The sequence below is a fragment of the Collinsella sp. AM28-11LB genome (genome assembly GCF_003469895.1).
GTDB lineage: Bacteria > Actinomycetota > Coriobacteriia > Coriobacteriales > Coriobacteriaceae > Collinsella.
The window spans coordinates 236,756-294,426 of sequence record NZ_QSKJ01000001.1 but is presented as its reverse complement, the minus strand read 5'-3'; the positions used below and the strand labels follow the sequence as shown (position 1 = coordinate 294,426).

The 57,671-nt window shown below is 60.9% G+C and carries 47 protein-coding genes (1 of these 47 cut by a window edge); 36 read left to right on the top strand and 11 right to left on the bottom strand.

Annotation, left to right across the window (positions count from 1 at the left end; all coding sequences use genetic code 11):
- The 5 genes in view from DW732_RS01225 to DW732_RS01200 are tightly spaced (at most 12 nt apart) and all read left to right on the top strand, a layout consistent with a single transcriptional unit that may run on beyond the window.
- Positions 1–2,735, top strand: partial view of a proton-conducting transporter membrane subunit gene (locus tag DW732_RS01225; protein ID WP_118098235.1) — the 3' portion only. Its footprint begins 148 nt before the window's first position; only the last 2,735 of its 2,883 coding nucleotides appear in the window; its start codon lies off the left edge, out of view; the stop codon is at positions 2,733–2,735.
- A 12-nt stretch (positions 2,736–2,747) separates the two neighbouring features.
- Positions 2,748–3,323: an NADH-quinone oxidoreductase subunit B family protein gene (locus DW732_RS01220; protein ID WP_117734751.1), complete on the top strand. Its 576-nt coding sequence runs from the start codon at positions 2,748–2,750 to the stop codon at positions 3,321–3,323.
- Positions 3,323–4,042 carry an NADH-quinone oxidoreductase subunit C gene (locus DW732_RS09825; protein ID WP_158564788.1) on the top strand — a complete coding sequence of 240 codons (720 nt, stop codon included), beginning with the start codon at positions 3,323–3,325 and terminating at the stop codon, positions 4,040–4,042. Before DW732_RS01220 ends, DW732_RS09825 begins: the two co-directional genes overlap by 1 nt.
- A gap of 5 nt (positions 4,043–4,047) precedes the next feature.
- A complete protein-coding gene (locus DW732_RS01205; protein WP_117742959.1) occupies positions 4,048–5,136 on the top strand; it encodes a nickel-dependent hydrogenase large subunit in 1,089 nt (362 codons plus the stop codon).
- Between the two features lie 7 nt (positions 5,137–5,143).
- Complete coding sequence (locus DW732_RS01200) at positions 5,144–5,485, top strand: 4Fe-4S dicluster domain-containing protein (RefSeq protein WP_117734749.1); 342 nt, start codon at positions 5,144–5,146, stop codon at positions 5,483–5,485.
- Positions 5,486–5,774: 289 nt separating this feature from the next.
- On the opposite strand, the gene DW732_RS01195 is transcribed toward DW732_RS01200, so the two are convergent.
- Both DW732_RS01195 and DW732_RS01190 read right to left on the bottom strand, forming a co-directional pair.
- Entirely contained in the window at positions 5,775–6,404 is a 630-nt protein-coding gene (locus tag DW732_RS01195; RefSeq protein WP_118098234.1) for a response regulator transcription factor, read from the bottom strand.
- Entirely contained in the window at positions 6,401–7,546 is a 1,146-nt protein-coding gene (locus DW732_RS01190; RefSeq protein WP_158567310.1) for a sensor histidine kinase, read from the bottom strand. Before DW732_RS01190 ends, DW732_RS01195 begins: the two co-directional genes overlap by 4 nt.
- A 211-nt stretch (positions 7,547–7,757) precedes the next feature.
- Here DW732_RS01190 and DW732_RS01185 point away from each other — a divergent pair, with 211 nt between their 5' ends.
- The 4 genes from DW732_RS01185 to DW732_RS01170 all read left to right on the top strand — a co-directional run bounded on the left by DW732_RS01185 (position 7,758) and on the right by DW732_RS01170 (position 12,563).
- Positions 7,758–8,696, top strand: coding sequence for an ABC transporter ATP-binding protein (locus tag DW732_RS01185; RefSeq protein WP_118098230.1), 939 nt, complete (start codon positions 7,758–7,760; stop codon positions 8,694–8,696).
- 10 nt (positions 8,697–8,706) lie between these two features.
- Positions 8,707–9,894 carry an ABC transporter permease gene (locus DW732_RS01180; protein WP_118098228.1) on the top strand — a complete coding sequence of 396 codons (1,188 nt, stop codon included), beginning with the start codon at positions 8,707–8,709 and terminating at the stop codon, positions 9,892–9,894.
- A complete protein-coding gene (locus DW732_RS01175) occupies positions 9,881–11,086 on the top strand; it encodes an ABC transporter permease (RefSeq protein WP_118098226.1) in 1,206 nt (401 codons plus the stop codon). Before DW732_RS01180 ends, DW732_RS01175 begins: the two co-directional genes overlap by 14 nt.
- 271 nt (positions 11,087–11,357) lie before the next feature.
- Positions 11,358–12,563 (top strand): DUF362 domain-containing protein, encoded by a 1,206-nt coding sequence (locus tag DW732_RS01170; RefSeq protein ID WP_118098224.1) that lies wholly within the window; start codon positions 11,358–11,360, stop codon positions 12,561–12,563.
- A gap of 251 nt (positions 12,564–12,814) precedes the next feature.
- Here the strand turns inward: DW732_RS01170 and DW732_RS01165 are convergent, their stop codons facing one another.
- Entirely contained in the window at positions 12,815–13,780 is a 966-nt protein-coding gene (locus tag DW732_RS01165; RefSeq protein WP_118098222.1) for an alpha/beta hydrolase, read from the bottom strand.
- Positions 13,781–13,967: 187 nt separating this feature from the next.
- Here DW732_RS01165 and DW732_RS01160 point away from each other — a divergent pair, with 187 nt between their 5' ends.
- The 8 genes from DW732_RS01160 (at position 13,968) to DW732_RS01125 (ending at position 23,299) form a co-directional block, all read left to right on the top strand.
- Entirely contained in the window at positions 13,968–14,651 is a 684-nt protein-coding gene (locus tag DW732_RS01160) for a hemolysin III family protein (RefSeq protein ID WP_199569675.1), read from the top strand.
- A gap of 113 nt (positions 14,652–14,764) precedes the next feature.
- Positions 14,765–16,138, top strand: a complete 1,374-nt coding sequence (locus DW732_RS01155; protein WP_118098220.1) for a hemolysin family protein — start codon at positions 14,765–14,767, stop codon at positions 16,136–16,138.
- Between the two features lie 24 nt (positions 16,139–16,162).
- Positions 16,163–16,996 (top strand): hypothetical protein, encoded by an 834-nt coding sequence (locus DW732_RS10020; RefSeq protein ID WP_233539315.1) that lies wholly within the window; start codon positions 16,163–16,165, stop codon positions 16,994–16,996.
- 136 nt (positions 16,997–17,132) lie between these two features.
- The gene (locus tag DW732_RS01145) at positions 17,133–17,522 is read left to right on the top strand and encodes a YtxH domain-containing protein (protein WP_117742967.1); all 390 of its coding nucleotides are present in this window, start codon (positions 17,133–17,135) and stop codon (positions 17,520–17,522) included.
- Positions 17,522–18,277 carry a PRC-barrel domain containing protein gene (locus DW732_RS01140; RefSeq protein WP_117735636.1) on the top strand — a complete coding sequence of 252 codons (756 nt, stop codon included), beginning with the start codon at positions 17,522–17,524 and terminating at the stop codon, positions 18,275–18,277. Before DW732_RS01145 ends, DW732_RS01140 begins: the two co-directional genes overlap by 1 nt.
- 72 nt (positions 18,278–18,349) lie before the next feature.
- Positions 18,350–19,756 (top strand): polysaccharide deacetylase family protein, encoded by a 1,407-nt coding sequence (locus tag DW732_RS01135; RefSeq protein WP_233539314.1) that lies wholly within the window; start codon positions 18,350–18,352, stop codon positions 19,754–19,756.
- Positions 19,757–20,183: 427 nt separating this feature from the next.
- Entirely contained in the window at positions 20,184–22,028 is a 1,845-nt protein-coding gene (locus tag DW732_RS01130; protein WP_118098218.1) for a magnesium transporter, read from the top strand.
- A 74-nt stretch (positions 22,029–22,102) separates the two neighbouring features.
- Positions 22,103–23,299, top strand: coding sequence for an Nramp family divalent metal transporter (locus tag DW732_RS01125; protein WP_118098392.1), 1,197 nt, complete (start codon positions 22,103–22,105; stop codon positions 23,297–23,299).
- A 510-nt stretch (positions 23,300–23,809) separates the two neighbouring features.
- Here DW732_RS01125 and DW732_RS01120 read toward each other — a convergent pair.
- Positions 23,810–26,026, bottom strand: a complete 2,217-nt coding sequence (locus DW732_RS01120) for an acyltransferase family protein (protein ID WP_117794600.1) — start codon at positions 26,024–26,026, stop codon at positions 23,810–23,812.
- Positions 26,027–26,213: 187 nt separating this feature from the next.
- Between DW732_RS01120 and DW732_RS01115 the strand changes: the two genes are divergently transcribed.
- The 7 genes from DW732_RS01115 (at position 26,214) to DW732_RS01085 (ending at position 34,388) form a co-directional block, all read left to right on the top strand.
- Positions 26,214–27,209 carry a ribokinase gene (locus DW732_RS01115; protein WP_117735639.1) on the top strand — a complete coding sequence of 332 codons (996 nt, stop codon included), beginning with the start codon at positions 26,214–26,216 and terminating at the stop codon, positions 27,207–27,209.
- 4 nt (positions 27,210–27,213) lie between these two features.
- Positions 27,214–28,188 carry a nucleoside hydrolase gene (locus DW732_RS01110; RefSeq protein WP_117735640.1) on the top strand — a complete coding sequence of 325 codons (975 nt, stop codon included), beginning with the start codon at positions 27,214–27,216 and terminating at the stop codon, positions 28,186–28,188.
- Between the two features lie 203 nt (positions 28,189–28,391).
- Positions 28,392–29,402, top strand: a complete 1,011-nt coding sequence (locus tag DW732_RS01105; protein WP_118098217.1) for a LacI family DNA-binding transcriptional regulator — start codon at positions 28,392–28,394, stop codon at positions 29,400–29,402.
- Positions 29,403–29,658: 256 nt separating this feature from the next.
- Positions 29,659–31,059, top strand: coding sequence for an L-fucose/L-arabinose isomerase family protein (locus tag DW732_RS01100; RefSeq protein ID WP_118098215.1), 1,401 nt, complete (start codon positions 29,659–29,661; stop codon positions 31,057–31,059).
- A 2-nt stretch (positions 31,060–31,061) separates the two neighbouring features.
- Entirely contained in the window at positions 31,062–31,898 is an 837-nt protein-coding gene (locus DW732_RS01095; protein WP_199569674.1) for a transketolase, read from the top strand.
- Complete coding sequence (locus DW732_RS01090; protein WP_118098213.1) at positions 31,891–32,832, top strand: transketolase family protein; 942 nt, start codon at positions 31,891–31,893, stop codon at positions 32,830–32,832. The genes DW732_RS01095 and DW732_RS01090 overlap by 8 nt, the downstream gene beginning before the upstream one ends.
- Before the next feature lie 65 nt (positions 32,833–32,897).
- Positions 32,898–34,388, top strand: a complete 1,491-nt coding sequence (locus tag DW732_RS01085; RefSeq protein ID WP_118098211.1) for a glycerol kinase GlpK — start codon at positions 32,898–32,900, stop codon at positions 34,386–34,388.
- Between the two features lie 264 nt (positions 34,389–34,652).
- On the opposite strand, the gene DW732_RS01080 is transcribed toward DW732_RS01085, so the two are convergent.
- On the bottom strand, positions 34,653–35,444 hold the full coding sequence (locus tag DW732_RS01080; protein ID WP_158570721.1) for a MurR/RpiR family transcriptional regulator: 792 nt from the start codon (positions 35,442–35,444) through the stop codon (positions 34,653–34,655).
- 252 nt (positions 35,445–35,696) lie between these two features.
- Between DW732_RS01080 and DW732_RS01075 the strand changes: the two genes are divergently transcribed.
- The 4 genes from DW732_RS01075 (at position 35,697) to DW732_RS01060 (ending at position 40,635) form a co-directional block, all read left to right on the top strand.
- The gene (locus tag DW732_RS01075; RefSeq protein ID WP_118098208.1) at positions 35,697–36,971 is read left to right on the top strand and encodes a glycoside hydrolase family 1 protein; all 1,275 of its coding nucleotides are present in this window, start codon (positions 35,697–35,699) and stop codon (positions 36,969–36,971) included.
- Positions 36,968–37,735 (top strand): ChbG/HpnK family deacetylase, encoded by a 768-nt coding sequence (locus DW732_RS01070; protein ID WP_117798869.1) that lies wholly within the window; start codon positions 36,968–36,970, stop codon positions 37,733–37,735. The genes DW732_RS01075 and DW732_RS01070 overlap by 4 nt, the downstream gene beginning before the upstream one ends.
- Positions 37,736–37,752: 17 nt before the next feature.
- On the top strand, positions 37,753–39,138 hold the full coding sequence (locus DW732_RS01065) for a glycoside hydrolase family 1 protein (RefSeq protein WP_117798870.1): 1,386 nt from the start codon (positions 37,753–37,755) through the stop codon (positions 39,136–39,138).
- Positions 39,139–39,204: 66 nt separating this feature from the next.
- On the top strand, positions 39,205–40,635 hold the full coding sequence (locus DW732_RS01060) for a PTS transporter subunit EIIC (RefSeq protein ID WP_118098206.1): 1,431 nt from the start codon (positions 39,205–39,207) through the stop codon (positions 40,633–40,635).
- On the opposite strand, the gene DW732_RS01055 is transcribed toward DW732_RS01060, so the two are convergent.
- Complete coding sequence (locus DW732_RS01055; protein ID WP_255413410.1) at positions 40,617–40,979, bottom strand: ATP-binding protein; 363 nt, start codon at positions 40,977–40,979, stop codon at positions 40,617–40,619. The genes DW732_RS01060 and DW732_RS01055 overlap by 19 nt on opposite strands.
- A gap of 120 nt (positions 40,980–41,099) precedes the next feature.
- On the opposite strand from DW732_RS01055, the gene DW732_RS01050 reads away from it, so the two are divergent.
- Both DW732_RS01050 and DW732_RS01045 read left to right on the top strand, forming a co-directional pair.
- Positions 41,100–41,588 carry an S-ribosylhomocysteine lyase gene (locus DW732_RS01050; RefSeq protein WP_118098203.1) on the top strand — a complete coding sequence of 163 codons (489 nt, stop codon included), beginning with the start codon at positions 41,100–41,102 and terminating at the stop codon, positions 41,586–41,588.
- 143 nt (positions 41,589–41,731) lie between these two features.
- On the top strand, positions 41,732–42,376 hold the full coding sequence (locus DW732_RS01045; RefSeq protein WP_118098201.1) for a DUF4867 family protein: 645 nt from the start codon (positions 41,732–41,734) through the stop codon (positions 42,374–42,376).
- Between the two features lie 196 nt (positions 42,377–42,572).
- Here the strand turns inward: DW732_RS01045 and DW732_RS01040 are convergent, their stop codons facing one another.
- Positions 42,573–43,679, bottom strand: coding sequence for an AAA family ATPase (locus DW732_RS01040; RefSeq protein ID WP_118098199.1), 1,107 nt, complete (start codon positions 43,677–43,679; stop codon positions 42,573–42,575).
- Between the two features lie 327 nt (positions 43,680–44,006).
- Here DW732_RS01040 and DW732_RS01035 point away from each other — a divergent pair, with 327 nt between their 5' ends.
- The 5 genes from DW732_RS01035 to DW732_RS01015 all read left to right on the top strand — a co-directional run bounded on the left by DW732_RS01035 (position 44,007) and on the right by DW732_RS01015 (position 51,209).
- Positions 44,007–45,437, top strand: coding sequence for a 6-phospho-beta-glucosidase (locus tag DW732_RS01035; protein WP_118098197.1), 1,431 nt, complete (start codon positions 44,007–44,009; stop codon positions 45,435–45,437).
- Positions 45,438–45,572: 135 nt separating this feature from the next.
- Positions 45,573–46,841, top strand: a complete 1,269-nt coding sequence (locus DW732_RS01030; RefSeq protein WP_233505205.1) for an ATP-binding protein — start codon at positions 45,573–45,575, stop codon at positions 46,839–46,841.
- Between the two features lie 452 nt (positions 46,842–47,293).
- Positions 47,294–49,093, top strand: coding sequence for a histidine kinase N-terminal 7TM domain-containing protein (locus tag DW732_RS01025; RefSeq protein WP_158567309.1), 1,800 nt, complete (start codon positions 47,294–47,296; stop codon positions 49,091–49,093).
- A gap of 2 nt (positions 49,094–49,095) precedes the next feature.
- Complete coding sequence (locus DW732_RS01020; protein WP_118098194.1) at positions 49,096–50,589, top strand: ATP-binding protein; 1,494 nt, start codon at positions 49,096–49,098, stop codon at positions 50,587–50,589.
- Entirely contained in the window at positions 50,586–51,209 is a 624-nt protein-coding gene (locus tag DW732_RS01015; RefSeq protein ID WP_117735650.1) for a response regulator transcription factor, read from the top strand. Before DW732_RS01020 ends, DW732_RS01015 begins: the two co-directional genes overlap by 4 nt.
- A 194-nt stretch (positions 51,210–51,403) precedes the next feature.
- Here DW732_RS01015 and DW732_RS01010 read toward each other — a convergent pair whose 3' ends face one another.
- The 4 genes from DW732_RS01010 to DW732_RS00995 all read right to left on the bottom strand — a co-directional run bounded on the left by DW732_RS01010 (position 51,404) and on the right by DW732_RS00995 (position 55,695).
- Positions 51,404–52,243: a hypothetical protein gene (locus DW732_RS01010; RefSeq protein ID WP_117798883.1), complete on the bottom strand. Its 840-nt coding sequence runs from the start codon at positions 52,241–52,243 to the stop codon at positions 51,404–51,406.
- Positions 52,244–52,323: 80 nt separating this feature from the next.
- Positions 52,324–53,562: an SPFH domain-containing protein gene (locus DW732_RS01005; RefSeq protein WP_117798884.1), complete on the bottom strand. Its 1,239-nt coding sequence runs from the start codon at positions 53,560–53,562 to the stop codon at positions 52,324–52,326.
- Between the two features lie 48 nt (positions 53,563–53,610).
- Positions 53,611–54,933: a hypothetical protein gene (locus DW732_RS01000; protein ID WP_118098192.1), complete on the bottom strand. Its 1,323-nt coding sequence runs from the start codon at positions 54,931–54,933 to the stop codon at positions 53,611–53,613.
- Positions 54,934–54,957: 24 nt separating this feature from the next.
- Complete coding sequence (locus tag DW732_RS00995; RefSeq protein WP_117763326.1) at positions 54,958–55,695, bottom strand: DUF4428 domain-containing protein; 738 nt, start codon at positions 55,693–55,695, stop codon at positions 54,958–54,960.
- A gap of 406 nt (positions 55,696–56,101) precedes the next feature.
- Here DW732_RS00995 and DW732_RS00990 point away from each other — a divergent pair, with 406 nt between their 5' ends.
- Positions 56,102–57,430 (top strand): ATP-binding protein, encoded by a 1,329-nt coding sequence (locus DW732_RS00990; RefSeq protein WP_117735655.1) that lies wholly within the window; start codon positions 56,102–56,104, stop codon positions 57,428–57,430.
- The last annotated feature ends 241 nt before the right edge of the window (positions 57,431–57,671 follow it).

Genomic DNA, 57,671 nt, shown 5'->3' with positions numbered 1-57,671 from the left:
TTGGCACGGGTCCGCAGAGCTTTGAGGTTGCCCCCGGCACCTCGCACGTGCTCTCGATCATCAGCTCCGTCATCGACGTGATCCTGTGCGCCGTCATCCTGTACAACGCGCATAAATATAAGAGTGTGCTTACCGGTGTGCTCGGCATCGTCCAGCTGGTGGGTTCGGTCGCCTTTGCGGCCATGACGCTGCCCGCGGTCGAAGCCGTTACGGCCACGCCGCTCTACCTGGATTACATGAGCGTGATCATGGTCCTCGCCGTTGGCATCGTCGGCAGCCTGATCTGCGTGTACGCCTTGGGCTACATGAAGGACTTCCAGGCCCACGACGAGCACGAGGCCGCACTGCGCGGGCAGACTGCGTCCGACCGTCGCCCGCAGTTCCTGGCGCTCATGTTCCTGTTCCTCTCGGCCATGTTCGTCATCGTGACGAGCGACAACCTTGAGTGGCTGTTCTGCGGTTGGGAAATCACCACCGTGTGCTCGTTCCTTATGATTGGCTACACGCGCACGCCCGAGGCCATTAAAAACGCCTTTACCCAGATCATCCTCAACATGCTGGGCGGCATCGCGTTTTTGGCCGGACTCATGTACCTGCACGTTAGCGGCATGCCGCTGACCATCTCGGGCATGATCGATCTTGCCGGCGCTGGTACCGCGCAATCTGCGCTGCTGGTGATGCCGGTCGTTCTGCTGTCGCTCGCCGCACTCACCAAGGCTGCACAGATGCCGTTCCACACCTGGCTGCTCGGCGCCATGGTTGCCCCCACGCCCACGAGCGCCCTGCTGCACTCGTCAACCATGGTCAAAGCCGGCGTGTTCCTGATGGTCAAGCTGAGCCCGCTCTATGCCATCTATCCCGTGACCGGCTTTATGGTTACGAGTGTGGGCGCCATCACGTTTTTGCTTGCTGCCCTCATGGCCATCTCGCAGAGCAACGCCAAACGCGTGCTCGCGTACTCCACTATTTCCAACTTGGGCCTCATCAGTGCCTGCTTGGGTGTCGGCGCGCCCGAGGCCGTATGGGCGGCCATCTTCCTGATCCTGTTCCATACGGTGGCCAAGTCGCTGCTGTTCCTGTGCGTGGGCACCGCCGAGCATCATATCGGCAGCCGTAACATTGAGGACATGGACGGTATGTTCAGCCGCATGCCGCACCTGACGCGTCTGATGATGCTGGGCATCATGGGTATGTTTGTGGCGCCGTTTGGCATGCTCGTTTCCAAGTGGGGCGCCCTGGTGGCGTTTGCGCAGACCGGCAACGTGCTCATGATCATGGTGCTTGCTTTTGGCTCGGCCGCGACGTTCTTCTTCTGGGGCAAGTGGCTTGCCAAGCTTTCGGGCGTCGACCCCACGGCTCAAAACGTTGAGGTCAATGTCCATAAGACCGAATGGATGGCGCTCAACACCATCGCCGCGCTGCTGATTCTGTGTTGCGTGGCGTTCCCGGTTATCTCGAGCGGTCTGGTGTCGCCTTACTTGGCCATGGTGTTTGGCCGCGTGCCGTACGTTATTGGCAAGGATGCCATGTATCTGATGGTGGTTATCGTGGCGTTTATTGCCGTGGTGCTGCTGACTTCATTCCGTGTGAGCAACAAGCCGCACGTAAACGTATATCTTTCGGGCGTGGGGACCGACAATTACCGCCATTTCCGTGGCTCGATGGGTCACGAGGTGAAGGCCGAAAAGCGCAATTGGTACTCGGAGGAAGCCCTTGGCGAGAAGCGTATCGGCCCCGCGGGCAGCGTCGTGTGCTGCAGCATTATCTTGTTTGCGCTGCTGTGCTGCGCGTGGATCGGGCCCGAGAGACTTGCCATGAGCGCGCCCTCGGTGCTGCGCGGTAAGTATTTTGAAGGTTCGGGTGTCGTGGGCATATTTATTGGTACCGTGGCGTTCGCCTTGCTGGCGCCGCTTGTGGGCGGTTTGATCGACGGCGTTGACCGCAAGCTTTCGGCCCGCATGCAGGGCCGCGTGGGCCCGCGCCTGCTCCAGCCTTTCTACGACGTTGCCAAGCTGCTGCGCAAGGCCCCTGCCAGCGTAAACACCATGGATGATACCTACATGGCGTGCGCGCTCATCTTTACCGTGGTGGGCGGCGGCATCTTTGTGTCGGGTTCCAACACGCTGTTGTGCGCTTTTATGGTGACGCTCGCCGCGATCTTTGTGGTGTTGGCGTCCGCCTCGACGCAAAGCCCGTTTGCCCAGGTTGGCGCCGATCGTGAGTTGTTGCAGGTTATGAGCTACGAGCCCGCCGTTCTGCTGATGAGCGTGGGTCTGTATCTCGCCACCGATAGCTTCGACTCCATCGCCGTAACCGGGCAGTCGGCGCCCATCATCGCGTACAGTGCGCCCATTTTCTTGGCGCTGCTTGCGGTGCTCACCATCAAACTGCGCAAGTCGCCGTTTGACCTTTCGTACTCGCATCACGCGCATCAAGAGATTGTCCAGGGTGTCGCCACCGAGATGAGCGGCGGTACGCTGGCCAAGATGACCCTTATGCACTGGTGTGAGACCGTGCTGTTTTTGATGTGGGTGGGCATGTTCTTTGTCTGGGACAACCCGGTGAGCTGGGTCGTAGCCCTGGTCGTGATGGTTGCGACGTACTTTGTCGAGGTGCTGATCGACAACACCTTCGCGCGCAGCACCTGGCGCAGCTGCTTTAAGCTCGGCTGGGGTGTGGCGCTGGTGTTTGGCCTGCTCAACCTTATGCCCATCCTCGTCGACGTGTTTATTTAGGAGGCGGCATCCATGGATCATAAAATGTCGCGCTCGCCGTGGGTTATTCATTACGACGGCTCGAGCTGCAACGGATGCGATATCGAGGTGTTGGCCTCGCTCACGCCGCTGTTCGATGCGGAGCGCTTTGGCGTGGTCAATACCGGCAACCCCAAGCATGCGGACATCTTTTTGGTGACGGGGTCGGTCAATGCCCAGAACCTGCCCGTCGTGCGCCAGATTTACAACCAGATGCTCGAGCCCAAGTGCGTGGTGGCCTGCGGCATTTGCGCGTGCTCGGGCGGCGTATTCCGCGATGCCTATAACGTGATCGGCGGCGTGGACCGCGCGATTCCCGTGGACGTGTACGCGCCCGGATGCGCCATCCGCCCCGAGACCGTGATCGATGCCATCGTGGAGGCGTGCGGCATTCTGGACCAGAAGGAGGCCGTGATGCGTGCCGGTGGTGACCCGCTCACCGTGGGAGGTGCCGCTACCTGGGACGGTGGCGTTGAGTTGGGCGAGGACGGGTTTGTGGCAGTTGCGGGGGCCGGCGACACGCCCGCTGGGACGCCCGCCGCGCCCGTCGCTGCAAAGGAGGCCGAGTAATGCAAAAGGCTATCTATACCACCGTTGGGATCGACGAGCTCCTGTTGCATGTCCAGGCGCTCAAGGGCGTCGGCGCGCGCTTTGTGCAAATGCACGCCGAGCGCAACGTCGACGACGGCACGTATCGCCTAGTCTATACGTTTATCAACGTTCGTGCTGCTCAGGAGCATATTGCGCAGGACGGCAGCTATGCGATTGAGAACCTGGTAGTCGAGGGCATCGACCAGTACCAGGAGATTCCGTCCATCAGCTCGTACTATCCGGCGGTGTTCCCGTTTGAAAACGAAGCGCACGACTTATTTGGTCTTGCCATCACCGATATGCAGATTGACTTTAAGGGCTTTTTCTACCAGGTTTCGACTGCCGAGCCCATGAGCGTTATCACGCCCGAGGTGAAGGCCGCGCGCGAGAAGGCCATGAAGGTCCGTGCCGCCGCCGAGGCCAAGGCGCGCAAGGCTGCGGCCGAGAAGGCCGCCGCGGCTGCGGCTGCTGCGGGGGAGGGCGCCGCGGGCGCTGGCGGTGCCGCGGGCGCTGTCGTCGCTCAGCCCGCTGCGGCTGCCGGCTCCGATGCTCAGCACGATGAGGCTGCCGCCAAGGCCGCGCTCAAGGCTGCCGAGATGGAGGCAAAGCTCGCCGCCATGGATCCCGAGAAAGCGGCCAAGGTCCGCGCGGCGCTTGCCGCCAAGGCCGCCCGCGACAAGCAGAAAAAGGAGGCGTAAGGTCCATGGCACATCGCTCCGTTATTCCGTTTGGTCCGCAGCACCCTGTGCTGCCCGAGCCGCTTCACCTGGACCTGGTGATCGAGGACGACCGCGTTATCGAGGCAATTCCGCAGATTGGCTTTGTGCACCGCGGCCTTGAGAAGCTCACCGAAAAGCGCGATATGCACCAGTTTGGCTACATCGCCGAGCGCATCTGCGGCATTTGCGCCGTGGGTCACAGCTACGGTTATGCCAGCGCCTGCGAGCGCATGCTCGATATCGAGGTGCCCGGGCGCGTGCAGTATATCCGCACCATTTTGCATGAGCTTTCGCGCATTCACTCGCACCTGCTGTGGCTGGGCCTGCTCGCCGATGCCTTTGGCTTCGAGGCGCTGTTCTATCGTTCGTGGACCCTGCGCGAGCAGATTCTCAAGATCTTTGAGAGCACGTGCGGCGGCCGCGTGATCCTTTCGATTAATGAGGTCGGCGGCCTTAAGCATGATATTGAGGATTCTGAGCTGGCGGGTATTGTCCAAACGCTCGACGCCATGCGCCCCGACTACGAGGCCCTGGTGCATACGTTTTTGGACGACGACAGCTGCGGCGAGCGCCTGCATGGCGTGGGCGTGATCAGCAAGAAGGACGCGCTGGACCTTTCGATGGTCGGTCCGTTTGGGCGCGCTTCGGGCGTGGACTACGACGTGCGCATGTTCGGCGACGGCGCCTATGCGGATCTGGCTGCGTTTGAGCCAATTGTCGCTACCGACGGCGACTGCTATGCCCGCTGCCAGGTGCGTTGTGCCGAGGTCACGCAGGCCATGGACATCATTAAGGAGCTTGTGGGCAAGATTCCGCACGACGGTATCGGCGGGCGCACCAAGCTCACGCCGGCTGACGGCGCGCTCGGCGAGGTTGTGATTGAGCAGCCGCGCGGCGAGGCGTATTACTATGTGCGCGGCAACGGCACCAAGAACCTTGACCGTTTCCGCGTGCGCACGCCGACGTCGCAAAACCTGGCGGGTCTGACGCATGCGCTGCAGGGCGTGCTCATTGCTAACGTGCCTATGATTATCCTGACCATCGATCCCTGCATTAGCTGCACGGAAAGGTAGGCGCGGCATGAGTTTGCTGACATTTGCCAAGACGGCCTTGGGCTCTATGATCAAGCAGCCGGTAACGGTGTGCTATCCTCAGGAGAAGCTCGCGGCACCCGAGCGCCTGCGTGGGCACATCGTCAACGACATGGACGTGTGCATTTGCTGCGGCATGTGCGCGCGCCGTTGCCCGGCGGGCGCGCTTGCGGTCGATCGCAAAGGCGGAACGTGGTCGATCGACCCGTACGCCTGCGTGGTGTGCGGCGAGTGCATCGAGAGCTGCCCCAAGCACTGCCTGACTATGGACACCGCCCGTACTCCGGTTGCGGCGGACAAGATTCTCACGGTAGAAACCAAGCCGGAATAGCGCCGGAATAGGGGCCGGCGGGGCAAAAATGCCCCGCCGGCCCCGCGCTTGAACGCGCGGTTGGGCCGCCGCTAACAAAACTATGTCGGTTTACGGGGCTGAGTCACGAGTCCCCAACCATGCCGATATTCGTGAAAATGAAACCGCAGGTAGACGAGCCGTCATTTTGCAGAAAACGCGGGTATGGATGGGGGTCCTGAGTTTAGCCCCGTAAACCGGCATAGTTTTGAAATGGCATTAAATCGGTGACAGCCATTTTGCTATGCCGGGGCGGTTGGCCGTTGGGTAATTACCCTCGCAGGTAGGCAATGGCGATCTGCGTGCGGTTGCGCAGGCCCATTTTGGCAAGGATCGAGCTGATGTGGTTGCGCACGGTGCCTTCGCCCATGTATGCCGTGGCGGCAATCTCCTTGTTGTCGAGACCGCGCGCGATGAGCTCTGCGACTTCGAACTCGCGGTCGGTCAGGCCGGCAAAGGCCGCGGGCCGGCGGGGCGTGCCCGCCGCGATGCCCGCCCCATCAAAATCGATATCCTCGATCGCCTTGCCCTCGAGCACGCGTTTGCCGTCCATGACCTGCGCCAACGCCGGAGGAATGGCGGCGATATCGGTTTTAATCAGGTAGCCGCGGGCGCCCAGCTTGAGCGCTGACACGATGTACTCGTCATCCGAGAATGTCGTCAGAAACACCATGCGTGCCGCGGGGTCGTGCTCAAGGATTTCGCGCGCCGCCGAAATGCCGTCGCGCCCTGGCATTTGAATGTCGAGCAGCGCGACGTCGGGTGCGTGCTCGGCGCAGAGCGCCACCGCGTCGTCGCCGTCGGCACCGGTGCCCACCACCTCTATCTGCGGCTGAGCGCCCAGGATAATCTTGAGCGAATCGACCACTAGGCGGTCGTCGTCGACAACTATGAGCCTCATCGGCCCTCATCTCCTTGCTGTTTGGGGATGGTGGCAAACACGCGCCAGCCGGGGGCGCCGGCGCGCAGGCCGGCGGTGAAGGTTCCGCCAAGCGCCTCGACGCGCTCGCGCATGGAGGCGAGCCCCATACCCCCTGTGGCGCTGTGGGCGCCTGTCCGAACCCCGCCCGTTCCATCGTCGGTAACGACGAGCTGGTAAAACGACGGATGCTCCATGCACCTCACGGTAATGGTTTTGGCATGGGCGTGGCGCATGGCGTTGGAAAGCGCCTCGCGCAGTACCGCCGCAAAGCAGTTGGCGACGTTGGCGGGTGCATGCTCGGCCAAAACCTCAAGCTCAATCTGCGGACCGCTGTCCGAGCGTGCGCCTTCAACGATGCGCTCGAGCTGCACGGAGAGGTTGGCCGCATTGTCGTTGAGCGCGTGGACGCTGGCGCGCACGAGCTGAAGCGCCTCGTCAACGGTGTATTTGACGTCGGCGAAATCGGCGGCGACGCTGGGCTCGTTGGCGTGGACCACGCGCAGAGCTTCGGTCTGAAGCGAAGCGCGCGTGAGCTGGTGGCCCACGTTATCGTGGATCTCGCGCGCGATGCGGGCGCGTTCGGCGAGCGTCGCGAGCTCGACTTCGTAGTCCTGGCGGTCGGCGAGGTCGCGGTTGCGTGCCTCGAGTGCCAAGGCGCGTTCTTGCAGCTTATCGCGGGTGCGACGCATGCGTTCCTGTTCGCGCTCCAGCTGCGCGGTGCGCAGCGACAGCAACGTGGCAGCGACCGAAAGGATGGCGGTTAGCAACAGCGTTCGGGTGGTGAGCGCGCCGCCGCGAAGGTCCGCGACAAGCGCGCAGACAAACACGGCGCTAATCGCCGGCGCGGGCCAGATGCGTTCACGGCGCACGCGTCGCGCGATGTCATAGAAGGCAAGGGGTGCGAACGGCATAAATGGCGGCACGAAGACGGCAGCGATGATGTAGGCGTAGCTCGCGGCCTCGCTCGCGCGATGGGCGTGTTCTTCTCGTGCGACTTCCGACGCCGAGGTGGCTATAACGCCAAGGCAAAACGCCGCGACCAAGCGAGCATCCACAGCAAGGCCCAGAGCGGCCGCAATACAGCACGCCAGCACGATCGATTTGTCGAATAGCCTATTCATACGGGTATTGTACGCGATGCCGCGCACGGGGAAGGCGCCGCCCGGGGCAACCGTGATATTCCTCCCGCGCGGCAAAGCGGCGTCGATTGCTTGCGCGAGCGGGGATTTCGCCTCCGCCCCCTCGCACTCGTGACAAAGCTCACTGGTGCGCGCCGTCCGCTCCTGCGATGATGCAATCGTACCGGGCCGCAAGCAACAGAAGGGCCGCCTTATGACAGACATCGTCCACGTCGAAAACCTCGTCAAGCGCTATGACGATCTTATTGCGCTCGACCACTTTAACCTGAGTATTGCCCCTGGCGAGATCTTTGGCCTGCTGGGCCCCAACGGCTCGGGCAAGACCACGTCCATCAACTGCATCCTGCAGCTGCTCGCTTACGACAAGGGCACCATCGAGCTGTTCGGCGAGCCCATGACGCCCGGCCGCTACGACCTCAAACGCCGCATCGGCGTGGTCCCACAGCAAGTTGCGGTGTTTGACGAGCTTACAGTGCGTGAGAACATCGACTATTTCTGTAGTCTCTACGTCAACGACCGCAAACGTCGCCGCGCGCTTGTGGACGAGGCGATCGACTTTGTCGGTTTGGGCGACTTTACCAAGTTTCGCCCCGGCAAGCTCTCGGGCGGCCTGGCGCGTCGCCTCAACATCGCCTGCGGCATCGCGCACAAGCCCGAGCTGATCTTTTTTGACGAGCCCACGGTGGCGGTCGATCCGCAGAGCCGCAACGCCATCCTGCAGGGCATCTGCCGTCTGCGCGACGAGGGAGCCACGGTGGTGTATACCAGCCATTACATGGAGGAAGTCGAGCAGATTTGCAGCCGCATCATGATCATGGACGGCGGGCGCGTGCTGGCGCAGGGCACCAACGACGAGCTCAAGCGCATGATTCAGATGGGCGAGCGCGTGACCGTCGAGGTCGGCACCGTCGAGGCCGCCACGGTCGAGCGCCTGCGTGCCCTCGAGCACGTGCTCAGCGTTGAGCTTTCCGGCGGCAAACTCGTCTGCACCTGCGAGGCGAGCCCGCACAATCTGGTCGACATCCTCGACACGCTGCGCGTCGCCGACGTGGCGCTCGGCCGCGTGTGGAGCGAGCCGCCGACCCTCAACGACGTGTTCCTCGAGATCACCGGCCGCGAGCTGCGCGACTAGGGGGGCGGCCATGTTCAACACCATCATCACCACGGTCAAGACGCTGCTGCGTCGGCCGAGCACATGGGTCTGGGGCGCGATCTTTCCCATTGCGCTTTCAACGATGTTCATGTTTATGTTTGCGAACCTCAGCTCCGACGGCAAAATCGACCCGGTGCCGGTTGCCGTCGTGGCGGACGAGGCCTGGGACGCTTCGACCTTTAAGGGCGTGGCGGCTTCGCTTGCCAAGGAGGGCGACGATCAGCTGCTCGATGTGAGCGAGTGCGAGGATGTGGACGCCGCGAACCGTGCGCTCAAGTCCGGCGAGGTCGTGGGCATCTACACGGTCGATGCCGCGGGCACGCCCAAGCTCACGCTGCTTTCGAGTTATGACAGCTCGCGCGCCTCGTCGGTGCTCACCGACCGCAGCATCCTTGAGACGGTGGCGAGCTCGTATACGCAAAATGCCGAGCTCATGTCCCAGATTGCCCAGGACAACCCGGCGGCGCTCGCCGACCCCGAGGCGGTTGCGCGCGCCCTGTCGCTCGAGGGCGGCGTCCGCCGCGTAAGCCTGACACGCACCACGCCCGATGGCACAGTCATCTACTATTACGCGCTTTTTGGCCTGGTCGCGATGATGTCTGCCGAGTTTGCCGCCTTGAGCGTCGTCGACCTGCAGCCCAATCTGTCGGGCCTTGGCGCGCGCCGCTGCGTGGGCGGCCTTTCCAAGACGGCGTCGCTGGCCGGCATTTTTGTCGGCTCGTGGCTGGTCTCCTTCGCCTCGATGACGATCGCGATCGGCTACGTGAGCCTGGTCGTGGGCGTCGACTTTGGCGGGCGCGAGGGACTGTGTTTGGTGGGCGGCGCCGCTTCCGCGCTTGCCGCCACGGGCTTGGGACTCTTTGTGGGCACGCTTCCCGTTAAGGGTGGCAAGGCATCCAAGTCGGGCATCCTCACGGGTTTCGCTACCACGTGCGCCCTGTTCGCCGGGCTTTACGGCGAGCCGGCGATGGCACTTGCCGACGACGTTGCCCGCGCCTGCCCGGCCGAGTGCTGGCTCAACCCCGTCAAGCTCATCTGCGACATGTTCAACCGCCTGTATTTCTTTGAGGACCTGGGTCCCTTTGTCATCCGTGCGGGCGCGCTGGTCCTCATGACGCTGGTGTTTGTTGTCGCAGCCACGCTGATTTTTGGAAGGAGCCGCTATGAGCACCTTTAAGACTGCGCTGCGCATGGCGCTCGCGCATCCGTTCTACCTGCTCATCTATACGGTGTTCATATCGCTGATGGGTGTGTTCATCGCGGCATCGGTGAGCTGGAACTCGTCGCAGCTCACCGAATACAAGCCCTACGACGCCAATGTGATTGTGGTCGACCGCGACGACAGCGATCTTTCGCGCGCGCTCACCAAGCACTTGGGCTCGCGCTTTGACCTGGTTACGGGTGTTGGCGACGACACGTACGACCTTGCGGACGCGCTCTCCAAGAGCAACAGCGCCAAGGGCAGCGCCGACTGCGTGTTCTTTATCCCGGAGGGGTTTGAGGACGACCTCGTTGCAGCCGCCCGCGTGGGGGAGTCCCTGCCCAAGCTCGATGTGACCTACGGTGCCGGCACCATGGCGGCGACGCTTTCGTCTGCCGAGGCCTCGCACTGGATCTCGCTCGCGGGCGCTGCGGCGGCACTTGAGCCCGCTGCTTCTAACGGCGACGTTGCCAAGGCGGCCGAGCACGCGGCCGCAAAGCGCGCGGAGGTCCAGATCGAGCAGGTCAAGGTCGACTCGACTGCCGCCGCCACGCTCGAGTCGTACTTCAACTTTGGCGCGTACGCGATCATCTCGTCGGTCATCGTGTCGGTGGGATTGGTGCTCTCGGGCATGAACGAGCCCGAACGCGTGCGCCGCATGGATGCCGGCCCGGTCTCCGAGCGCCAGCGTTCGCTCGCCGTGTTCGCCGCTGCCGCCGTGCTCACCGTTTGTATTTGGTTTGTGTCGAGCATGATGGGCGTCGTGGGCTTTGCCGGAGCGGTTGCCGAGGTTGGCGTGGATCGCGTGCGCCTAGCGCTGGCTGCAACGTTTGCCCTTGCGTGCACGCCGCTGGCCGTTGGCTTTACGCTGTCGAGCTTGGGCGCGCGCGAGGAGCTGCTCAACGGCGTGGGCAACTTACTCGGCATGCTCATGACGTTTTTGGGCGGCGCCTGGATGCCGCTGTCGCTCATGGGCTCGGCCGTGCAGACCGCGGCGCATTTTGTGCCGACGTATTGGGTGAACGACGCGATCGGCAAGGCACTTGCCTCGGACCTGACGCCTGCCGTGCTGGGCGACATTGCCTGCGACCTGGGCGTCACGGCGCTCTTTGCCGCCGCCATCGCCGCCGCAGGCCTAGCCCTCGCGCACAACAAATCCCGCGCCTAACCGCCTAGTAATTGGGGACGTTCTTAAACGACTAGCCATGGGGGACAGTCTTTGCCGATTGGCCGGCTTGCCGGCCGGGCTGGCAAGGACTGTCCCTAACTGTCGGCAGGAAAGGAGCGTCCCCAACTGCCGGGTGGCGAAAGGGTGCCCCCAGCGACTAGTCGTTTAAGAACGTCCAACGGCTAGGCGCCGCGCTTGACTTCAACCCCGCTTTAACGGGTACCATCCTCTATGTCTGTAACGCCACCATATAGACCGAGGGGATATATCTATGACCGCAACTGCACCCGCTGCACCTGCCAAGGTGTACTTCACCAACCTGCGCACGCACGGCCGCGAGAGTCAGCTCGACAAGCTCAAGCGCCTCATCCGCCGCGCCGGCATCGAGCAGATCGACTTCGACAACAAGTTCGTCGCCATCAAGATCCACTTTGGCGAACTGGGAAACCTCTCCTTCCTGCGCCCCAACTACGCGCGCGCCGTCGCGGACGTGGTCAAGGAGCTGGGCGGCAAGCCTTTCCTCACCGATTGCAACACGCTTTACGTCGGTAGCCGCAAAAACGCGCTCGAGCACATCGACACCGCCTACCAGAACGGCTTTACCCCGTACGCCACGGGCTGCCAGGTCATCATCGCCGACGGCCTCAAGGGCACCGACGAGGCACTCGTTCCGGTCGAGGGCGGCGAGTACGTGCATGAGGCCAAGATCGGCCAGGCGCTCATGGATGCCGACATCGTGATCAGCCTCACCCACTTTAAGGGTCATGAGCAGGCCGGCTTTGGCGGCGCCATGAAGAACCTGGGCATGGGCGGCGGCAGCCGTGCCGGCAAGATGGAGCAGCATGCTGCCGGCAAGCCGAGCGTCGCGACCGAGCACTGCGTTGGCTGCCGTGCCTGCGAAAAGATCTGCGCGCACAACGCCATCTCGTTCGACGGCACCCGCGAGCGCGAGCTGGCGAGTGGCAAGACCGTCGAGGTGCACGTGGCCGCCATCGACCACGATCGCTGCCTAGGCTGCGGCCGCTGCATCGGCGTGTGCAACCAGGATGCCATCAATCCCGACTATGACGCCGCTGCCGACGTGCTCAACTGCAAGATTGCCGAGTACACCAAGGCCATCGTTGACGGCCGCCCGAGCTTCCACATCTCGCTCGCCATGGACATCAGCCCCAACTGCGACTGCCATGCCGAGAACGACACGCCCATCGTCAACGACATTGGCATGTTTGCGAGCTTCGACCCGGTCGCCATCGACCAGGCCTGCGCCGACGCCGTTCTGGCCTCCGAGCCGCTGCCCAACACCGTACTCACCGACAGCGCGGCCAAGATGGAGCACGACCACGAGCATCTGGAGGGCGAGCAGGCCAAGGACCCCTTCTGCATCACGCATCCCGACACCGACTGGCGCTCCTGCATCGCACACGCCGAGAAGATCGGCCTGGGCACGAGCAAGTACGAGCTTATCGAGGTCAAGTAGCGCCTGTCTATTGGACATATCAAGCGCCTTTGTAGCGTAACGTAAGAAAAAACCGCCCGCGAGCGCAGTGCTCGCGGGCGGTTTTTCGAAAGTGCGGGGAAAAATCGAATATCGCAGACCACAAACCGTTTTCTGGCAACAACACCCCTGATAAATTCCTGGTAAAACCGCGGTCTGGTCGGGGCTTCCGACATTTTCCCCGCACTTCCGAAAATAGGGGGTCAGATAAAGCCAAATATGCGTAAATTCATCTAGAAATTCTTGTCGAGGAAGCCGTTGACCGTGTTCCAGTAGAGTTCGGGGTCGACCTGCGCGCTCTTGGCGTGCGTGGCGCCATGGACGGTGAGCTTTTGCTTGACCTTGCTAGCGCACGCGTCGTAGTTTTGCTTGAGCATACTGTACGGCACAAAGGTGTCTTGGTCGCCATGGATAAAGAGCATGGGGACCGTCGCGTGTTTAAGCTGCTCCACGCTGCTTGCCTTATGGAAGTCATAGCCTGTGCGAACGTTGCACACCAGGTTCGCCACATCGAGCAAGGGAAAGCTGGGCAGGGCAAACACGTCCTTGAGCTGCAGGGAAAACTCGTCCCAGACGCTCGTGTAGCCGCAGTCCTCGATGATGCACCTAACATTAGGGGGCAACGATTCCCCTGCGACATTCATGGCCGTCGCCGCGCCCATCGACTCGCCAAAGACCAGGATGCGTGCCTCGGGGTCGGCCTGAACGATTCGCCCGATCCATGCGACGACATCGAGCCGCTCGGGCCAGCCCATGCCGATATAGTCGCCGCCGGAGCGCTCGTGGGCGCGGGCGGCGGGTGCGAGTACGTTCATGCCGCGGTCGTGGAAGCGCTTGACGTATCGTGCCATACCGATGGGCTCGTCGGTGTATCCGTGCAGGCAGATAGCGTAATCGTGCGTGCTCTCCGGGCCGGCAAAATACCAAGCGGCAAGCTCGGTCCCGTCATCTGCGGTGAGGCTGCTGCTCTCGCGATGCTCTTTGAACCACGCCCGCGCCTCGACATCCTCGGCATCCATCTGCTCGTCTTTCTTAGCGTCCTTGCCGTCCTGCATCATCTTCATGGTGTACGGCGCTTGGGGGTTCAGGGCAAAGTCAAACAAAAAGTTGCCGGCAAATCCGAGCAACGTGACAACGAGCACCAGCGCAACAACGCCGGCTATCTTGAGCTTTCGATGGGGGTGTGCGCTTTGAGCCATAAGGTCTTCTCCTCTAAGATGTTAATACGTCAACAATTAAACGAAGCGCATTATGGATGTTCACTGTTGATGTGTCAACAGGCAAAGAATGGGTAAACAAAGGGTCACGTATGGTGCAAATATCGCACGTACCCAGACGCTTTGATATAGTGTTGAGAACTCTTTTATGTTGGAGGATGTAACCGGCATGTCCGATTCGAGCGACAGTTCCAAGCCGCGGCCCAAGACCGCGGCCGTTCCGCACTACACGGTGGGCGAGGAGATCATGAACTCCGTCACCCATGGTGTCGGCTGCCTGCTGGGCATTGCGGGCCTGGTGCTCCTGATCGTATTCGCTGCCCTGCGCGGCGGCGGCCCGGCCCACATGGCTGCGGCAATCGTCTATGGCGTCAGCATTATTCTCGAATACCTCGCCTCCACGCTCTATCACGCGATTCAGCCCGAACGCGCCAAGCGTGTGTTTCGCATCATCGACCACAGCTGCATCTACGTGCTCATCGCGGGCAGCTACACCCCGTTTTGCCTCATCACGCTCGCAAACGACGGCGGCCCCGCGCTGTTCTTTGCCGTGTGGGCCATCGCCATCATCGGCATCGCCCTCGAGTGCTTTATGCGCGAGCGTCAACCGCACTGGGTATGCGGCCTGGTCTACCTGCTGATGGGCTGGCTCGTCGTCTTTAAGTTGCCCGAGCTTGTGGCGCTGCTGAATCCCGTGGCGCTTGCCCTGCTCGCCGTCGGCGGCGTGTGCTACACCGTGGGCGTGCCGTTCTATATCGCCAAAAACGTGCGCTATCTGCACAGCGTGTTTCACCTGTGGGTGCTCGCCGGCAGCATCTTCCAGTTCATGGCGGTGATTCTCTTCGTAATCTAGCGATCGCGTCTGTGCCCGCGGACCCATCCAGGCGGCCACCGGGCGCAACTGCCCTATCCGTCACCAACGTTTTAACCTGACGTCCCGAATCTTGGAGGTTCGAGAAACTCCCGATGGACATAACCATCTCCCTTATCACCACCCTCGTTTTGACCCTCATCAACGGCTACTTCTCTATGTCGGAGATGGCGCTCACCACGGCCAAGCGCGCCGTGCTGGAGCACGAGGCCGAGGAAGGCGACAGGCGCGCCGAGCGTGCCATTAAGCTGGCTGCCGACTCCGACCAGCTGCTCGCCACCATCCAGGTCGCCATCACGCTCGTGGGATTCGCCTCGTCCGCCGTCGCCTCGACGAGTCTGTCCGACCCGCTCGCCACGTGGCTCATGAGTTTTGGCATCGCGCCGCTCTCCGCCATCGCGCGCGGCCTGGCGCCGGTCATCATCACCGTCGCGGTCGCCTTCGTGTCCATCGTGATTGGCGAGCTTGTGCCCAAGCGCATCGGCCTGGCCAATGCCGAGGGCGTGTCCAAGCAGGTCGTGGGGCCGTTGTCGTTTTTCCAAAAGATCGCCCGTCCGCTCGTGTGGCTGACTGGCGCTTGCTCCGATGGCCTAGCCCGCATCCTGCGCATCAAGAGTGCCGACGACCGTCAGAACGTCTCGGAAGAAGAGATCAAGTACATGGTCTCGGAGCAGGACGACCTGCTCGACGAGGAAAAGCGTATGATCCACGAGATCTTTGACTTGGGCGACACCGTTGCCCGCGAGGTCATGGTGCCGCGCGTGGACACCACCATGTGCGAGGATGACGAGACGGTCGCCAGCGTGCTGTCCACCATGCGCCAGACCGGCTTTAGCCGCATCCCCGTCTATCACGAGGACCCCGACAACGTGGCGGGCATCGCGCATATCAAGGACCTGATTCAGCCCGCGCTCGACGGCAAGGGCGACCAGCCCATCGCCGGCTTTTTGCGCGACGCCACCTTTGTGCCCGACACCAAGGACATCCTGCCGCTGCTGTCCGAGATGCAGACCTCGCACGACCAGATCGTAGTGGTCGTGGACGAGTACGGCGGCACGGCCGGCATCATCACCATCGAGGACATCGTCGAGGAGATCGTGGGCGAGATCGAAGATGAGTTCGACCCCGACAACAAGTACCTCACGCGCCTTTCGCGCCGCGAGTGGCTCGTCGATGGGCGTTTTTCGTGCGATGACGCAATTGAGCTTGGTTGGCCGCTCGAGGAAAGCGATGATTATGAGACCATCGCCGGCTGGATTTTGGAGCTTTGCGACTCGGTGCCCGACATCGGAGAGGTGTTTGAGGTCGCGGGGTACAAGTTTAAGGTGCAGTCGATGCGTGGCCAGCGCATCTCGCTCATTCGCGTGATCGCTCCGGCCGAAACCGAAAAGAAGGATTCCGAGTCCTCGGCAGATAAGCCGGCGGCGTCGGGTGCGGGTTCTGCGAATCCGCACGACGGCGACGAGTAGGGCAAGGAAGAGTAGGGGAGAGTTATGGCAGGCCTGTTCAACATCCTTAAGGTCACCGTCAGCGAGGACAAGATCTGCGCGCATGTGCTGGTGAACCCCGGCATGCCGCTGATGACCTCGGAGGATATCGAGGCCACGGCGCGCGTGTACTACCTGGTGCCGGCGATTGCCAAGCACCTGTGCCTGGGCGATTCCGGCCGCGAGTTCCAGGATTGCATGGGTCAGACCGAGCTTTGCCACCTGCTGGAGCACGTGACGGTCGAGCTCATGAACGAGACCGGTCTTGCCGGCAGCATCTCGTGCGGTCGCACGCGCGTAAGCGAGCACGACGAGTGCGTCTTTGAGGTTGAGCTTTCGTGTCCCGACGACGCGCTGGCCATTGGCGCGCTGTCTTCGGCCACCTTTATGATGGATTGGGCCTATCTGCACGCCGACCAGCCGGCTCCCGATGTGGACGGTACGGTCGCGGGCCTGCGCAACCTGGTGCTGGGCATGCGCGCCGAGGCCGAGGGCAAGGATCCTCACGAGGCCGTCGCCGCTGCGAACGGCGAAGATGCTGCCGAGGACGAGGGCGCTGACGAGGGCGATGTGCCGGTCGACGCCGAGCCTGTTGCCGATGCGACCGCCGAGCCCGTTCCCACCGAGCCCCAAGGCGTCCCCAACTTTGACGACGAGCCCCAGGTGGCGATTGATACCGAGGGCGCGGTTGCCGAAAACCACGAGGCTTCCGCTGCCGTCTTTGGCGGTGCGGCGACGGTTCCGGCGGGACCTGCGCATGAGGGCGGCCTGCCGCTCGTGGACGGCGCCGGCGAGGACCCGGGTGCCACGGTGGCCATGCCGGCTATGCCTCAGGAGTAGGCCTACGCGTTTATCACCATCACGGACCTGCGCCTTTGCCGTACGCAGATGAGCGGAGCGGCAAGTGATGCGCTGCGGGTATAATGGACAGCATTCAAACGGTGGGCACCGACGTGCCCGCAGGAGAGGAATGATCATGGGTAAGACTTTCAGCTTTGTCTCCGGCGCGCTTTTTGGTGCCGCTGCCGGCGCTATTATCGGCGTTGCTCTGGCCCCGCGCTCGGGCGCCGAGACCCGCGCCATGGCTGCCGATATCGCCAACGACGCCTGGGACAATATGCGCGACACCTACGAGCACGGCGCCGAGGAGGCCCGTGCTGCGGTCAACGATTTTGGCCCGATGGTCGACGCCAAGACCGACGACCTGCGCGCCAAGGTCGACCTGGCCCGCGAGCGCATGGACCAGCTGCGCGAGCAGCTCAACGACGCCATTTCGGGCGGCAACGTGACGCCTGCCGCCGACGTCGTGGTCGAGAACGCCGTCGAGGCTGATACCGAGGCTGCGGAGCCCTCGACCGAGGCATAATGCGCGCCGGGGATTTTGTCGGCGCCAAGATCTATCGCAAGCCTACCGAGGACAAGCGCATCAAAAAGGACGGCACGCCGCGCAGCCCTAAAAAGCTCGGAAAGATTCACTTTCCGGTTTTTACCCCGGGCGGTACGCGCGTGGTCGGCTTTATGGTCCGCCAGTCCGATATCGCGGGCATGATCGAGCGTCCCGACCGATTCGTAGCGCTCGACGCCATTGGTGTCTACGAGGGCGCCATTGCGGTCGATGACGTCAAGGACACGTACGATGCCGCCGCCGCCAAGCGCCTCGACATCAACCTGGACGATTGCATCATCTGGGTCGGTATGGACGTGCGCACGGAATCGGGCGACGTCGTGGGCTATTGCTCGGACGTTGAGTTCAAGCCACGCTCGGGCATCGTGCAGGCATTCTATGTGACCGCCGGTGCTGCTTCGAGTGTTTTGGTTGGTGACACGCAGGTGCCGCCGACGATGCTGCGCGGCTACGAGAACGGCGCGATGGTCGTCTCGGACGAGGTCAAGTCGCTCGGGTATTCGGGCGGTGCGGCTGCCAAGGCCGCTGAGGCCAGCGTCGTGGTGGGTGACAAGGTCAAGAAGGGCGCCAAGGTGCTCGATGACAAGGGATCGGTCGCCGTGGACAAGGGCAGCCGCGCACTGGGCAAGCAGCTCGGCAAGACGCGCGGTATGTTCAAGGCGTTTAAGGACGAATATCAAAAGGCGAGCGGGGGCTCGTCAAAAGCTAGCAAATAGCGACGTACCAAATGATGGGAGGCGAGCCGGAGACCTGTTGCTCCGGCTCGCTGTGTTTATGGGGGAGGGCACATGCGCCAAAACGGATCTAACTTAAACGGTCGCTCGGGTGCGCGTCCGACGGCACGCCGCGACCTGGGGCAGCTGCCCAGCGGTCAGCGTCGACGTCGCCGTAAGCCCGGCGCGATGTACCTCAACCATAGCCGTGGGTTTAGCGATCGCAGCGCGCGCATCGGCAACGGGCGCTCACCGCGCCGACCGTCCCGCCTGCCCTATGCGCTCATCGCCGTGGGTTGCGCGCTCGTACTGTTTATCGCTGCCGTCGTGGGCTACGTAAACCGCAGCGTGGACGTGGAACTCAACGGGCAAAAGACCGCGGTGCGCGTGGGCTCTACGTTGCAGAATCTTATCGACGACCAGGAGTTGGCTGACACCTACGACGCAGGCGACCTGTTGGCCGTCGATGACAGCGTGCTCAAGCGCCATGGGGGCGAAAAGCTGTCGGTGAAGGTCGACGGCAAGCGCGTGAAGCAGGGCAAATGGGATAGCCGCGAACTTGGGGGCGGCGAGAAGGTGACGGTCAAGGATGGCCGTAACACCTACGAGAAGCACGAGGTTCAGGCTACGGTTATCGAGCCCAAGCTCAAGGTCGAGGGCACGGGTGCCATCGAGTACGTCAAGACGTGGGGCATCCAGGGCCGCTCCGAGGTGTGGGTTGGTGAGCAGTCGGGCAAGACGCAGGACCGCGGCGAGGTCGTGCCCGCTACCGATTGCGTAGTCGAGTGCGCCAGCGTGGCGCCCAAAGACAACGAAAAGTACGTGGCGCTGACGTTTGACGAGGGGCCGAGCGGCGCGACCAAGCAGATCTTGCAGGTGCTCAAGGAAAAGGGCGTCACGGCGACGTTCTTCCTTTCGGGCGATGCGGCCGAGGCCTCGCCTGCCACGGCCAAGGCGATTGTCGATGCCGGGTGCGAGATCGGCTCCAACAGCTACAGCGATGATTCGCTCAAGGGCGAGGATCGCGAGACGGTGCGCAAGCAGATCACGAAGGGCACCGAGGCGATTAAGTCGGCGACCGGCGTCGAGACGATGTTGCTGCGTGCCCCCTACGCCGCGTTTGACGAGCAAAACTGGATCGACTCGATGGACCTGGTCTCCGCCGTGGTCTCGTGGAATATCGATTCGGGTGACTGGCTGCTCAACGGTGCCGACGAGCAAGTCTCGACGGTGCTCGATTCGGTGACGCCAGGCAATATCGTGCTGCTCACCGATAGAGACGAATGCGCCGAGCAGACGCTCGAAGCGCTGCCGCAGATTATCGACAGGCTTATTGCCGACGGCTACAAGATCGTGACGCTCAGCGATCTGGTCAAGACGGACACAGCGCTGAGCAAAAAGCTCACCTCGCTCACCAAGGTTTCCATGCCCAAAAACGCTGTGTTCCCCCAACTTGCCGAGGACGACGACACCACAGAGTAGTCATTGGGGACTGTCCCCAAAGGCCGGCACTTGGGGACGTTCCTTTTCTGCCGGCACTTTGGGACAGTCCTTTTCTGTCGCTCGCAAAGAGTGTCCCCGACGACTAGTCGTTTAAGAACGTCCAATGGCTATGTCACGGATGCGTCAGCGTTTGGTATGCCTGCAATGTGCAGCGCATAAATTCGGTGCCGCAGCGCGATGCTGATGCTATAGTTACTGCGGTTAATGAGGGTCAAGAGAAAGGTTACAGGTGAAATCCAAACCTCGACCATACAGTCGATGACCCCATGCAGGTGCTTTCTGCGCGTGCACGGGGTGTGAGCGCTGAGCGGCGTGCCGCCCGCGCATGCGTATACATATCTAAAAGTCCACGGATTGCGTGCCGGCATGGTCACGCGGTCCGCAGGGATAATGATGGGGAGCACCATTGAATTATCTGAGTGAGATGCTCAAATTGCCGGTCTTGGACGTCGACGGCGAAAAGCTCGGCGTTGTGAACGATTTTGGCATTGCAACCGGCGAAGTTTTTCCGCACGTGACGTCGCTTGCGTTCCGTGGTCCCGGCAAGACGCCGTTTATGATCAGCTGGCGCAAATGGGTCGACCGTATCGACGAGACGGGCGTGTATCTCAATACGTCTGCCACCAACATTCGCTTTTCGTACCTGCAGCCGACCGAGCTCCTGCTGGCGCGCGACGTGCTCAACAAGCAGATCGTCGATACGCAAGGCATGAAGGTCGTGCGTGTCAACGACATCAAGTTCTCCATGTCGGGCGAAAATCAGCTGCGTCTGCTGGGTGCCGAGGTCGGCGCCCGCGGTCTGCTGCGTGCAATCAGTCCCGCGCTCGAGCACGTCGTCGAGGGCTTTATGAAGCACTTGGGCAAGCCGCTCAGCGAGGACATTATCGCCTGGTCTTACATGGACCTGCTCGACCGCTCGACTAAGAACATCCAGCTCTCGGTGTCGCACAAGACGCTTGGCGAGCTGCATCCTGCCGACATCGCTGACATCATCGAGCAGCTCGACCCGCGCCTTCGCGCGCAGGTGTTTGCGCAGCTCGATACCGCACAGGCTGCCGAGGCCATCTCGGAGTTCGATGATGACGAGCTCATGACCGAGATGCTCGAGGGCCTGTCCGATACCGACGCATCGTCGATGCTGGCCATGATGGACCCGGACGACGCTGCCGACCTGATTGACGAGCTCGATTATGAGAAGGCCGAGAAGCTCCTGCGCCTGATGGGCGTCAAGGAGGAGAAGGCGATTCGTAATCTGTTGGGCTACGAGGACAACACCGCCGGCCGCATCATGACCTCGGAGTTTGTCTCGCTGCCCGCCACGGCGACGGTCGGCGATGCCATCGAGGCAATTCGCAAACTCGACGAGGACTTCGAGAGCGTCTACTACGTCTATACCGAGGATCCGAGTGGCATGCTGACGGGCGTGCTTTCGCTGCGCACGCTGATCGTGGCCGACCGCGACGCCACGCTAGGCCAGCTTGCTTATCGCGATCTGGTCTATGTGTCGCCCGACGAGGACCAGGAAGACGTGACAGATGAGATGACCAAGTATGACCTGGTAGCTATCCCCGTCTGTGACGAGAACCGCCACATCCTGGGTATCGTGACCTTCGACGACGCCATGGACGTTATTGCCGAGGAGCACCAGGAGGACCTGCAGATCGCCGGTGTCGGTTCGGGCGATAGCGCATCGGACGACTCGACGAACGTGCTCAGCTGGTTTGTGCATCGCCAGTACTGGGTCGTCGTGTGGGGCATTGCCTCGTGCATCATGGCGACGGTGCTGGGGACGGCGCTGGGCTCCGCGTATCTGGTGGTGTTCCCCATGTGCGCCATGCCGCTCGTGCTGCTGGCTGCCTCGCGCATGGTGTCGTTCGTCAAGAACTACTTCCTGGAGTACGACGGCCATGACGATGAGCCCAAGCCGTATCTGGGGTTCTTCTTCCAGAGCACGGGTATGGGCCTGATCCTTTCGCTTGTTACTTACCTGTGTGCGCAGCTGGTGCGCACCGCCGCGTTCCCCGATGCCCCTATGTTTGAGGAGCAGCTCTTTACCGGCTGCTTTAACATTGCTGCCATCATCTGCCTGGTGGGCAACATGAGCGCCGTGATTTATCTGATGGTGCTGTTCTGGCGCGATGAGCACGACCTCAACACGTCGGGTACCGCTATGAGCGTCATCGCCGTCATGATCTCGTGTGTGGCGTACTGCATCGCCGCGGTGCTGCTCACCATGTCAGTCATGGGTTAGGTGGTCTCGTGGAAAACACGAAACAAAAGGCGAGCGCCAAGCAAAAGCTGACCATCGCCGCCATCTTTGGCGCTATGGGTCCCGGCCTGTTGGCGGCGCTTTCGGGCAATGACGCCGGCGGCATTGCAACGTATTCCAGTGCGGGCGCCAGCTATGGCTACAAGATGCTCTGGATGCTTCCCGTCATGACCGTGCTGCTTATCGTGACGCAGGAGACCGCGGCGCGCTGCGGCTGCGTCACGGGCAAGGGCCTGGCATCGCTCATTCGCGAGCGCTTTGGCGTGCGCAAGAGTGTACTTGCTATGGCGGCGCTGTTGATCGCCAACACGGCTGTGACCATTTCGGAGTTTGCGGGTATCGCCAGCGGCCTTGCCCTCTTTGGCGTGCCGGCGAGCATCTCGGTGCCGTTGGTGGCGCTGCTGGTGTGGATGCTTACCATGTCGGGTAGCTTCCAGCGCATCGAGAAGATTCTGCTGCTGGTAAGCTGCGTCTTCGTGACCTATATTGTCGCCGCGTTTATGGCCGGTCCCAACTGGGGTGAGGTCGCGGTCGACTTGGTCGTCCCCAATATTCAGAACGATCCCAGCTACGTGTCGCTCGTGGTCGCAACGATCGGTACCACCATCGCGCCGTGGATGATTTTCTTGGCGCAGAATAACGTGGTCGATAAGAATGCGGGCGAGGACGATATCGTGCTGCAGCGTATTGATACCGTGAGCGGCTCGATCGCTGCTGATATCATTGCGGGCTTCATTATCATCACGACCGGTACGGTGCTGTTCCCGGCGGGTATTCAGATTAGCGATGCCGCCGATGCCGCCCGCGCGCTGGAGCCCATCGCGGGTCAGTGGTCCACGGTGCTGTTTGCCTCGGGCCTGGTCGCAGCGAGCTTTTTGGCTGCCTGCGTGCTGCCGGGCGTTACGTCGAGTGCCATCTGCGAGGCTTTTGGTTGGGAGCGCGGCGCCGATCGCAGCTGGGACGAGGCCCCGGTATATCGCGGCATCATTACGGCCATCATCGGTATCTCTGCCGTACTGGTGCTTATGCCTGGTGTCGATCTGTTCCAGATTATGATGACCTCGCAGGTCATCAACGGCGTGCTGTTGCCCGTGGTTTTGGTGTTTCAGGTGGTTATTGCCGCCGACCGTCACATTATGGGCGCCAACCGCAACGGCCGCGTGTGGAATGTGCTTACGTGGGCGACTATCAGCGTGATCACGGTGCTGACGGTTGTCATGTTTGTCCTGCAGGCGATGGGTTACAGCGCTTAGCGCCTCTTTTGGACTCCAAACAGGCCGCCGCCATGGGTTGCGGCCTGTATTTTGCCTGTTATAGGGGGTTAGTAATATTCGTGTGGACAAAAAATGCCAAATATGAGTACTGTTGCCTGGCCGATAGCATTTACAACTAAGAAAATAATAAACATATCTAAAAATCTGTTCATTAAAAGCGGAGCTCCAAGTCCTAAGCCGGCCATTCTGGTCAACTGGAAGGGTCGCGCGCTACCGCATGGGCGCCATTTTGGGTGGTTTTGCCTGCTACTAAAATTGTAACAGTACTCATATTTGCCCCTTTTTGTCCACGACCTCTTGGAGCCGGCTCGAAAAGAGTGATTTTGGGTTGTTTGCTGCGGGTGTGGGCTTGGAAACAACGCTCGGGGTGGCGAGGCGTCCAGAATTCGGTCGCAAGGAGGGCGTTCCTCGGCTGTGTCAGGAGTGTCCCTAGGTGCCGGCACATAAGGAACGTCCCTAACTGCCGGAGGGGGGAGTTTGCGCTGCAGGTTACTTGTCGGTGCCCAGCTTGTGCGGCTTGAGAGCGAGCGCATTGACGAGCGCGTCGGCGGCGGACTTGACGGCTGCCGGCTGCGGATCGTTGACGTGGTCCTCGGGGTGCACGGGCAGGTCTTTCTTGACCGCATCGTGGATCAGGTTGAGGTACTCGGTCACGCCGGTAGTCGACAGGTGCGTGCCGTCGCCATCGAACAGGTCGTTGCGGTTGGCACTGTGCCCGTACCAGTCGATAACGCGTACATTCTTGTAGCGCGTGGCGGCGTTGGCGATGGCCTGGTTCGTGGACCCGACCCACGGCTGCGGGCTACGCGTGTTTACAAACACGACAATACGCTGCTCGCCGGCGTCGGCCATGATCGCATCGACCTGGGCGTCCGTTACCAAACCGTTAGTGCCCAGGGCAAAGACCACGATCTTGCCGGCAAGGTTCTGCTGGATATAGCCCTCAAATGTCGCGCGGCCCGCATCAAACTGGCGGCCCTTTTCGGCATCGATATGGCTGTGCGGGAACACGCCGTCAAAGGAATCAACGGCGCGCAGCGACACGGAGTCACCGATCATCAACAGGTCGTAGGAGCCATCGGGGAAGCCGTCGTTGTCCTTGTCGGTGTCGTCGGCCGCCTGCTGGTCGGTGGGCGCGGTGTTTTTGGCTTCCTTGTTGAGGACTTCGGCGCCCTCACCGCTCAGCGCGGAGGTCTCCGGCACAAAGATCAGGCCGCCCAGCGCGATAACAAGCACGATCCCGCAAGTGGCGCACACAGGAATATGCGCGCGCACCCAGTTGGCGGGTGTGGTGGTGCCGTCGCGGAACTCGGCGACGGTACGGCCGAAGGCGCCCTTCCTAAACGGCGTCTCGATAAAGCGATACGAACATTCGGCCACGGCGATCACCAACAACACCTGCAAGATGTACTGCCACCAGGGCGTGTCGTTGATGTTGGCGACCGGGTTCATGAGCAACAGCAGCGGATAGTGCCACAGGTAGATGCTGTACGAGCGCTTGCCAACCCACACGAGCGGCTCGGTGGACAGCGCGCGGGCAACCATTCCCTGGGGCTGCACGCAGGCCGCGATGACCATGAGCGTGAGGATGGAACATAACAGCGTGCCGCCGCGATACTGGAACGCGGTGTAGCCGTTGGTGAGCGCGACCATGGCGGCAAGGCCAACCAGACCCACGACGCCCAACACATCGATGGATGCGGGCGAGGACCAAAAGCGCACGAGGGCGCTCGGCTGTGCCGGGGCGGTCTCGGCTGCTTCGTCGGCCTTCTCGCCAGACTTGCCCTCGGCGTTCTTGCCGTGCTTGGCGGCGCCAGCCAGGCGATTGAGCCCCAAACGATGAGCGAGACGCACCGGCGCCAGGTCGCGATCGGGGATAAAGGCCATCCAGGCACCCAGCAGCAGCGAGAACACGCGGGTGTCGGTGCCGTAGTACACGCGGCTGGGGTCGGCGGCAGGGTTATAGAGCAGCATCATGGCGAGGGCAGATACCGCGGCAAGGCCCAGAACCACGCGGCGCGTGTTGGGCTTGCTCACATGCATGGATACCATGGCAAACAGCAGTGGCGGCCAAATCAGGTAGAACTGTTCCTCGATGGCAAGCGACCAAAAGTGCGTGAGCGGCGAGGGGTCGCCCAGAGCATTGAAGTACGAGACGTTTTGGGCAATCTGCCACCAGTTGTTGAAGAACAGCAGCGACGGCAGGATGTCGGGGCGCATCTTGGTGAGCATCACGTGGTTAAAGATGGTGCACAGCGCGCAGGTCACGAACACTACCGTTACCACGGCGGGGACCAGGCGACGGATACGGCGGATCCAGAAGCTTTTGAGGTCGATGCGGCCGGTCTTAGCGACTTCGTTGAGTAGCAGGCGTGTGATCAGATAGCCCGAAAGCACAAAGAAGATCGTGACGCCGAGCAGACCGCCCTGCGCCCACGTGAGGTTGAGGTGATAGAGCACCACCGCGACGACGGCAAGCGTGCGCAAACCGTCGAGCGCAGGGATATAGCGGGACTTGGGGCGAGCAGGCGTCTGCTCCGCGGCGGGAGTGTTGGCGCGGCCCTCGTTGTTGGCGGAAGCGCGATGGGGGCTCGCGGTGCGTCGCGGCTCGTTGGCACGGCGTTCGCCCTTCACGCGTTCGTGCGGCGCCGGCTCGTTGCCCGTGCGGCGTCGACCGCGCGAGCCCGATTGCGAGAATTGTTCCATAAAACATCATCCAATGACGAGAATAATCAGCACATATTCATTGTAGCTGCCTGCCCCTGTGAATGCTTGCTGCTGGCGCAAGCTCAAGCGCGCGTCCACATCAAAGTGGACTAAAGTTATAGGGGGTGCGAGAGTGCACAATCGTTGGTCGACGGTGGGCGCAAAGCCTGAAGGCGAGGAGGTTTCCATGGCGGATCACAGCATCGTTGCGGTGTTCGGCAGCATGAACATGGACCTTTCGGTGGCGTGCGAGCGCATGCCGCGCGCGGGCGAGACCGTTGGCGGTAGCGGTTTTATCACCAACGCCGGTGGCAAGGGCGCTAACCAGGCCGTTGCCGCTGCGCGCATGGGTGCGCGCACGTGCATGATCGGCGCTGTTGGGCGCGATACCTTTGGCGATGCGCTCGTGGCAGGGCTCCAGGATGCCGGCGTGGGCGTTGAGTTTGTGGCGCGTCGCGATGACGTGGAGACCGGTACCGCGACTATCATTCGCTGCGAGAGCGACAACCGCATCGTGCTGTCGCCGGGCGCCAACCATGCGCTTGCGGGCGAGGACGTTGCCCGCGCACTGAGGCGCTTGGTGGCCGACGAGCTCGACGGCGATGCCAGCGAGATTGCCCCGGCTGCCGGAAGCGTCTTTATTGCCCAGGGCGAATGTGACCTTGCGGCAACGGCCGCGGCACTCTCTTGCGCTCACGAGCTGGGGTTCTATACGATCTTTAACCCGGCGCCCGCCTGCGACCTGCCGGCAGGAGCGTGGCCAGCGGTCGACCTGGTCTGCCCCAACGAGACCGAGTGCCAGGTGCTGACGGGCGTTCTGCCTACGGATGATGCGAGTTGCGTCGCCGCGCTCAATGCGCTGCTCGACAAGGGCGCCGGGGCTGCGGTCATCACGTTGGGCGGCGCCGGCTCGGTTACGCTCGGCGATGGCGGTGAGCCGCTGCGCATGCCGGCGCTTTCGAGCGCGGTGGTCGATACGACGGCCGCGGGCGATACGTTTATCGGCGCGTTGGCGGCAGCTCGTCTGGAGGGCCTGCCGCTCTTTGAGTGCATGGCGGCGGGCGCTCGCGCCTCGGCGGTGACGGTGTCGCGCCTGGGCGCTCAGCAATCAATTCCCACGCGTGCGGAAGTCGAGCACAAGTTTGGTTTAGACGGTTTGGATGTAGACGGAGAAGCGGAGTAGAACAATGGCAACCAAGAAGCTGATCCTTGATCTGGATATGGGTGTGGATGATGCGATGGCGCTTGCCTATGCCATCGCGAGCCCCGAGGTGGAGCTCGTCGGCATCACCACGTGCTTTGGCAACGTGCGCGTCGAGCAGTCGGCGCACAACTGCTTGGCGGTGCTCGACCTGTTGGGCCGTCCCGAGGTGCCGGTGTACCTGGGCGCCGATCGTCCCATGAAGGCGACCGAACCCTACACGCCGCCGGCGTCCACCACGCTTATCCACGGCAAGAACGGCATTGGCGGCGCAAGCGTGCCCGCCTCGCCGTATGAGCCGGTGGGCGCGACGTCGACCGATGGCAATGCGGCGGTCGATTACCTGATTGATGCCGCGCGTACTTATGGTCCCGATCTGGTCTACGTTGCGACCGGCCCGCTCTCCAACCTGGCACTTGCCTTGGAGCGCGATGCGGCGGCGATGATGTCCATCGGCCGCGTGGTCGTGATGGGCGGCGCCCTTACCGTGCCCGGCAACGTGAGCGCGGGCGCCGAGGCCAACATGGCGGGCGACCCCGAGGCTGCCGACGCCGTGCTGCGCTCGGGCCGCAAGCTCACCATGGTGGGCCTGGATGTGACGCATCGCGTGGTGCTCACGCGCCGCGACGTTGCCGGCTGGACGGGCTCGGGCACTATGGCTGGCTGCGCGTTTGCGAGCATGGTCGAGCACTATATCGGTTCGTACGAAATGAACGCGCCCTACCTGGGCGGCTGCGCGCTGCACGATCCGCTGGCGGTTGCCGTGGCGATTGATCCCACGCTCGTGGGTGCGCTCGGCTGTAACCTGCGCGTTGACTTGCTGGGCGAGTACCGCGGCCGCACCATCTGCGATGAGCGCCGTGTGGCCGACCCCGACAAGAGCGCGCTCGTGGCGCTCACCGTGGACGCCCCACGTTTCCTCGCGGAGTTTAAGGCGCGCATGGCCCGCGTCCTGGGCTAAACGGTTTCTGTGCCCCGTTCCAGATTAGCTACCGAGTAAATGCGCCCGTTGGGGGAATAGTTGTGCCGCTTCGCTTGACAACAGGCTAAACTAGCTATTAAACATTTACTATTCTGTTTAGATTGAATTTGCGGTCGTTTAGTTGTCGAGTCACAGGGCGGTCAGGCCACGATGCTCGACCGCGACCGTTACTAGGGGGAACAATGGCCAAAGCAAGTGTCCGCGAAATCAGCCGCATCACCGGTTTTTCGCCTGCGACCGTGTCCAACGCGCTCAACCGCAAGCGCAGCGTGAGCGAGGAGACCGCCAAGGTCATCCTGGAGTGCGCGCAGTCGCTCGGCTATCAGCAGTCGACGCAGCTCGAGAGCATCCAGTTTGTGCTCGCGCGCAAGACGGGCGCCATTCTGGACGAGAGCACCTTTCATCCCGCAGTCATCGAGGGCGTGGAGCGCCAGGCGCGTCGCCACGGCATGAGCACGAGCTTTGTCTCGCTCGACTTTAGCGACCTGGACGCCGTGCGCCCGCAGGTCGAGGGCCTGATTGCCGATCCGTCTGCAGCCATCGTGCTGATGGGCACCGAGCTGGGCGAAGAAGACTACGCCCTGTTCGCTAACGCCGCTGCCCACCTGATTGTGCTCGATGGCTGGAGCGACCGCCAGTACTTTGATGCCGTGGTCATTGCCAATACCGATTCGGTGCTGCGCGCCGTGGACTACCTTATCGAGAAAGGCCACAAGCAAATCGGCTATCTGGCGGGCGACCTTCGTATCCGCAACTTTAAGGATCGCGAGCGCGGCTATCGTCAAGCGCTTGAGGATGCGGACCTCGAGGCCAACCCGGCATGGCGTGTCACGCTGGGCACCACACTCGAAGGCGCCTATCGCGACATGGGTGTGTGGCTCGACAACGCCTCGCACGAAGATCTGCCGACGGCTTTCTTTGCCGAGAACGACGTGCTTGCCGTGGGCGCCATGCGCGCGCTGAGCGAACACGGCGTACGCGTGCCCGAGGACGTCTCGATCATCGGCTTTGACGACCTGTCTCTGGGCGCCTTCTCAAACCCGCCGCTCACCACGGTGCACGTTCCCAAGCACGAGGTGGGCGAGATCGCGGTGCGCCGACTGGTGGGCAACATCCGCAATCCCAAGAGCTATACCTGCAAGACGGCCGTATCGACGTATTTTGTCGAGCGCCAGAGCGTGCGCGAAATCTAGGCGAAGGCAGCATCGCTCGCGGCGCGTCAAAGCGCGCGAGGGCAGTAAGTGCAACACCGTTCAAAAGGGGGTCCTTCGGGACCCTTTTTTGTTCTCCTTGTATGTTCAGTTTGTTTACATACCGTTTAGGCTGATTTCTCTACCGCCTGCGGGTATTTCGCGCTAAACTTCTAAACAGAATAGTAAAACATTTAGTAAACAAAACAAAACGAAACAATCGTCTGTTTACTGAACATGTGACTAGGGGAGGACGTACATGGATAAGATCAAGCTCGGCTTTGTGCCCACGCGCCGAAGCATTTTTAGCGCGCCGGACGCGATCAAGTATCGCGGCCTGACGGCTGATCGCCTGCGCGAGATCGGCGTCGACATTGTGGACATCGACGACATCAACGACGAGGGCCTGCTGTTTGACGACAGCCATATCGAGCCTATCGTCAAGAAGTTCCGCGCCGAGGGCGTTGACGGCATCATGCTGTGCCACGCCAACTTTGGCACCGAGTACGTTTGCGCCCGCCTTGCCCGTGAGCTCGGCCTGCCCGTGCTGCTGTGGGGCCCGCGCGACGAGCGCCCCGAGCCCGACGGCACCCGCCTGCGCGACAGCCAGTGTGGCCTGTTCGCGACCGGCAAGGTCCTGCGCCGCTTCCAGGTTCCCTTCACCTACATGACCAACTGCCGCCTGACCGATCCCGAGTTCGAGCGCGGCGTCTGGGACTTTTTGGCCGTGTGCAACGTGGTCAAGACCTTCAAGCACACCCGCATCCTGCAGATGGCTACCCGTCCGTTCGACTTCTGGTCCACTATGTGCAACGAGGGCGAGTTGCTCGAGAAGTTCAATATTCAGCTTTCGCCCATCCCCATGACCGAACTTGTTCAGGCCGTGCGCGACGCCCAGGCCGACGAGCAGGCCATGGCCGCCATGCTTGCCCACATTCGCGACAGCTTTGAGATCTGCATCCCCGAGGACAAGGTCCCCGCGGTTGCAGGGCTCGCTATCGCCATGAAGCGTCTGGTCGATAAGTACGGCTGCAACGCCGGCGCCATCCAGTGCTGGAACGCTCTGCAGGACGAGCTGGGCATTATGCCCTGCGCCGCCAACGCCATCCTCAATGAGATGGGTATCCCCGTCGTGTGCGAGACCGATATCCACGGCGCCATTACCGCGCTGATGGTCGAGGCCGCCGACCTGGGCCGTCACCGCGGCATGTTCGCCGACTGGACCGTGCGCCATCCCGATAATGAGAACGGCGAGCTGCTGCAGCACTGCGGCCCCTGGCCCTGCAGCTGCGCTGCCGTCAAGCCCAAGCTCACCTACCCGCTGGCTTTCGATCACCCCGGCGCGCTGACGGCCGAGGCCAAGCACGGCGACCTCACCCTTGCCCGCTTTGATGGCGACAACGGCGAGTATTCGCTGCTGCTCGGCAACGCCCGCGGCATCGACGGGCCGGCCGGCATGGGCACCTACCTGTGGGTTGAGGTCGACAACCTCAAGCGCCTCGAGGCCAAGATCGTCGAGGGTCCCTACATTCACCACTGCGTCGCCATTCACGCCAACGTGGTACCGGTGCTCTACGAGGCATGCAAGTACATCGGCATCGAGCCGGATCTGTACGACCCCATCGAAGAAGACGTCAAAGCCTACCTGCGAGGAGAGTAGAAATGGCAACTATCGAAGAGCTTGAGTCCCTGCGCTGGGACCTCCGCCGCGATTGCGTCGACATCATCATGGCCGGCGCCGGCGGCCACATCGGCGGCGACATGTCGGTCATCGACGCGCTCATGACCCTCTACGCCAACCACCTCAACATTTCGCCCGAGACCGTCGGCGATCCCAACCGCGATCGCTTCGTGCTCTCCAAGGGCCACGCCATGGAGGCCTACTACGCGGTGCTGTGCCACGAGGGCTATCTGGATCTCGACGACGTCAAGGCCCGCTTCTCCAAGTTCGGCAGTCCTTACATCGGCCATCCCAACAATAAACTCAAGGGCATCGAGATGAACTCCGGCTCGCTCGGTCACGGCCTGCCCGTGGCGGTGGGTATGGCGCTCGCCGGCAAGATGGACGGTCGCGACTACCGCGTCTACACCATCATGGGCGACGGCGAGCTTGCCGAGGGCTCGGTCTGGGAGGGCGCCATGAGCGGCGGCAACTACCAGCTCGATAACCTGTGCGCGCTCGTGGACCGCAACCGCCTGCAGATCAGTGGCAGCACCGAGGACGTCATGAAGCAGGATTCGCAGGAGGAGCGCTGGGCCGCCTTCGGCTGGAACGTGCTCTCCATTCCGGGCAACGACATCCAGGCCATCGATGCCGCGCTGACGTTGGCCGCTGAGACCAAGGGCAAGCCCACGGTCATCATCCTCAACACGGTGAAGGGCTATGGCTCGCCCGTTATGGAGGACAAGGCCGCCTGGCATCATCACCTGCCCAACGATGAGGAATATGCCCAGATCATCGCCGATTTCGCTGCCCATAAGGAGGCTATCAATGGCTAACAAGATCGCCAACCGCAAGGTTATCTGCGACACGCTGCTCGAGGCCGCCGAGACCGATAAGGACATCGTCGTCCTGTGCTCCGACTCCCGCGGCTCCGCATCGCTCACGCCGTTCTTCGATCAGTATCCCCAGCAGTCCGTCGAGGTCGGCATCGCCGAGCAGGACCTGGTGAGCATCGCCGCCGGCATGGCTTCGTGCGGCAAGAAGGCCTGGGCCGCCTCGCCGGCGTCCTTTGTGACCACGCGCTCGTATGAGCAGTGCAAGGTCGATGTCTCGTACTCCAACACCAACGTCAAGCTCATCGGCATCTCGGGCGGCGTGTCCTACGGCGCCTTGGGCATGAGCCATCACTCCGCGCAGGATATCGCTGCCATGAGCGCGATTCCCAACATGCGCGTATATCTGCCGAGCGATCGTTTCCAGACCGCCGAGCTCGTGCGCGCCCTGGTTGCCGACAACAAGCCGGCCTATATCCGCGTGGGCCGCAACCCGGTCGAGGACGTGTATACCGAGGACGAGTGCCCGTTCCAGATGGACCGTGCCATCTGGGTACGTCGCGGCACCGATGTGACGATTGTCGCCACCGGCGAGATGGTCCGCCATGCCGTGGACGCCGCCGACCTGCTGGCCGAGCAGGGTATCTCCGCTACCGTGCTCGACATGTACTGCGTCAAGCCGCTCGACGCCGAGGCCGTGATTGAGGCCGCCGGTGCCACGCGCGCCGTCGTGACCGTCGAGGAGCACAGCCCCTTTGGCGGCCTGGGCTCCATGGTCGCGCAGGTCGTGGGCGAGCATTGCCCGCGTCCGGTTAAGTGTCTGAGCCTGCCCGACGCGCCGGTCATCACCGGCACGAGTCCCGAGGTCTTTGCGCACTACGGCCTGACGGGTGCCGGAATCGCGCAGACCGTCGCCGAGTTCCTGCCCGCAGAGTAATTGGAATGTGACAAAGGGACAGCCCCTTTGTCACATTCGATTTGACGGAAGGAATGGGAGAGTACATGAGCAAATACATCATCGGAATCGATCAGTCCACGCAGGGCACGAAGGCGCTGCTGGTGGACGAGGGCGGCCACCTGATTCATCGTGCCGATCGCTCGCATCGCCAGATTGTCAACGATGCCGGCTGGGTGAGCCATGATCCGACCGAGATTGCCGCCAACGTGCTGGCAGTGGCGCGTGCCGTGGTGGAGGAGACCGGGGTCGATCCGGCCGATATCGCTGGCATTGGCATCTCCAACCAGCGCGAGACCACCGTTGCCTGGAGTCGCACGACAGGCGAGCCGCTGTGCGATGCCGTGGTGTGGCAGTGCGCCCGCGCCCGTGAGCTGTGCGACGGGTTTGCTGCGCGCGAAGGCGTGGCCGAGCTGGTGCGCGACACGACAGGTCTGGTGCTCTCGCCCTACTATCCGGCGGGCAAGATGGCTTGGATCCTCGCGAACGTTCCGGCGGCTGCCGAGGCCGCGGCAGCGGGCGAGCTGTGCCTGGGCACCATCGATGCCTGGGTGGTCTGGACGCTCACGGGCGGCGCGGAGTTCCGCTGTGACTGGTCCAACGCCAGCCGCACGCAGCTCTTTGACCTGCGCCGTGGCTGCTGGAGCGAGCCGGTGTGCGAGGCCTTTGGCGTCGACGTGGCCTGCCTGCCGCAGGTGACCGATTCCGATGGCCTGTTCGGCACGACGGACCTGGGCGGCTTTTTGCCGGCACCCGTGCCCATTCACGGCGTGCTCGGCGACAGCCATGCGGCCTTGTTCGCGCAGGGTTGCCACAGCCGCGGTATGGCCAAGGCGACCTATGGCACCGGCAGCTCGGTCATGATGAACGTCGGCGACGAGTTCGTTGCCAGCTCGCACGGGCTTTCGAGCTCGCTCGCATGGCGTATGGACGGCGTGATCGAGTACGTGCTCGAGGGCAACGTGAGCTACGCCGGCGCCGTCAAGACGTGGCTGCGCGATGATCTGGAGCTCATCAACAACCCCGAGGAGGTCACCGACCTGTGCTACGCCGCCAATCCGGCGAGCCGCGTCTACTTTGTGCCGGCGTTTACCGGCCTGGGCGCGCCGCACTGGGCAAGTGATGCCGAGGGCTGCGTCTTTGGCATGACGCGCACCACGGGTCGCGCGGAGTTCGTAAAGGCCGCCGACGAGTCGATCGCCTATCAGATCTTCGACGTCATTGATGCGATGGTCGAGGATTCGGGCGCCGCACTGGCCGAGCTTCGTGTTGACGGCGGCCCCACGCGTGACGCGTACCTGATGCAGTTTGAGAGCGACTTGGTCGGCTCGCCCATCCGCATTGCGAGCAATGACGAGATGAGCGGTCTGGGCGCAGCTTGGGCCTGCGGCATTGCGCTGGGCATGTACGCGCGCGATGTCGTTGACGTCTATGGCGCCCGCGGCATCGTGGAGCCCACCATGTCCGTCGACGAGCGCGCCGAAAAGATCGCCGGCTGGCGCCACGCCGTCGACGCTACAATCGCGTATACCGCCTAGACGGCTGCGCGGCGCCCAAGCGCCGCATCTTGCCGTTCAAGCCGTCGCTTGCGTACCAAAGTACGCGGCGCTCCTCTTTCACGGCAACCTGTGGCGCTTGGGCGTCGCTCGCCTTCTGCCGGCTATTCCCTGAATCTCATCTGGCTTTCTGGGACGGGGATTATAAAATCACGGTAGGAGTGCGGCAACCGCCTCGATCAATACCTTTCCATGGCGAAAAGCTCGCGGCTCGCGGGAGGGACGCTGCTTCAATTGTGAGCGACTCTAGCGCCCCGGCATGTCATCGTACGGGCGATTGGGCGCGCTCGGGAAGGCATCGCTTCCATATTGGAGCAGATACTGCTGAACGACGAGGTCAATTGCCGCGAGCGCCCCGTATTTGCCCGTGTCGTTGGCATTCGACTCGCCGCACTGCATGATGAAGGCGGCCTGATTCCAATATGGGTTCGAGGCGTTTTGCGTGATTGCCAGCACGGAGCACTTGCTATCCCTGATGCTGTTGCAGACATCGACATATCGAATGGGATAGCTGCCCCCAACGCTGCAGATGATCGCCAGGTCCTCGGGCTGGAGGGATTGGGCACATGCAAGCTGGGAGGCTTGATCCAGATACAGGTCCATGACCTTTCCCATAGAAAACAGCTTGTTCTGAAGGTAGCGTCCAGTATCCCAAAGAAAATGATGGGAAAAGAACGCGACTCGGCGGCAATTATGAATTGCATAGGCGATTTTTGGAAGTTCGGCCAGGTTTTTCTCGGAAATGGTCGCGGCGATGTTTTGCTGAGCTTCCCTCGCATATTCAAGAAACGTCGCGTGCGGGTTCGCGGTGAGATTGCAAAAGAAGCGCTGGGAGTAGTCGTAGCTGATGGGATAGTCGACCCCGAGCGCGTCATGCATCTCTTTGAAGCTCTCGTAGCCTAAGAATCGGCAAAAACGCGAGACGGAAGCCTTCGAGACGTAGCACATATCGGCGATCTGCGCGATGGACATGTCCTTGAGCGCGTCGTAGTTTTCCAACATCTTGACGGCTATCTGATAGTTGTTGTCGCGCTGCATGCTGGTGTCTATATAGCTGAGGAGCTTTTCCCCAACAGAGCCCATCGGGTTGGCACAATTCAAGAGTCCACTCCCATCAGACGTTTCAAAACCATTAAATACCAGCGGGTTTCATATCGTGAAACTCATGTCTCCATTCTGTAACATCGGTGTCCAGGATGGAACGCAAAACCCTGTGCATTCGTGTTGTACTCAATGGTAACAGGAGCCGGGCGATTAAGCCCGGATGCGGATACATGAAAGGGAGATTGCATGGCACATCAGTCGACTTCGGTATTTCCCGAGACGTTTCTCTGGGGCGTCGCGACCGCTGCGCACCAGGTTGAAGGCAACAACGTGAACAGCGACACGTGGCTATTCGAGAATGTTGAGGACACGGCGTTCATGGAGCCTTCTGGCGACGCGATGGACCACTACCATCGTTTCCGCGAGGATATCGCCCTTATCGCATCTCTTGGCCTCACCTCCTATCGTCTGAGTGTCGAGTGGTCGCGCATCGAGCCGGCGCGCGGCTTGTTCTCCAAAGCAGAGCTCGCGCACTATCGCGAAGTGCTCCAGTGCTGCCGTGACAACGGTCTCAAGACGATCGTCACACTCCATCATTTCACGTCGCCGATCTGGCTGCTCGCCCAAGGCGGCTGGGAGTCGCCCGAGACTCCCTCCCTTTTCGCGCGGTACTGCGCGCGTGTGGTCGAGGAGATGGGCGATTTGATGGACTACGCATGCACCATGAACGAGCCAAACCTGGCATGGCTCTTGGCTGATGTCGGGGCCACGTCGCGCAACGCCTCCGATCGCGCTGAGGACCCCATGTTCCGCAGCGTCGCCAAGGCGTTGGGAGTCGAGCCGGCATCCCTGGCCCAATTCCAGTTCGCAGCCACCGAGCGGGCGTTCGATGTGAAGCTCGCCGCTCACAAGGCTGCCGTTGACGCCGTGCATGCAATCCGTCCCGATCTCCCGGCAGGTTGGACGCTCGTGGGAAGTCCCTTTAAGGCGGCTCCCGGTGGCGAGGAGCGCGCCGCAGCTGCCCGCGAGGAGATTTGCGATCGCTTTTACCGTGCTTCCGCAGGCGATGATTTCGTGGGTATCCAGACGTACTCGCGCTCGTGGTACGGCGCGGATGGCCCGGTTGACCCGCCTGCCGGCGTGGAGCTCACCCAGCGCGATGAGGAGTTTTATCCCGAGGCCATCGAGGAGAGCCTGCGAGCTGCTTGGGACCAGTCGGGCACGCCTCTGTTCGTCACCGAAAACGGCATAGCTTCCGAGGACGACGAGCAGAGAGAGCGCTTTTTGGATCGAGCTGTCGCCGGTGTGGGGCGTTGCGTCCGCGACGGTATCCCGGTCTTGGGATACACCTGCTGGTCCGCGTTTGACAATTTCGAGTGGGTTTTCGGGTATGGCCCGAAGTACGGGATCATCTCCGTCGACCGCGAGACACAACGCCGCACCGTAAAGCCAAGCGCTACACACCTGGGAAGCATAGCGCGCTGTAACGGTGCCTGCGTCGAGATCGGTGATGCCCGATGAAGCGCCTGCTGATACGCGCCGACGACCTTGGCTACTCTCGGGGCGTCAACTACGGCATCGTCGATTCGGTCCGCGGCGGACTCGTCGGGTCAGTCGGGGTCATGACCAACATGGAATCCGTGGACCACGGCCTCGAATTGCTCGACGGGCTCGACGTGTGCCTTGGCCAGCACACGAACATCTGCGTCGGCAGGCCGCTTACCGACCCTGCGCTCATTCCGAGTCTCTGTGGACCGGATGGCATGTTCAAGCCGAGCGGGGCGTATCGGGACGCCATGAAGCGGGGAATCGACTTCGTGGTACTCGATGAGGTCGTCTTGGAGATCGAGGCTCAGTATCGAAAGTTCGTATCGCTTGTGGATAGAGAACCCTCCTACTTTGAGGGTCATGCGGTGGCGAGCCCGGCGTTTTATAAGGGGTTGGAGATCGTGGCGGAGCGCCACGGACTGCCGCTGTTCCCGATGGGCGCGCCGGGGGAGGCGGTCACGTTCAAGAGCACGCGTGTCGCTGCGTACATGCCCACAGATTTTCGCGCCTATGAGATGGATCCGTTCTCGGCGGTGCGCGGCGCCGTCGAGAATGCGAACGACGACGCGTGCACCCTCATGGTGTTCCATCCGGGTTATATCGATGCCTATCTCATGGACCACTCGAGCATGATGACGGCGCGGGCGCGTGAGGCGTCGATGCTTTGCGATCCCGCAACCCGTGAATGGCTGGTGAGTCAGGACATCGCGTTGGTGACATACGACGATCTGAGCTAAGGAGAAAGGTGGCAAGTATGGCAAACAGGTTTCCCGATGGATTCCTATGGGGTGCGTCGACGAGCGCATTTCAGGTAGAGGGCGCCTGGGGGGAGGGCGGCCGAGGCAAGTCGACGACCGATCGCGGCTTCGGCATCCCCGGAATCACAGATGGCAGCGTGGCGTCCGACCACTACCATCGCTGGAAAGAGGATGTCGACCTCATGGCCGAACTCGGACTCAAGACGTACCGCATGAGCTTCTCGTGGTGTCGCATTATGCCCGGTGCGACTTGCGAGCCGAATCCCGAAGCCCTGGCGTTCTACGACGGTCTGATCGATTACCTTCTGGAAAAGGGCATCGAGCCCTTTGTGACGCTGTATCACTTCGAGTGCCCCCAAGCACTCGTCGACGAGTTCGGCGGATGGTTAGATCGCAGGATGATCGATGCCTTCGCCCGCTACGCAGAGGTCTGCTTTAGGCACTTTAAGGGCCGTGTAAAGCTGTGGGCGACTATCAACGAGCAGCTTATCGCGACGGCGTCGTCGGTGAACACCGGGGATACCGAGACCGACCCCAAGAGACATCAGGGCAATACCTATCAGATGAGTTACCACATGTCTCTCGCAGAGCACCGTGCTTTCGAGCTTTTGCACTCAATCGATCCCGAGGCGAAGATCGGGCCGGTCTGTGCCATCCAGGTGACCTATCCGCTCAGCAGCTCGCCTGCAGATGTGATGGCGGCGCTCAATGCCGAGGAGATGGAGCAGTTCTACATGCTCGACATGAGCGTGCGTGGATCGTATTCCCCGTATGCGGCGAGCTATCTCAAGCGCGAGGGGTTCTATCCCGCGGTCGAGCCCGAGGACGATGCGGTCCTGCACGGGTCGACGCCCGATTTCATCGGCATTAACTATTACTCCAGCAGCTGCGTCAAGGAGCGCACCGAGCCCATCGTATTCGGTGGCTTCCCGCCTTGGGGCGCGGGCGACTTCGTCCTCTGCGACAACCCGAGGCTCGAGAAGACCGAGTGGATGCCCAACGGCCTCGACCCCATCGGGCTGTCGATCGGCATGCGCAAGGTGCATGACCGCTACGGCCTGCCCATGATCATCACCGAGAACGGCATGGCTTTGAGCGAGGAGCCCGATGAGTCCGGCGCGATTCACGACGAGCAGCGCATCGCCTATCTCTCCGCGCATATCGCCCAGGTCGGCGAGCTTATCGAGCAGGGTTATCCCATCTTTGGGTATTGTCCGTGGAGCTTTGTCGATGTGGTCTCCAGTCATCAGGGTTTCGCCAAGCGCTATGGCCTTGTATACGTGGATCGCACCGATGACGACATCAGGACTTGCGACCGGATTCGCAAGGACAGCTTCTATTGGTATCAGAAGGTCATCGCGGGCAATCAGCTGCCCGAATAAACGCAGGTTTTCCGGTTGGCGCGAAGTCGCCGATGGGGGATAGAAAGAAACGGGAAAGGAAGTACCATGGCAGATAACAAGCGTATCGCCGAGGATATCCTCAAGGCGGTGGGCGGCCCGAAGAACGTGACTTCGGCGACCCACTGCATGACGAGGCTCCGCCTTGTGCTCAAGGACGAGTCCAGCATCGACGATGACGAAGTCAAGGCCGTTGACGGCGTGATGGGCATTGTCCACGGCGGTCAGCAGTATCAGATCATCGTGGGGACGAACGTGCCCAGGGTGTACGCGGAGTTCTGCTCACTTGCCAACGTCAACGAGCTCGAGGCGGTTGAGGACGCCGAGGCTGCCGCCGCCGACGTCGAGCTTGTCGGCAAGAAGAAGCTTACGCCCATGCAGATCCTGAAGAACGTCGTCGGTTACATGGCGGGCTGCATGACCCCGATGATCCCGGTGCTGCTCACGGGCGGTCTCGCAAATGCGATCAATGCCCTGTGCGGTCCGCAGCTCCTGGGCCTGTACCCCGCGGAGAGCGACATCTACGTGCTCTTCGACTTCATCTACGATGCCGCCCTGTACTTCATGCCTATCCTCGCGGGCGTCAACGCGGCGAAGCAACTTGGCATCAACGGTATGCTCGGCGGATTTATCGGCTGCATCCTCATGTCGCCGGATTTCGCCGCAATCATCGCCGAGGGTAAGGCGTTTACCGTCTTCGGCATCCCCTGCAACACGTCTGCCGCCTATGCCCAGACTGTCCTGCCCATCATGATGTCCGTTCCGCTGTTCGCTGTTGTTTATAAGTTTGTCGGTAAGCACATGCCCGACATGCTCTCAACCGTGTTCACGCCCATTTTGAGCCTCCTTGTCACCTCGCCGTTCATCCTGTGCCTGCTCGCCCCCTTCGGTACGATTGTGGGCAACGCCATCAGCGGCGGCCTTGCCTGGTTCGGTATGAATACCGGATTCTTCGGTGTCGGCGTGATCGCCGCCCTTTGGGAGTTCCTCGTCATGAGCGGTATGCATCTGGCCCTTATGATGCCCATGATGGCCTCGTTCTTCGAGACTGGCGAGATGACCGGTGTCATGCTCGCGGGTAGCTTCGCCACGTGGGCATGCTTCGGCGTCGCCCTCGGTGCGGCTCTTCGACTCAAAGGTAAGGCGGAGCGCGGCAACGCCTTCGGCGCCTTCGTATCCGGTATCTTGGGCGGCGTTACCGAGCCTGTGCTCTATGGCATCTGCCTGTCTCACGTGCGCTGTTTCGGCGCCTTGATGGTCGGTAGCTTTGTCGGCGGTGCGTATGCTGGTATCGTCAATCTCACCCAGTACGTCATCACCTCTGCGAACTTCCTGTCCGTCCTGAGCTATGTGGGCGGCACCAACGCCAATTTCATCCAGGGTATTATCGCGAGCCTCATTTCCCTGGTCGTCGCAGCTGTGTGCACGTATCTCTTCGGCTTTAGCAAGAAGGAACTCGATCAGGCAAACGCCAAGTAGCATTGAGCCCTTGCTCCTTTAGAGGGAAACTCCATGATTGATGCAGCCTGAAATAGCCCGCGCCTCGCTTTCTCGAGTGGGGCGCGCGTCTTGCCTTCTATCACGCATGCGTGGCCGACGGCTATCGCGAGGTGGGTTTCCCTTCGGCCCGTCTGCCCATGGAACGTGAGGCCCTGCGCTGCCTCGACGAACGACAGCGTTTTCGGGTGGTTCGCGCCATAGCTGTCGGGAAAGGCTGCCTGCGTGAAGTCGTGCCCTTCGAACGACTTCACGCAGGGGAATTTCGCCTTCCTGAACAGCCTTGCGCGCTTGGATTCCTTCCGGACCGCCATCTCATGCTCGATGAGCTCGCTCGTCCCGGGCAGCTTATTTGGGACGGGGCTTTTTTGACTGGTATGATTGGTGCGACCATTCGAACCAGCTAAAAGAGCCCCGTCCCAAATTGACTACCGAGAGGATCTGCCATGGAGCGCATCGCCAGCTTTTCCGTTGACCATCTGCTGCTTGAGCCCGGCGTGTATGTGAGCCGCATCGACCGCGATCCGGCGACCGGTGCTGCCGTCACCACGTTTGACCTGCGCCTGACCACGCCCAACAAAGAGCCGGTCATGAACACGGCCGAGTGCCATACCATCGAGCACCTGGGCGCGACGTTTCTTCGTAACCATGCCGAGTGGTCGAGCCGCATTGTCTACTTTGGCCCCATGGGCTGCCGCACGGGCTTTTACCTCGTCGTATTTGGCGAAGTGACGAGCGAGGAGATCCTGCCGCTCGTGCGTGAGCTGTTCGAGTTTGTTGCTGGCTTTGGGGGCGATGTCCCCGGCGCCGCTCCCGAGGAGTGCGGCAACTACCTGGACCAGAACCTCCCCATGGCCAACTGGCTTGCGCGCCGTTATCTCGACCGCGACCTGGCCGATATCGACGAGAAGCACCTGCACTATCAGCAGGCGTAAGGGCTTTATCGCCCAAAACGCGCGCATTGGGCGCCTTCGCTTATGCGGGGGCGCCTTTTTGTTGAGTGGTCGGGATGGCGTTCAAAAGCGCTTATGTTTGTTCTAGAATGTTCGTACTGTCACATAAACGAACAGGAGTGAACATGCATATCTACTCTGTCAACGATCCCGAGTTCAAATCCTATGGCAGCGTTTGGGATAACGTTTCGTCCGAGCTCACGTCGCCCGTACTCGAGGCGCTCTCTGCCACGCCCATCCCCGAGGGCAGCAAGTACGTAGCGAGCGCGCCGGAGCTCGAGGGCGTCAAGGATGCCGACAAATTGGGCTTTCTCATGTTTGGCGGTCGTCCCTTCCAGCTCGGCTGGTGCAACGGCCACAACACACGCCTCAACTGCCTGGAGTATCACCGCGCCAGCGAGTTTAACCTGGGTGCCCGCGATTTTATCCTGCTCGTGGCGCATCGCTGGGAGATCGAGGACGGCAAGCTCGACACCGCATGTGTCAAGGCGTTCCGCGTGCCGGCGGGTACGGTCATCGAGGTCTTCAACACCACGCTCCACTACACGCCCTGCATGGTCGACGACGGCGGTTTCCAGGTGATGGTCGCGCTTCCCGCCGGCACCAACGGGCCGCGCCCCGAGGCTGCAGCCGACATGCCTGCCGCCGGTGACAGCTACTGCTACTGGAAGGCCGACAAGTGGGTCTTCTGCCACGCCGACAGCCCCAAGGCAGCCGAAGGCGGCTACGTAGGCCTCATCGGCAAAAACCTCGACATCAACGTGGACTAGAATCTTCCGTCTCGATCTGTAACATCTAGCGGGCTAAATCGTTACTACCTGTTACAGATTGAGACATACCGTAGAAGGCCGCCCGAAAATCTCGATTTGTAACACCAAACCCGATTTTGACGGCCTAGCTGTTACAGATCGAGATAAAACGGGCCCAAACCACCACAAAGGTGCCTGTCCCCATTGTGGTGGCTGCCTAGAACTGGCTGCGAAGGTAGTCAGCCATATATGGAACGGCGAAGCGCACGTAGCCGCGGCGAGCCTGTTCGATCACGCCGGCGTCAATAAGGCGCCGGCGATACTTTTGCGCATAGTCGGGCGTGACCGACATTCGCTCGGCAATATCGGAGATGCGCGACGCGCCGTCTTTGTCGTCGGTCATCGCAGCGAGAAACGCGACGTCTTGATCAGATAGCGCGGCAAGCGTCGTTTCACAAACATCATTTTCGAAATCGACCTTGGACGCTTCGATGGCTCCGTCGATTTGCTCTTGTGCTACGCGCTCTCCGACCTTGCAGCGAGTGGCGATGTTATAGCCAATAAGTTGCAGCATATAGGGCGAACCTTGGGTCGCGTGAGCGGCGCGGAGGCGAAGGTCGCTTGGAATATCAAGGCCGAGCTCCTCAAAAGCCCGCTGATAATAGGCGTCGACATCTCCGACTGAAAGCGGATCGAGCGTGACCTTGCGAGCGCGGTTGAGAAATGTCAGCACGCGGTCATTGAGTGTTGCGCAGACGGCTCCCGGAAGGCCCGCCATGACGAGCGCGACGTTGAGTCGTTCGCCGACCAGCTCTTGATAGGCGGTGACGAGCTGCCTAATCTCGGGTGAATTTGCCTGGAGCTCATCGATAAGGATGAGGATGCCATGGCCCTGCTCGGTCAGTTTGCGCGCAAGCTGCGTGAGTTTAAACTGAAAGCTCTTGGTCTCCTGCACGTCTCGTGTGAACTCGAGGCCTGCCGAGAACCCAAAAACACTCAGGCTGCCACCCGTGAATTTGGGAAGACAGCGTTTGTTGACGTAAGGCTCGCCTGCCTCTTGGATTTTCTCAACAATGCGCTCGAGCATATCCTCGGAGGCCACGGTAGGCGTGGCGACAACGAAGCCGAGCTTGCGTGCGCGATCGGCAAGTTCCCACAGAAGAACTGTCTTGCCACTGCCTCGCTGACCAAGCATGAGTATGGCTCGGTCGCGATTGCCCGGTTCCTGCTCAAGGCCGGAGATGAATGTCGAAATTACCGTTTCGCGCCCGACTAGATAAGAGGGGCGATTTCCAAATGAGGGGGAGAAGATGGGTTCAGTCATAAGTCTCCTTTCCTTTTTTTCCTATTTTTTCCTTTCTTTCCTATTCAGTCAAATGGTCTGTCACCCGAAGGCGGCTACGTGGGCCTCGTCGGCAAGAACCTCGACATCACCTGCGACTAGGGGCTTTCCCCAACCACCACAAAGGTGCCTGTCCCCTTTGTGGTGGTTGGCGGTTTGGGCCGGCGGGTATCAAAAAGTGTCAGACGTGGGCGGCTGCCGAGCGCCTGCGCGCGAAAAGAAGTGTCGGCCTGCGCCGCTGCCGTTGAGTAGCGCGCTGCTTGCGGGGATACTGAAGCCACGACAAGCGGCGTGTGAAAGGATCGATGTATGGCTTTCCGTAAAGACTTCCTGTGGGGCGGCGCGACGGCTGCCAACCAGTGCGAGGGCGCGTACAACGTTGACGGTCGCGGCCTGGCCAACGTGGATGTGGCCCCGCACGGCCCCGAGCGCTATGCGGTGGTCTCCGGCCAGCGCAAAATGCTCGACTTCGAGGACGGCTATTACTACCCCGCGCAGACCGGCATCGATTTCTACCACCACTACAAGGAGGACATCGCGCTGTTCGCCGAGATGGGCTTTAAGACCTTCCGCATGAGCCTGGCCTGGACCCGTATCTTCCCCAACGGCGACGAGACCGAGCCCAACGAGGCCGGTCTGGCTTTCTACGAGGACGTGTTCCGCGAGTGCCAAGCGCACGGCATCGAGCCGCTCGTGACCATCACGCACTTCGACTGCCCGATCCACCTCATCAAGGAGTACGGCGGCTGGCGCAACCGCAAGCTCATCGACTTCTACAAGAACCTCGCGACCACGATCTTCACCCGCTACAAGGGTCTGGTGAAGTACTGGCTCACCTTCAACGAGATCAACATGATCCTGCACTTGCCGTTTATGGGTGCCGGCCTGGTTTTTGAGGAGGGCGAGAACAAGGAGGCCGTCGAGTACCTGGCCGCCCACAACGAGCTCGTCGCCAGCGCCTGGGCAACCAAGATTGCCCACGAGATCGACCCCGAGGTCAAGATCGGCTGTATGCTCGCTGCCGGCACCTACTACCCCTACAGCTGCCGTCCGGGCGATGTGCGCCAGGCGCAGCTCGACAACCAGGACAACTACTTCTTTGTCGACGTCCAGAGCCGCGGCTACTACCCGGCCTATGCCGTCAAGAAGCTCGAGCGTCTGGGCATCGACGTCGGCATGACTGACGAGGACCGCGAGATCCTGGCCGAAAACACCGTCGACTTCATCAGCTTTAGCTACTACTCCACCCGCTGCTCCGCCGGTGCCGATAACCCCGATGTCGAGAAGACCAAGGGCAACGCCTTCGCCGGCGCCAAGAATCCCTATCTGCAGGAGAGCCAGTGGGGCTGGGCCATCGATCCGCTGGGCTTCCGCATTACCCTCAACGACCTGTACGACCGTTATCAGAAGCCGCTGTTTGTGGTCGAGAACGGCCTGGGCGCCAAGGATGTTGTCGAGGAGGATGGCTCCATCAACGACGACTACCGTATCGACTACCTGCGCCAGCATATCGCCGCCATGCGCGATGCCGTGACCGAGGACGGCGTGGACCTTTTGGGCTACACCACCTGGGGCCCGATCGACCTCGTCTCTGCCGGCACCGGCGAAATGTCCAAGCGCTACGGCTTTATCTACGTCGACCGCGACGACGCGGGCAACGGCACCCTCAAGCGTTCCAAGAAGAAGAGCTTTGATTGGTATAAGAAGGTAATCGCCACCAACGGCGAAGACCTGGCCTAAGGGCACTGAGGCACTCAACCTTGGGGCTCCAACCCTCCTCGCGTACCTAAAGTACGCTTCGTCGGGCTTGTCGCTCCCAATCTTGAGCACCTCAGGCCCTTAGGAGGTGGACCTGACCGCCGCATTTCGAAAGTTATGCTTTATAGCTTCCTAACCAAGGCGCCCGGCGAGCAGTTTATGCCCGCCGGGCGCTTTGTTAAAAGAAGTGAAAGAAAGCAAAAGAAGTTAAAACTTGCAAAAGAAGTTAAAACTTGCAAAACTAGTGAAAGCAGGATAGAGCTGACGGGGGAGTGTTCCATGGATGTGCCCATTAATCCGTTTACGCCGACATTTGGCATCGTCCCGCCAATTATGGCCGGCCGCACGTATCTTATTGATGATGTTGTGCGAGCGCTCGACCGCGGACCCGGCGATCCCAACTTGGCAACAATCTATGTTGGCGCACGAGGAACAGGTAAAACGGCCCTGCTCTCATACCTTAGCTCCGAGGCGCAAAGGCATGGTTGGATTTCGGTCGGCGTGGCTGCTGCTCCTGGAATGTTGGAAGACATTTACGAGCAAACGCGTGAAGTTGCGGCTGAATATATCGATAGCGGCTTAAATCCTAGGCTCAGAGGTTTGAGTGTGGGCCAGCTATTTAGCGTGGAATGGGAGCCGGAGCAGGCACCTTCGGCAAACTGGCGCACGCGGATGACTCGCCTTATAAAAGCTTTGGACAAATATGACATCGGTTTGCTGTTCACGATCGATGAGGTGTCGGCTTCGTTCGATGAAATGATTAGTTTTGCCTCTACGTACCAGATGTTTGTGCGCGAAGGCCGACGTGTGGGAGTGCTGATGGCGGGGCTGCCGCATCAGGTGTCAATGCTGCTGCGCAACCAGTCCGTTTCATTTTTGCGTCGATCAGTTCAGCACCACTTGGGGAATATTAGCGACAAGGAAATTGCCGTTGCATTGAAGGAGACCATCGAGGGCGGTGGCAGGCGCGTGAGTGCTGACGGCCTTCAGAAGATGGTAGATGCCATCGGCGGTTTTCCGTTTCTTATGCAGCTCGTCGGTTTCCGCTCTTGGGATATACGGCCTCAGGCAGAAGAGATAACCGCCCAAGATGCTGCAAGGGGCATTGCGCTTGCGCGTTCTGACATGGAGCAGCGCGTGTTGGCGCCGACGTATTACGAACTGTCCGAAGGCGATAAAGCGTTCTTGGAGGCAATGCTTGCAGACGGGGGCGAGAGCAAGATTGCGGACGTTGCAGAGCGAATGGGCGTAAAGAGCAATTATGCGTCGCAATACCGCGCTCGCCTGATTGAGCAAGGGATTATTGGTGAGCGCGGCCGAGGAAGGGTTGGCTTTGACCTTCCGTATTTTAAGGAATACCTAGAGGAGACCCTCGCTGTCGATTAGTCATTGGGGGACGTTCTTGTTTGACTGGTCGTTTAAGAACGTCCCCAATGACTACTTGCCTAATTATCACCATTGTTTACCAGCGCGTTTAACCGAATTTACAGTTACCAATTAACCAAATATCAATTTTTAGGTTAACCATATTTACGCATTTCAATTAACGAAACAGATTAAACATGTACTGTTTGAGTTGGCACTTGGGGACGTTCCTTTTCTGTCGGCACCTGGGGACACTCCTGAGAGGTAGTCATTGGGGACGTTCTTAAACGACTAGTCGTCAGGGACACTCCTTGCGCGCCCTGCCGTCTGCGGATTTTGGGACATGCGGCCCGATTTTTGGGCCCATCTGTCGGTACACTAAAGGCACTATGGGTACCCGCGAGCGACATATCGGTCACGCGGCCGCCCGATCCGCACCCGCGGCGGATCCCAGGGGCGGCAAGCTCTTTGCCATGCCGCGATTCCTTGTTGGCATATCGCATCGTGTATACCGCCGCCGCGTCTTTGCTATCGCCGGCGCCATCACCGCGCTGTTCCTTATGCTTTTAGCGGTCTTGCCGGCGCTGTTCGCCTCGGACCCCAAGCTTTCCAACACCGTGCCCGTCTATGGTGAGGTGTCCAAAGAGGTCGCGGACGAGCTCGCTCATACGAGCTCCTTTCCGCTACTTGTCGCCGCAGTCACGTTTTCAATCTGGGGCGTTCTCGCTTACCTGCGCTGCCTGGACTATGTGTTGCGCCGCCGCCTTGTTGCCATCGCTGCCATCTGCGCCCTGTGGATGATTGAGGTCATCTTTAAGTACAAATCATTCACGCCAACTTACGCCACGCTGCTTTGGTACCTGTACTACGTGCCCATGACGCTCATCCCGCTGCTCTTTCAGCTATGCGGCATGCGCCTCGCGGGTGTGGAGCAACATCGCGCGGGCCGCCGCTACCGCACGGCCTTGTGGATTACGGCCGCCCTGCTTATCGCGTTTGTGCTCACCAACGATTGGCACCGGCAGATATTCCACTTTGACCGCGCAAGCGAAACCTGGAGCAACGACTACACGTATGGCTGGGGTTACTTTCTCTTTCTGGCGTGGACGGCTTTTAACGTCGTTGCCTTTTTTGTCCTGGTGGGACGGTCCTCGTCTTATAGAATTCAGCGCTTTTCGGGCACGGCGGCACTCGTGTTGCTGGGCGGTGCGTTCTTTGCCGCTTCGTATGCCCTGCGTGTGCCCTGGGCGTGGAAACTCAACCTTTCGCTGGTCTATTGCGTGCTGTGCGTAGTAACACTCGAAATTTGCCTCGATTGCGGCGTCATCCCGTCGTATCACGATATCGCCGGCATCTTCGATACCCTGCCGCTCGACCTCAAGGTCCTGACGCGCGACTTGCAGGCGGCATATGCCACGCCGATGTCGGGACCAATCACGCCAGATGTGCGCGAAGAGCTTCGTTCGCAGGAGTACGGGCGTGCCCACGCCTTTACCGTGGCGTCTGCCCCCGATGTGATGTATCGAGCTTTTCCGCTGCTGGGCGGGTCGGCTCTCCTTGCCCAGGAGGTCTCGGAGCTCAACGAGCTCAATCGCGAGCTGGCGTATCGGCGTATGGAACTGCAACGTCAAAACGAACTGCTCGCGGCCGACTATGACCTTAAGGCGCATTTGGCAGACCAGGAGGCCGAGGCGCTGCTGGTTCAAGATGTGGACCGGGCGCTTGCCCGCGCGCTCGATGAGATGTACAGCCTGCTGAGCTCGCTGCCTCCGCTTACCGACGAGGCATCCTCGCATGAGCGTTACCGCATGCTGCAGTGCGCCAAAATGCTCGTTGCCTATTGCAAGCGCAAAGGGTCGCTCACGTTGGCGCAACACGAGGAGAGCGGCTTTGACCGCGACCGTATTCAGCTGATTGCCAACGAGCTCGCAAGCGATCTGCGCACCATCGATGTCGACTGCGCCTCGATTGTCGCCATACGCCGCCCACTGCACGCCAGTACGGTAAGCGCGCTGTACGACTGCGTGTACGACTTTGCGTTTTTTGCCTACACCACCGATCATCCGGCGCTTATGTATCACTTGGGCGACCACGACTCGTGCAGTGTCGAGCTGCGCGCCACGCTCTTTTCCAACGATGAGGACGATCTTTCGCGAACACCCGCCGCCTACGAGCTCGAGGTCGCGCTGCAGGGGCGAAACGTGGCGTATCGTCTTGAGGGCGAGCCCGGTCAGCTGCGCATGATCGTCTTGATGCCGCGGACGGGTGAGTGACCATGCAGATTCCGCTTATCCTTCCTCAGATTGTCGCGCTCGACGTCGTCTTTGCCCTAGCGGCATGCCTGCAGACCATTCACGTTCCGCTCATCGCGTCGCGGCGCTCGTCCTATAACCGCAAGGTGATTTGCGCCTACGAGGCGAGCCTTGTGCTTCACCTGATGATTTCGGCGCTCATCTTATTCGCGTCGTCTGGCTCGTATCTGGTGGCGCCGCTTGACGTTTGCGCCAGGGCAATGGGCGGAGTGCTGTGGCTCAATGCCGCGATCTTTGCCTATGGCGTGGTCCTTATGGTGCACTATCGTCGCCCTGTCATGCTGGCCGAGCTGTTGCTTGTTGTCGCCGTTACACCGCCGGTGGTTTTTGCCATGGGCTCGGCGTGGGCCGTTGTCCTTATCGCAGAGGGAGCGTTCTTCCTGTTCCGCTCCATCGCGGCGCTTTTGATGGACGTCCGTAACCGCCAGGAGGACATCACCGCGTTCTCGACGATTGAAACCATCAACGTGATTCCCGTGGGCATTCTGTATCTAGACCCGAGGGGCCATCCGCTGCTCATGAACCGCTGCATGCGCAAAAACCTGGTGGAGCTTCATATGCCCACCGACCTAGGCGATATGAGCGGTACATGGAACGACCTGCGCAAACTCAGTATGCAAATGCCCGAAAGCAGCCAGAGCCGCGTGCGCATCAATTTAGACCGCTTTGGTGAGGCGCGCGTTGTGGTCGAGGTTTCTCCCGCCGAGATTCGCCTGTTTGTGTGCGATGACGTTATGGTCTCGGGCCGTTCGTTCGAGCGCATAATCGGTCTGGATATGACAGAGTATGCGCATGCGCATGACCGCCTGGCGCAGGCCAACCACCTGCTTGAGCTTGCGGGCAAAGAGCTCCAGGCTCAGATCGAAGAAGTCAAAAAAGTTGCCGACAACGCGGCTTATCTGCGCATGCGTGCCCGCGTTCACGATGTGATCGGCCAGCGCCTGTCTATCCTCCATCGCTATCTGGAGGAGGGGCGTTTGGACGACGAGTCGCTCGAGCAGATTGACCCGTTGCTGCGCTCAATCGCCGCCGATCTGCGCCGTGGCGGTGCCGGCGAGCCTTCGGAGCAGCTGGGCGATATCGTCCACGCCTTCGGCCTGGTGAGCGTGCAGATCGATGTCGAGGGTACACTGCCCCAGGATGCACGTGTCGCCGCAGCATTCTTGCAGATTATCCGCGAAGCCTCGACCAATGCTACCAAGCATGCGCAGGCACATCAGGTCCACGTGCGCCTGTGGCAGGAGGGGACGGATGCTGGTGCCGTCGCGCACATGACTATTTCTAACGACGGGTCCCCAGCCCCCGTATCGTATCGCGAAGGAACGGGTATCCCAGGTATGAGGCGTGTCGCGCAAGATCTGGGCGGCAGCTTGGAAGTCCGCTCCGCCCCGCCCTTTACGCTTGCGGTATCCATTCCGCTGCACTCCAACGCCACGGTCCAAAGGAGAAGCTCATGATCCGCGTGCTCATCGTCGAAGACCAGGCCATCTTGCGCGAGAGTCTCGCACGCTCCGTTGGCGACCAGTCCGATATGACCGTTGTCGCCGCGATAGCCGATGCTTCCGAAGCCCTCGATGTCGTGCTCAAGGAGCGCCCGGACATGATACTGATGGACGTGTGCACCGAGCACGATTCCAATGGCATCGTGGCGGCAGCGCGTATTAAAGAGGAACTGCCCGAGTGCCGTGTCATCATTATGACGGGTATGCCCGAGATCACCTTTGTCGATCAGGCGCGCGAGGCGGGCGTCGATAGCTTTGTGTACAAGAATGTCGGTATCGACGAGCTGTTTGGCGTGATGCGCTCCACGCTGGCGGGCTACTGCACGTTTCCCAAACCGCCCGAGAGCATTTTCTCGGGCACGGCGGCCCTCGATGATATTGAGCTGTCGATTTTGCGCCTTGCCTGCGAGGGCAAGAGCCGTCGCGAGATTGCGGGCGAGCTGTTTATGAGTGAGGGCACCGTCAAGCGCCGCATCTCGGAGATTCTGAGCAAGACCGGCTACGACAATATCATGCGCCTGGCCGTGCATGCGGTGACCGAGGGCAGCATCGTCCCCAATATGGAGCGTCCGTAATCGATGCTCTCGACCGCGCTTCGACGCTAAAAAGCAGGCCGCCCGCCGCATCGCACCTGGAAGCGGCGGGCGGCCTGTTTGCGTGGGCAGAGCGTTGCTGGCGCAAAGCGACGGGGCCGCAGGATCATTTCCTGCGGCCCCGTCTGGTACGCGCGCGGGTTTGTCCGCCAATCCGCGGCTGTCGATGTCTGTCGCTACGCGATGGTTGCGCTGTAGGAAGCGACGTCCTCGTAGGAATCGGTCAGGTAGGCGTCGATGCCGATGGTCGTGTTGACTAGGCTGTCGAAGCTGTCAAGCGTGCCGTTCGAGAAGGTGAACTCTTCGGTGGCGTTGGTGCCGGGCATCAGGTGGGCCGAGAACCAGGCTTCCTTCATGGTGCCGTTGACGTTTGTCTTGCCGGTGGGGGCGTAGAAGGTCAGGTCCTTGTCGCTCTTGTTGACGATGTTGACGACAAAGCCGATGTCGCCCCAGTCGTCCTGGAACTTCTCGGTGATGGTGATGGTGCACAGGTCGTCATCGGCGACAGTGACGGCGGGGGAGATTTCGACGCTCTGGACATCGCCGTCTTCGACGGCCTCCTCGACTTCCTCTTCCTTCTCGGCGGCATCGCGATCCTTCTTCACGGTACCGGACAGGTCCTTATCGGACTTGCTAAAGATGAGCTTGTCCTCGCCGTCCTCAAGGACAAGCTTGCCGTCCTCGAGCTTCACGTCGGTCGTCTCCTTGTCGACGGTGATACTCGCGGTGGTAGCGTCCTTGGCCTCCCACTTTAGGTCGGAAACTTCGGAGAACAAATCGAGGCTGCCCGTGCCGTCTTCGTCCAGGACCAAGATGCAGCTGATGCCCCATTCCTCGAACATATCCATATACTCATCGGTCAGCTCTTCGCCCTCCGTGGTTCCACCCGAGAGCTTCCAGCTACCGACAAAGTTGGCCTTGGGGTCTTTGCCGCCGCTGCAGCCCGTGAGGGCAAAGGCGAGCGCCAAGACGCATGTCAGAAATGCGAGTGCGGACTTTTTGAACGTTGTCTTCATGGTGTCCTCCTTCTTGTGTGAAAACCCATAGAAGCAAATGCGGGGGTGGCGGATCCCCCGCCAATTACCAGATAAAGGGGTTAGGGCCTAGGCGTTCCGCAGTTGCTGCAGAACTTGCCGCCGTTTTCGCTACCGCAGTTGGGGCAGAACCACTTGGCCGGCGCCGGGGCGGGTGCGGGACTGCCGCACTCGGAGCAGAACTTGCCGGTGTTGGTGGCGCCGCAGCTGCAGGTCCACGTGCCGGCCGCAGGTGCGGCGGGAGCCGGTGCGGGAGCGGGTGCCGGAGCCGGCTGCGGGGCGGTCTGCTGCTGCGCCTGGCCGGCGGCGAACAGCTGGCTGGCGTTCATGCCGCCCATGCCACCTGCCATGCCCATGCCCATAAAGCCTGCCATCGCGCCGTTGGGGTTGGCCGCCGCGGCACGCATCGCGTCGCTCTGGGCGCTGGCGATGTTGGCGGCCGCCATGGTGGGGTCGCGCATGACCGCTGCCTTCTGCAGATCCTTGATCATCTGCTCGTCTTCTTGCGAGGCGGCGATGGAGTTAACGCCAAAGCTCACGATCTCGACGCCGCGCAGGTCACGCCAGTCGGCAGAGAGAACCTCGTTGAGCGCGCGGGCGAGCTCGGTGGTGTGGCCGGGGATGGCGCTGTAGCGGATTCCCATCTCCGAGATCTTGGCAAAGGCGGGCTGCAAGGCGGTGAGCAGCTCGGACTTAAGCTGGCTGTCGATCTTGTCGCGCGTGTAACTATCGGTCACGTTGCCGCATACGTTGGTGTAGAACAGCAGCGGGTTGGTGATGCGGTACGAATACTCGCCGTTGCAGCGCACGGAGATGTCGACGTCCAGGCCAATGTTGTTATCGACCACGCGGAAGGGTACGGGCGAGGCGGTGCCGTACTTGTTGCCGATGATCTCCTTGGTGTTGATGAAGTAGACGCGCTGGTCCTTGCCCGCGTCGCCGCCAAAGGTAAAGCGGCTGCCGATATTGGCGAAGGTCTCCTTGATGGAATCGCCCAGGTTGCCGCTAAAGACGCTCGGCTCGCTGCCGGTATCGAAGACGAACTCACCGGGCTCCAGCGCGACTTCGATGATCTTGCCGTTTTGCACCACGAGCATGCCCTGGCCGTCGTTGACGGCGATGACCGAGCCGTTGGAGATGACGTTGTCCTCGCCGCGCGTGTTGGAGCTGCGGCCACCGGTACGTTTGCTGCCCTTGCAGGCCAAGACGTCAGCAGGCATCGATTCGCAGTAGATATATTCCTTCCACTGGTCGGCCATGACGCCGCCGGCAGCTCCCAATCCAGCTTTCAAGAGTCCCATGGTGATCTTCCTTTCTCGTCAAAGGCCGGGTGGTATTGGTCGGATTGCTTAGTCGTCCTTGTCGTCTTTCATGACAACGGTGGTCTCGGTGTGGCTGAAGGTGTCGTGCTTCTCGGTCAGGTCGAGCTCGCCGCAGTACTCGTCGGCGTGGGTGGCCTCGTTGGCCGTCTTGAGCTGGCCTACCAGTAGCACGTCTCCGATAATCACGATGATCAGCGGCGCGATGATGTTGATGAGAATGCCCTCGACATCGAAGGTGAGGTAATCTGGATCGAAGGCGTATTCCCCCATAAAGAGAATCTGGGAGAGGATAAATCCGATCACAAAGAACAGCACCGAGGCAATAGCGAGCTTGGGCTTGGAGCAGGGGAGCTCGCCGACCATGCGGCCGGTCTGGCCGTTCATGGCAAACAGGTAGCGCTTGCCGTTCCATGAGGTGGAAAGCATCCAGACGGGGAACAGGGCGTAGTCGCTGTCTTCCCAGGTGTAGTCGAGCTGCTTGCTTTCGACCGTGGCATCGTCGTATTCGTCGACGACGGTCTCGCGCAGGGCCGAGATCGTGCTCTCCTCCATGCGGCGCTCGGCGCGCGCCTTGCACGTCTCGCAATCCTCATCGTAACGGTTGGCGATGTAGCCGGGCATATAGGCGACCGAGAACGGGCGCAGAGCCTCGTAATCAAACGGCTCGATGGCGTCCATATGGCCGTCGGGCATCTTGGACGATCCGTCGACGGGCACGCGCTTAAACGAGATATTGCCCTTGCGATAGGCATCGTAGTGGTCGGTGGTCGTGACGGTGCGGTCGGATTCCTCGGTCACGGTCTCGTTGGTCGCGTCAAAGTACACTTCGCCGTCAACGCGGGCGCCGTAGAGCCAAAACGGCACGTAGACACCTTGGACCTCGTCGATGTGGTTGCCGGTGACAAAGTTCTTGGGCAGCAAGATCTTGCCCTTGTAGTGCTCTTTGAGTGCGGCCATAACGTCATCGCGCCCGAGCTTAAACGGGATCACCAGGTCGGGCGAGAAGTCGCCCGAGAGCTGACCGGGTGCCACGGCGGGGTTGCCGCAGTATGGGCAGGTGGTAACGGCGACCGTGCCGTCCGAGACCAGCTCGGCGCCGCACGACGAGCAGATATAGCCGGCGTTTTGGGCAAGCTCCTGTACCGCGTCGTCGACAGCGGGCTTGGACGCCGTGGCCGCGGCGTCGGCTTTGGCATCCGCCTTGCCCTGGCGCTCGCGATAGAGAGCCTCGACCTCTTCGACTTCAAAGCGCGAATCGCAGTAGTCGCAGACGAGCTTTTGCTCGGCGCTGGCAAAGTGAAGGGGGCCGCCACACGCAGGGCACTGATAGTTGACGCTCTCGAAGGCCATGATCGGTCCTTTCTGCGCCGGGGACTATGCGCCGATGGCGCCGCCGCAGTATTCGCAGCGCCCACTGGCATCGGGAATCGTGGTTGCACCACAGAAGGGACAGGTGACTGCAGTCTTGGGAGCCTTGGCGGCCGCGACGCTATCGCGCGTCTCCTGGCGCAGCTGCACCAGCGCGTCGCGGACTTCGGTTGCCTGGCGCTTGGCCTCGCGGTACTCAACGGATCCGCGCTGCTCGATGGTGGAGTCGTTCACGCGCAGGCCGATCTCGGTAAAGTACGGCGTGTTGACGTGGATGGTCAGGTTAAAGTCGTAATCCAAGTCGTAGCGCGGCGGATCATAGCTCTTGCGCTCGCCGTCCTTGGTCTCGCGATAGACCTCGGTCCGATGCTCGTCGATGTCCATGTCGCAGCCGAGTACCTGCGAAAACTCGATGATGTCGGGGTTGGCGTCGCGCCAGCGGCTCTGCGAGGTAATGATCAGCTGGCCCGCGTCCTCGTCGAGCATGATGTTGGTGCGTCCGGCAGAAAGCGTGCGCGTGGGGTTGAACGACGCCAGGCGTTCGGCGTTGGCCTCGCGGTAGGCGAGCTGCTCGCGGATGTCGTCTGCGGTGCTAGAGCGCCAGCCGCTAAAGAAGGGGGAGAGCTTGCCGGCGCACTCTTTGCACAGGTAGCCTTCGTTGATCTTGGTCTTTCCCAAAAGACCCAGCTCGGTACCGCAAATCGCGCACTCTTTCTTCTCGAACATCTTGTCAAAGAAGCCCATGGCTGCCTCCCATCAACTGGTAGCGTGTGTCACTTTTGATGATGGGTGAGTGCGCGGCCTTTCACGATACCCAAGCGGCTCAAGAAGTCTCCACAACTGGGACACATGGCCCATTTTGGGCAGTCATCGGGGACGTTCTTAAACGACTAGTCGCCGGGGACACTCTTTGCCAAAGGGTGGCACTTGGGGACGTTCCTTTCTGCCGGCACCTGGGGACACTCCTTGTGGGGGGGCTCTTCTCGAGAGACAGGTTGGTTATGGCCCCACCCGCTGTCGGAAATTCGATCAACGCTTTCTAAAAATGTTCAATAGAGGTCAATTCCAATTGAGATTATGTTGAAATATATAAATACTCAATTGGAATTTTGCAGTTATCCCAGTTAAAATAGGAAAAGGGAGGCAAGTTATGCTCAAGCGTAAAATAATCGAGAAAATTGAAAGCTGGAAACAGACTAAAACCGGGCAGGGACTGCTTATTACCGGTGCTCGACAAGTTGGCAAAACAAGCGCTGTCGAGCAGTTCGCCCGTGACAACTATAGAAGCTTCCTGAAAATCGACTTCGTGGAGAGACCCGACGCGGTCGAGCTCATAGGGGAGGCAAGGAGCCTCGATGACCTCATTGTGAGAATCACCGCACTGGCTTCATCGCCCATCGCTTCGGATACAAAGACGCTTCTGTTTTTTGATGAGGTGCAGCGTTGCGGAGACGCCATCACCTGGATGCGTTATCTTGCGCAAGACGATCGTTTCGATGTCATTTACTCCGGCTCCATGCTCGGGATTGAGGCGTTCCATTTTCGGTCGTTGCCGGTAGGTACTATCGATATCCTCGAGATGTTTCCCATGGATTTCGAGGAATTCTCCTGGGCTCTGGGAGTCGACGAATCATTATGGGATGTCGTTCGTGCCTGTTATCGCAAACGGGAACAAGTGCCTCCGTTTATTCATGAACGGTTGATCGAGACGTATTATCGGTATGTCCTTGTGGGTGGCATGCCTGAGGCCGTTCAGCTGTTCGTCTCAACTCATGATACACAGGCGATGCGCGCTCGTCAGCAGGGCATTCTCGAAGCATATCGCGCAGATATCGCACGGTACGCCGAAGCCCCCGCGCATGCTCAACGGATCAGGACGATCTACGATGCCATGCCCGCGCAGCTCAATAAAGAGAACAAGCGCTTTCTCGTTACCGGGATAGACAAGCGGAAACGATTTTTGGATTTGCAGCCTGATTTTGACTGGCTTGTTAATGCGGGCGTTGCGATCCCGGTTAAGAGGGTGAGCGAGCCCATGTTCCCCTTGGGTCTCTCGCGGGAAGACAGTTTTTTCAAGTTCTACCTGAGCGATGTGGGGCTGCTGTTCTCTACTTTTTCTCCCGCTGATGTCGAGGCCATTGTTGCGCAGCGGGAATCGATCAACTTTGGGCAGGCTTTTGAGAATGCGGTCGCCCAGGAGCTGCGCGCATGCGGCTACTCTTCGTTGTTCTACTTTAACGCGGCCAAGGTTGGAGAAGTCGATTTTATTATCGAGGATAAGCGGAGTCCCGTCGTTTTGCCTATCGAGGTCAAATCGGGTAGGTACAGCACAAAGCACGTTGCCCTCGATCGCCTGATGAGCGTTGAAAACTATGGATTGGCTCGGGCGGTCGTGCTTCACCGGGACAACGTGGTGGATGGAAAGGCGATATTGTATTTGCCCCTATATATGGCGGGCCTGCTAAAAGAAATGCCATAGATGAAGGGTTGAGAGCTCTAGGGTAGTCATTGGGGACGTTCTTAAACGACTAGTCGACGGGGACACTCTTTGCCGAGCAAGCAGTCCACGTCGTGCTCCTTCTGGGACAGACGGCTCAAAAACGCTGCACGCCGTGGACTACTGGGGTCAAATTCGCGGCATTTCGAGCTTGGCTTCGTTATCGGGACTGATTCTTTATTAAAATTGAAATCCAAACAGTTGAGCGGCGGGGGGGGGGGGG

Excerpts from the sequence above, each read along its gene's own strand:
- DW732_RS01035 (WP_118098197.1), top strand. The coding sequence starts at position 44,007 with ATGGCTTTCCGTAAAGACTTCCTGTGGGGCGGCGCGACGGCTGCCAAC.
- DW732_RS01140 (WP_117735636.1), top strand. The coding sequence starts at position 17,522 with ATGCGCGCCGGGGATTTTGTCGGCGCCAAGATCTATCGCAAGCCTACC.
- DW732_RS10020 (WP_233539315.1), top strand. The coding sequence starts at position 16,163 with ATGGCAGGCCTGTTCAACATCCTTAAGGTCACCGTCAGCGAGGACAAG.
- DW732_RS01045 (WP_118098201.1), top strand. The coding sequence starts at position 41,732 with ATGCATATCTACTCTGTCAACGATCCCGAGTTCAAATCCTATGGCAGC.
- DW732_RS01100 (WP_118098215.1), top strand. The coding sequence starts at position 29,659 with ATGGATAAGATCAAGCTCGGCTTTGTGCCCACGCGCCGAAGCATTTTT.
- DW732_RS01005 (WP_117798884.1), bottom strand. The coding sequence starts at position 53,562 with ATGGGACTCTTGAAAGCTGGATTGGGAGCTGCCGGCGGCGTCATGGCC.
- DW732_RS01065 (WP_117798870.1), top strand. The coding sequence starts at position 37,753 with ATGGCAAACAGGTTTCCCGATGGATTCCTATGGGGTGCGTCGACGAGC.
- DW732_RS00995 (WP_117763326.1), bottom strand. The coding sequence starts at position 55,695 with ATGGGCTTCTTTGACAAGATGTTCGAGAAGAAAGAGTGCGCGATTTGC.
- DW732_RS01020 (WP_118098194.1), top strand. The coding sequence starts at position 49,096 with ATGCAGATTCCGCTTATCCTTCCTCAGATTGTCGCGCTCGACGTCGTC.
- DW732_RS01195 (WP_118098234.1), bottom strand. The coding sequence starts at position 6,404 with ATGAGGCTCATAGTTGTCGACGACGACCGCCTAGTGGTCGATTCGCTC.
- DW732_RS01000 (WP_118098192.1), bottom strand. The coding sequence starts at position 54,933 with ATGGCCTTCGAGAGCGTCAACTATCAGTGCCCTGCGTGTGGCGGCCCC.
- DW732_RS01125 (WP_118098392.1), top strand. The coding sequence starts at position 22,103 with ATGGGTCCCGGCCTGTTGGCGGCGCTTTCGGGCAATGACGCCGGCGGC.
- DW732_RS01175 (WP_118098226.1), top strand. The coding sequence starts at position 9,881 with ATGAGCACCTTTAAGACTGCGCTGCGCATGGCGCTCGCGCATCCGTTC.
- DW732_RS01040 (WP_118098199.1), bottom strand. The coding sequence starts at position 43,679 with ATGACTGAACCCATCTTCTCCCCCTCATTTGGAAATCGCCCCTCTTAT.
- DW732_RS01160 (WP_199569675.1), top strand. The coding sequence starts at position 13,968 with ATGTCCGATTCGAGCGACAGTTCCAAGCCGCGGCCCAAGACCGCGGCC.
- DW732_RS09825 (WP_158564788.1), top strand. The coding sequence starts at position 3,323 with ATGCAAAAGGCTATCTATACCACCGTTGGGATCGACGAGCTCCTGTTG.
- DW732_RS00990 (WP_117735655.1), top strand. The coding sequence starts at position 56,102 with ATGCTCAAGCGTAAAATAATCGAGAAAATTGAAAGCTGGAAACAGACT.
- DW732_RS01075 (WP_118098208.1), top strand. The coding sequence starts at position 35,697 with ATGGCACATCAGTCGACTTCGGTATTTCCCGAGACGTTTCTCTGGGGC.
- DW732_RS01090 (WP_118098213.1), top strand. The coding sequence starts at position 31,891 with ATGGCTAACAAGATCGCCAACCGCAAGGTTATCTGCGACACGCTGCTC.
- DW732_RS01010 (WP_117798883.1), bottom strand. The coding sequence starts at position 52,243 with ATGAAGACAACGTTCAAAAAGTCCGCACTCGCATTTCTGACATGCGTC.
- DW732_RS01050 (WP_118098203.1), top strand. The coding sequence starts at position 41,100 with ATGGAGCGCATCGCCAGCTTTTCCGTTGACCATCTGCTGCTTGAGCCC.
- DW732_RS01155 (WP_118098220.1), top strand. The coding sequence starts at position 14,765 with ATGGACATAACCATCTCCCTTATCACCACCCTCGTTTTGACCCTCATC.
- DW732_RS01120 (WP_117794600.1), bottom strand. The coding sequence starts at position 26,026 with ATGGAACAATTCTCGCAATCGGGCTCGCGCGGTCGACGCCGCACGGGC.
- DW732_RS01105 (WP_118098217.1), top strand. The coding sequence starts at position 28,392 with ATGGCCAAAGCAAGTGTCCGCGAAATCAGCCGCATCACCGGTTTTTCG.
- DW732_RS01190 (WP_158567310.1), bottom strand. The coding sequence starts at position 7,546 with ATGAATAGGCTATTCGACAAATCGATCGTGCTGGCGTGCTGTATTGCG.
- DW732_RS01085 (WP_118098211.1), top strand. The coding sequence starts at position 32,898 with ATGAGCAAATACATCATCGGAATCGATCAGTCCACGCAGGGCACGAAG.
- DW732_RS01200 (WP_117734749.1), top strand. The coding sequence starts at position 5,144 with ATGAGTTTGCTGACATTTGCCAAGACGGCCTTGGGCTCTATGATCAAG.
- DW732_RS01170 (WP_118098224.1), top strand. The coding sequence starts at position 11,358 with ATGACCGCAACTGCACCCGCTGCACCTGCCAAGGTGTACTTCACCAAC.
- DW732_RS01185 (WP_118098230.1), top strand. The coding sequence starts at position 7,758 with ATGACAGACATCGTCCACGTCGAAAACCTCGTCAAGCGCTATGACGAT.
- DW732_RS01015 (WP_117735650.1), top strand. The coding sequence starts at position 50,586 with ATGATCCGCGTGCTCATCGTCGAAGACCAGGCCATCTTGCGCGAGAGT.
- DW732_RS01165 (WP_118098222.1), bottom strand. The coding sequence starts at position 13,780 with ATGGCTCAAAGCGCACACCCCCATCGAAAGCTCAAGATAGCCGGCGTT.
- DW732_RS01030 (WP_233505205.1), top strand. The coding sequence starts at position 45,573 with ATGCTTTATAGCTTCCTAACCAAGGCGCCCGGCGAGCAGTTTATGCCC.
- DW732_RS01070 (WP_117798869.1), top strand. The coding sequence starts at position 36,968 with ATGAAGCGCCTGCTGATACGCGCCGACGACCTTGGCTACTCTCGGGGC.
- DW732_RS01135 (WP_233539314.1), top strand. The coding sequence starts at position 18,350 with ATGCGCCAAAACGGATCTAACTTAAACGGTCGCTCGGGTGCGCGTCCG.
- DW732_RS01180 (WP_118098228.1), top strand. The coding sequence starts at position 8,707 with ATGTTCAACACCATCATCACCACGGTCAAGACGCTGCTGCGTCGGCCG.
- DW732_RS01205 (WP_117742959.1), top strand. The coding sequence starts at position 4,048 with ATGGCACATCGCTCCGTTATTCCGTTTGGTCCGCAGCACCCTGTGCTG.
- DW732_RS01095 (WP_199569674.1), top strand. The coding sequence starts at position 31,062 with ATGGCAACTATCGAAGAGCTTGAGTCCCTGCGCTGGGACCTCCGCCGC.
- DW732_RS01110 (WP_117735640.1), top strand. The coding sequence starts at position 27,214 with ATGGCAACCAAGAAGCTGATCCTTGATCTGGATATGGGTGTGGATGAT.
- DW732_RS01115 (WP_117735639.1), top strand. The coding sequence starts at position 26,214 with ATGGCGGATCACAGCATCGTTGCGGTGTTCGGCAGCATGAACATGGAC.
- DW732_RS01060 (WP_118098206.1), top strand. The coding sequence starts at position 39,205 with ATGGCAGATAACAAGCGTATCGCCGAGGATATCCTCAAGGCGGTGGGC.
- DW732_RS01025 (WP_158567309.1), top strand. The coding sequence starts at position 47,294 with ATGCCGCGATTCCTTGTTGGCATATCGCATCGTGTATACCGCCGCCGC.
- DW732_RS01080 (WP_158570721.1), bottom strand. The coding sequence starts at position 35,444 with ATGCAGCGCGACAACAACTATCAGATAGCCGTCAAGATGTTGGAAAAC.
- DW732_RS01145 (WP_117742967.1), top strand. The coding sequence starts at position 17,133 with ATGGGTAAGACTTTCAGCTTTGTCTCCGGCGCGCTTTTTGGTGCCGCT.
- DW732_RS01220 (WP_117734751.1), top strand. The coding sequence starts at position 2,748 with ATGGATCATAAAATGTCGCGCTCGCCGTGGGTTATTCATTACGACGGC.